General features: G+C 68.6%; 56 protein-coding genes and 1 tRNA gene (1 of these 57 cut by a window edge). 38 read left to right on the forward strand and 19 right to left on the reverse strand.

The annotated features are described in order from the left end of the window. Positions 1-134: 134 nt before the first annotated feature. Positions 135-953 (reverse strand): serine hydrolase domain-containing protein, encoded by an 819-nt coding sequence (locus tag ACZ499_RS19870; RefSeq protein WP_468676832.1) that lies wholly within the window; start codon positions 951-953, stop codon positions 135-137. 76 nt (positions 954-1,029) lie between these two features. On the opposite strand from ACZ499_RS19870, the gene ACZ499_RS19875 reads away from it, so the two are divergent. Continuing rightward, on the forward strand, positions 1,030-1,491 hold the full coding sequence (locus ACZ499_RS19875; RefSeq protein WP_371652558.1) for a MerR family transcriptional regulator: 462 nt from the start codon (positions 1,030-1,032) through the stop codon (positions 1,489-1,491). Between the two features lie 6 nt (positions 1,492-1,497). Then, a complete protein-coding gene (locus tag ACZ499_RS19880; protein ID WP_468676573.1) occupies positions 1,498-2,523 on the forward strand; it encodes an aldo/keto reductase in 1,026 nt (341 codons plus the stop codon). Positions 2,524-2,568: 45 nt separating this feature from the next. Here ACZ499_RS19880 and ACZ499_RS19885 read toward each other — a convergent pair whose 3' ends face one another. From ACZ499_RS19885 to ACZ499_RS19905, 5 genes are all read right to left on the reverse strand, one after another. Next, a complete protein-coding gene (locus ACZ499_RS19885; protein ID WP_468676574.1) occupies positions 2,569-3,609 on the reverse strand; it encodes an alpha/beta hydrolase in 1,041 nt (346 codons plus the stop codon). 144 nt (positions 3,610-3,753) lie between these two features. After that, the gene (locus ACZ499_RS19890; protein WP_468676576.1) at positions 3,754-4,428 is read right to left on the reverse strand and encodes a response regulator; all 675 of its coding nucleotides are present in this window, start codon (positions 4,426-4,428) and stop codon (positions 3,754-3,756) included. Further along, the gene (locus tag ACZ499_RS19895) at positions 4,425-5,717 is read right to left on the reverse strand and encodes a sensor histidine kinase (RefSeq protein ID WP_468676578.1); all 1,293 of its coding nucleotides are present in this window, start codon (positions 5,715-5,717) and stop codon (positions 4,425-4,427) included. Before ACZ499_RS19895 ends, ACZ499_RS19890 begins: the two co-directional genes overlap by 4 nt. Before the next feature lie 81 nt (positions 5,718-5,798). Next, positions 5,799-6,659, reverse strand: a complete 861-nt coding sequence (locus tag ACZ499_RS19900) for a DUF4429 domain-containing protein (protein WP_468676579.1) — start codon at positions 6,657-6,659, stop codon at positions 5,799-5,801. A 96-nt stretch (positions 6,660-6,755) separates the two neighbouring features. Continuing rightward, entirely contained in the window at positions 6,756-7,967 is a 1,212-nt protein-coding gene (locus ACZ499_RS19905; RefSeq protein WP_468676581.1) for an alpha/beta hydrolase, read from the reverse strand. Between the two features lie 454 nt (positions 7,968-8,421). On the opposite strand from ACZ499_RS19905, the gene ACZ499_RS19910 reads away from it, so the two are divergent. Further along, entirely contained in the window at positions 8,422-8,790 is a 369-nt protein-coding gene (locus ACZ499_RS19910; protein WP_468676583.1) for a peptidase inhibitor family I36 protein, read from the forward strand. 18 nt (positions 8,791-8,808) lie between these two features. Here ACZ499_RS19910 and ACZ499_RS19915 read toward each other — a convergent pair whose 3' ends face one another. Beyond that, the gene (locus ACZ499_RS19915; protein WP_468676585.1) at positions 8,809-9,579 is read right to left on the reverse strand and encodes a potassium channel family protein; all 771 of its coding nucleotides are present in this window, start codon (positions 9,577-9,579) and stop codon (positions 8,809-8,811) included. A gap of 91 nt (positions 9,580-9,670) precedes the next feature. Further along, complete coding sequence (gene aceE, locus ACZ499_RS19920) at positions 9,671-12,418, reverse strand: pyruvate dehydrogenase (acetyl-transferring), homodimeric type (protein ID WP_468676586.1); 2,748 nt, start codon at positions 12,416-12,418, stop codon at positions 9,671-9,673. A gap of 391 nt (positions 12,419-12,809) precedes the next feature. On the opposite strand from aceE, the gene ACZ499_RS19925 reads away from it, so the two are divergent. The 6 genes from ACZ499_RS19925 to ACZ499_RS19950 all read left to right on the forward strand — a co-directional run bounded on the left by ACZ499_RS19925 (position 12,810) and on the right by ACZ499_RS19950 (position 17,278). Continuing rightward, positions 12,810-13,232, forward strand: a complete 423-nt coding sequence (locus ACZ499_RS19925; protein ID WP_371652548.1) for a DUF3052 domain-containing protein — start codon at positions 12,810-12,812, stop codon at positions 13,230-13,232. Between the two features lie 118 nt (positions 13,233-13,350). Further along, entirely contained in the window at positions 13,351-13,809 is a 459-nt protein-coding gene (locus tag ACZ499_RS19930) for a peroxiredoxin (protein ID WP_344074759.1), read from the forward strand. A 121-nt stretch (positions 13,810-13,930) separates the two neighbouring features. Beyond that, positions 13,931-14,506, forward strand: coding sequence for a TerD family protein (locus ACZ499_RS19935; RefSeq protein WP_101392355.1), 576 nt, complete (start codon positions 13,931-13,933; stop codon positions 14,504-14,506). 91 nt (positions 14,507-14,597) lie between these two features. Next, positions 14,598-15,173 carry a TerD family protein gene (locus ACZ499_RS19940; RefSeq protein WP_385542778.1) on the forward strand — a complete coding sequence of 192 codons (576 nt, stop codon included), beginning with the start codon at positions 14,598-14,600 and terminating at the stop codon, positions 15,171-15,173. An 88-nt stretch (positions 15,174-15,261) separates the two neighbouring features. Beyond that, positions 15,262-16,407, forward strand: coding sequence for a DUF475 domain-containing protein (locus tag ACZ499_RS19945; RefSeq protein WP_468676589.1), 1,146 nt, complete (start codon positions 15,262-15,264; stop codon positions 16,405-16,407). Between the two features lie 133 nt (positions 16,408-16,540). Continuing rightward, positions 16,541-17,278 carry a TerD family protein gene (locus tag ACZ499_RS19950; protein ID WP_468676590.1) on the forward strand — a complete coding sequence of 246 codons (738 nt, stop codon included), beginning with the start codon at positions 16,541-16,543 and terminating at the stop codon, positions 17,276-17,278. Between the two features lie 52 nt (positions 17,279-17,330). On the opposite strand, the gene ACZ499_RS19955 is transcribed toward ACZ499_RS19950, so the two are convergent. Next, the gene (locus ACZ499_RS19955) at positions 17,331-18,215 is read right to left on the reverse strand and encodes a TerD family protein (protein WP_468676592.1); all 885 of its coding nucleotides are present in this window, start codon (positions 18,213-18,215) and stop codon (positions 17,331-17,333) included. A 240-nt stretch (positions 18,216-18,455) separates the two neighbouring features. Between ACZ499_RS19955 and ACZ499_RS19960 the strand changes: the two genes are divergently transcribed. Genes ACZ499_RS19960 through ACZ499_RS19975 form a run of 4 tightly spaced genes read left to right on the forward strand, consistent with a single transcriptional unit; the run spans position 18,456 to position 23,762 of the window. Next, positions 18,456-19,619 (forward strand): HpcH/HpaI aldolase/citrate lyase family protein, encoded by a 1,164-nt coding sequence (locus ACZ499_RS19960; protein WP_468676595.1) that lies wholly within the window; start codon positions 18,456-18,458, stop codon positions 19,617-19,619. Then, a complete protein-coding gene (locus ACZ499_RS19965) occupies positions 19,616-22,249 on the forward strand; it encodes a phosphoribosyltransferase (RefSeq protein ID WP_468676596.1) in 2,634 nt (877 codons plus the stop codon). Before ACZ499_RS19960 ends, ACZ499_RS19965 begins: the two co-directional genes overlap by 4 nt. Next, positions 22,246-23,082, forward strand: a complete 837-nt coding sequence (locus ACZ499_RS19970; RefSeq protein ID WP_468676598.1) for an HAD family hydrolase — start codon at positions 22,246-22,248, stop codon at positions 23,080-23,082. Before ACZ499_RS19965 ends, ACZ499_RS19970 begins: the two co-directional genes overlap by 4 nt. A gap of 20 nt (positions 23,083-23,102) precedes the next feature. Further along, positions 23,103-23,762: an O-methyltransferase gene (locus tag ACZ499_RS19975; RefSeq protein ID WP_468412248.1), complete on the forward strand. Its 660-nt coding sequence runs from the start codon at positions 23,103-23,105 to the stop codon at positions 23,760-23,762. Positions 23,763-23,854: 92 nt separating this feature from the next. Here the strand turns inward: ACZ499_RS19975 and ACZ499_RS19980 are convergent, their stop codons facing one another. The 3 genes from ACZ499_RS19980 to ACZ499_RS19990 all read right to left on the reverse strand — a co-directional run bounded on the left by ACZ499_RS19980 (position 23,855) and on the right by ACZ499_RS19990 (position 26,145). After that, positions 23,855-24,067: an FmdB family zinc ribbon protein gene (locus ACZ499_RS19980; protein ID WP_468412250.1), complete on the reverse strand. Its 213-nt coding sequence runs from the start codon at positions 24,065-24,067 to the stop codon at positions 23,855-23,857. A gap of 37 nt (positions 24,068-24,104) precedes the next feature. Beyond that, entirely contained in the window at positions 24,105-24,662 is a 558-nt protein-coding gene (locus ACZ499_RS19985; RefSeq protein WP_468676601.1) for a DUF4383 domain-containing protein, read from the reverse strand. A 79-nt stretch (positions 24,663-24,741) separates the two neighbouring features. Beyond that, positions 24,742-26,145 (reverse strand): hypothetical protein, encoded by a 1,404-nt coding sequence (locus tag ACZ499_RS19990; RefSeq protein ID WP_468676603.1) that lies wholly within the window; start codon positions 26,143-26,145, stop codon positions 24,742-24,744. Positions 26,146-26,316: 171 nt separating this feature from the next. Between ACZ499_RS19990 and ACZ499_RS19995 the strand changes: the two genes are divergently transcribed. Next, positions 26,317-26,391 (forward strand) — tRNA-Val (locus ACZ499_RS19995). Positions 26,392-26,467: 76 nt separating this feature from the next. Here the strand turns inward: ACZ499_RS19995 and ACZ499_RS20000 are convergent. Further along, a complete protein-coding gene (locus tag ACZ499_RS20000; protein ID WP_468676605.1) occupies positions 26,468-28,081 on the reverse strand; it encodes a tyrosine-type recombinase/integrase in 1,614 nt (537 codons plus the stop codon). Positions 28,082-28,372: 291 nt separating this feature from the next. On the opposite strand from ACZ499_RS20000, the gene ACZ499_RS20005 reads away from it, so the two are divergent. The 3 genes from ACZ499_RS20005 to ACZ499_RS20015 all read left to right on the forward strand — a co-directional run bounded on the left by ACZ499_RS20005 (position 28,373) and on the right by ACZ499_RS20015 (position 31,216). Then, positions 28,373-28,573: a DNA-binding protein gene (locus ACZ499_RS20005; RefSeq protein ID WP_468676606.1), complete on the forward strand. Its 201-nt coding sequence runs from the start codon at positions 28,373-28,375 to the stop codon at positions 28,571-28,573. Positions 28,574-28,821: 248 nt separating this feature from the next. Beyond that, positions 28,822-29,766: a recombinase family protein gene (locus ACZ499_RS20010; RefSeq protein ID WP_468676607.1), complete on the forward strand. Its 945-nt coding sequence runs from the start codon at positions 28,822-28,824 to the stop codon at positions 29,764-29,766. A gap of 730 nt (positions 29,767-30,496) precedes the next feature. Next, the gene (locus ACZ499_RS20015; RefSeq protein WP_468676609.1) at positions 30,497-31,216 is read left to right on the forward strand and encodes a hypothetical protein; all 720 of its coding nucleotides are present in this window, start codon (positions 30,497-30,499) and stop codon (positions 31,214-31,216) included. A 563-nt stretch (positions 31,217-31,779) separates the two neighbouring features. Here the strand turns inward: ACZ499_RS20015 and ACZ499_RS20020 are convergent. After that, complete coding sequence (locus tag ACZ499_RS20020; protein WP_468676611.1) at positions 31,780-31,956, reverse strand: hypothetical protein; 177 nt, start codon at positions 31,954-31,956, stop codon at positions 31,780-31,782. 519 nt (positions 31,957-32,475) lie between these two features. Here ACZ499_RS20020 and ACZ499_RS20025 point away from each other — a divergent pair. The 12 genes from ACZ499_RS20025 to ACZ499_RS20080 all read left to right on the forward strand — a co-directional run bounded on the left by ACZ499_RS20025 (position 32,476) and on the right by ACZ499_RS20080 (position 40,860). Further along, positions 32,476-33,588, forward strand: coding sequence for a ParB/RepB/Spo0J family partition protein (locus ACZ499_RS20025; protein ID WP_468676613.1), 1,113 nt, complete (start codon positions 32,476-32,478; stop codon positions 33,586-33,588). A gap of 204 nt (positions 33,589-33,792) precedes the next feature. Next, entirely contained in the window at positions 33,793-34,113 is a 321-nt protein-coding gene (locus ACZ499_RS20030) for a hypothetical protein (protein ID WP_468676614.1), read from the forward strand. 108 nt (positions 34,114-34,221) lie between these two features. Beyond that, positions 34,222-34,587 (forward strand): hypothetical protein, encoded by a 366-nt coding sequence (locus ACZ499_RS20035; RefSeq protein WP_468676616.1) that lies wholly within the window; start codon positions 34,222-34,224, stop codon positions 34,585-34,587. Between the two features lie 8 nt (positions 34,588-34,595). Beyond that, a complete protein-coding gene (locus ACZ499_RS20040; RefSeq protein ID WP_468676618.1) occupies positions 34,596-35,006 on the forward strand; it encodes a DUF488 family protein in 411 nt (136 codons plus the stop codon). Further along, on the forward strand, positions 35,003-35,221 hold the full coding sequence (locus ACZ499_RS20045) for a hypothetical protein (RefSeq protein WP_468676620.1): 219 nt from the start codon (positions 35,003-35,005) through the stop codon (positions 35,219-35,221). The genes ACZ499_RS20040 and ACZ499_RS20045 overlap by 4 nt, the downstream gene beginning before the upstream one ends. Positions 35,222-35,607: 386 nt before the next feature. Next, complete coding sequence (locus ACZ499_RS20050; RefSeq protein ID WP_468676621.1) at positions 35,608-36,960, forward strand: putative antirestriction adenine methyltransferase; 1,353 nt, start codon at positions 35,608-35,610, stop codon at positions 36,958-36,960. Then, positions 36,957-37,862 (forward strand): ParB/Srx family N-terminal domain-containing protein, encoded by a 906-nt coding sequence (locus ACZ499_RS20055; protein WP_468676623.1) that lies wholly within the window; start codon positions 36,957-36,959, stop codon positions 37,860-37,862. Before ACZ499_RS20050 ends, ACZ499_RS20055 begins: the two co-directional genes overlap by 4 nt. Next, entirely contained in the window at positions 37,859-38,323 is a 465-nt protein-coding gene (locus ACZ499_RS20060) for a VRR-NUC domain-containing protein (protein WP_468676624.1), read from the forward strand. The genes ACZ499_RS20055 and ACZ499_RS20060 overlap by 4 nt, the downstream gene beginning before the upstream one ends. Continuing rightward, a complete protein-coding gene (locus ACZ499_RS20065; RefSeq protein ID WP_468676626.1) occupies positions 38,320-38,559 on the forward strand; it encodes a hypothetical protein in 240 nt (79 codons plus the stop codon). The genes ACZ499_RS20060 and ACZ499_RS20065 overlap by 4 nt, the downstream gene beginning before the upstream one ends. Beyond that, positions 38,556-38,771 (forward strand): hypothetical protein, encoded by a 216-nt coding sequence (locus tag ACZ499_RS20070; RefSeq protein ID WP_468676627.1) that lies wholly within the window; start codon positions 38,556-38,558, stop codon positions 38,769-38,771. The genes ACZ499_RS20065 and ACZ499_RS20070 overlap by 4 nt, the downstream gene beginning before the upstream one ends. Before the next feature lie 74 nt (positions 38,772-38,845). After that, complete coding sequence (locus ACZ499_RS20075) at positions 38,846-39,391, forward strand: hypothetical protein (RefSeq protein ID WP_468676629.1); 546 nt, start codon at positions 38,846-38,848, stop codon at positions 39,389-39,391. Beyond that, a complete protein-coding gene (locus ACZ499_RS20080) occupies positions 39,388-40,860 on the forward strand; it encodes a terminase large subunit domain-containing protein (RefSeq protein WP_468676631.1) in 1,473 nt (490 codons plus the stop codon). The genes ACZ499_RS20075 and ACZ499_RS20080 overlap by 4 nt, the downstream gene beginning before the upstream one ends. Positions 40,861-41,184: 324 nt before the next feature. On the opposite strand, the gene ACZ499_RS20085 is transcribed toward ACZ499_RS20080, so the two are convergent. Continuing rightward, a complete protein-coding gene (locus ACZ499_RS20085; protein ID WP_468676632.1) occupies positions 41,185-41,553 on the reverse strand; it encodes an endonuclease domain-containing protein in 369 nt (122 codons plus the stop codon). Positions 41,554-41,816: 263 nt separating this feature from the next. Here ACZ499_RS20085 and ACZ499_RS20090 point away from each other — a divergent pair, with 263 nt between their 5' ends. Continuing rightward, positions 41,817-42,527, forward strand: a complete 711-nt coding sequence (locus tag ACZ499_RS20090) for a hypothetical protein (RefSeq protein WP_468676633.1) — start codon at positions 41,817-41,819, stop codon at positions 42,525-42,527. A gap of 1,164 nt (positions 42,528-43,691) precedes the next feature. Continuing rightward, on the forward strand, positions 43,692-45,389 hold the full coding sequence (locus ACZ499_RS20095; protein ID WP_468676635.1) for a hypothetical protein: 1,698 nt from the start codon (positions 43,692-43,694) through the stop codon (positions 45,387-45,389). A gap of 54 nt (positions 45,390-45,443) precedes the next feature. Here the strand turns inward: ACZ499_RS20095 and ACZ499_RS20100 are convergent, their stop codons facing one another. Together ACZ499_RS20100 and ACZ499_RS20105 are read right to left on the reverse strand one after the other, a co-directional pair. Then, positions 45,444-45,803 carry a DUF6233 domain-containing protein gene (locus tag ACZ499_RS20100; RefSeq protein ID WP_468676637.1) on the reverse strand — a complete coding sequence of 120 codons (360 nt, stop codon included), beginning with the start codon at positions 45,801-45,803 and terminating at the stop codon, positions 45,444-45,446. After that, complete coding sequence (locus ACZ499_RS20105; protein WP_468676639.1) at positions 45,800-45,934, reverse strand: hypothetical protein; 135 nt, start codon at positions 45,932-45,934, stop codon at positions 45,800-45,802. Before ACZ499_RS20105 ends, ACZ499_RS20100 begins: the two co-directional genes overlap by 4 nt. A gap of 926 nt (positions 45,935-46,860) precedes the next feature. Here ACZ499_RS20105 and ACZ499_RS20110 point away from each other — a divergent pair. The 7 genes from ACZ499_RS20110 (at position 46,861) to ACZ499_RS20140 (ending at position 53,663) form a co-directional block, all read left to right on the forward strand. Further along, a complete protein-coding gene (locus ACZ499_RS20110) occupies positions 46,861-47,595 on the forward strand; it encodes a GAF domain-containing protein (RefSeq protein ID WP_468676641.1) in 735 nt (244 codons plus the stop codon). Between the two features lie 783 nt (positions 47,596-48,378). After that, a complete protein-coding gene (locus ACZ499_RS20115; protein ID WP_468676643.1) occupies positions 48,379-49,305 on the forward strand; it encodes a hypothetical protein in 927 nt (308 codons plus the stop codon). Positions 49,306-49,650: 345 nt separating this feature from the next. Beyond that, positions 49,651-50,511, forward strand: coding sequence for a DUF3800 domain-containing protein (locus ACZ499_RS20120; RefSeq protein ID WP_468676645.1), 861 nt, complete (start codon positions 49,651-49,653; stop codon positions 50,509-50,511). A 212-nt stretch (positions 50,512-50,723) separates the two neighbouring features. Then, on the forward strand, positions 50,724-51,434 hold the full coding sequence (locus tag ACZ499_RS20125) for a hypothetical protein (protein ID WP_468676647.1): 711 nt from the start codon (positions 50,724-50,726) through the stop codon (positions 51,432-51,434). Positions 51,435-51,535: 101 nt separating this feature from the next. Continuing rightward, the gene (locus ACZ499_RS20130) at positions 51,536-51,946 is read left to right on the forward strand and encodes a head decoration protein (RefSeq protein ID WP_468676649.1); all 411 of its coding nucleotides are present in this window, start codon (positions 51,536-51,538) and stop codon (positions 51,944-51,946) included. A 15-nt stretch (positions 51,947-51,961) separates the two neighbouring features. Beyond that, a complete protein-coding gene (locus tag ACZ499_RS20135) occupies positions 51,962-53,008 on the forward strand; it encodes a major capsid protein (RefSeq protein ID WP_468676651.1) in 1,047 nt (348 codons plus the stop codon). Positions 53,009-53,354: 346 nt separating this feature from the next. After that, positions 53,355-53,663, forward strand: coding sequence for a hypothetical protein (locus ACZ499_RS20140; RefSeq protein WP_468676652.1), 309 nt, complete (start codon positions 53,355-53,357; stop codon positions 53,661-53,663). A gap of 278 nt (positions 53,664-53,941) precedes the next feature. Here ACZ499_RS20140 and ACZ499_RS20145 read toward each other — a convergent pair whose 3' ends face one another. Further along, positions 53,942-55,126, reverse strand: coding sequence for a bifunctional class I SAM-dependent methyltransferase/NUDIX hydrolase (locus ACZ499_RS20145; RefSeq protein WP_468676653.1), 1,185 nt, complete (start codon positions 55,124-55,126; stop codon positions 53,942-53,944). After that, on the reverse strand, positions 55,123-56,462 hold the 3' portion of the coding sequence (locus ACZ499_RS20150) for an ABC transporter ATP-binding protein (RefSeq protein ID WP_468676655.1). The gene runs 652 nt beyond the window's last position; 1,340 of the gene's 1,992 nt are visible here — the last part of the coding sequence; the start codon falls outside the window, past its right edge; the stop codon is at positions 55,123-55,125. Before ACZ499_RS20150 ends, ACZ499_RS20145 begins: the two co-directional genes overlap by 4 nt.

A 56,462-nucleotide genomic window follows, 5' to 3' on the forward strand; every position in this document is an offset into this window, starting at 1 on the left:
CCCCCCCCCCCCCCCCCCCCCACCCCCACCCCCCCCCCCCCCCCCCCCCCCCCCCCCCCCCCCCACCGGCCCGCGGCCGACGAACCAGCCGCCCGGCTGAGGGCTTTCGGGAAGGGGCGGGGTGGGGTGGGGAACTATCCCAGCTCGGCCAGCACCGCGTCCGTGAACGCAGGCCACGCCTCCACCGCCCACGCCCCGAACGTCCGGTCCGTCAGGGCGACGCACGCCGCCGACGCCCGCGGGTCGACCCACAGGAACGTGCCGGACTGGCCGAAGTGGCCGAAGGTGCGGGGCGAGGACGAACTCCCCGTCCAGTGCGGGGACTTGGCGGACCGGATCTCGAACCCGAGGCCCCAGTCGTTGGGGTTCTGGTGCCCGTACCCCGGCAGGACGCCCTTCGTGCCCGGGTACTGCACCGTCATCGCCTCCGCGACCGTCATCGGGTGCAGCAGCTGCGGCGCCTGCACCTCCGCCGCGAACCGCACCAGGTCGTCGACGGTCGAGACGCCGTCCTTGGCGGGCGAGCCGTCGAGCGACGTCGACGTCATCCCGAGCGGTTCGAGGACGCCCTCGCGCAGATAGTCGGCGAACGGGATCCCGGTCCGCTTCGCGATGTGGTCGCCCAGGACCTCGAACCCGGCGTTGGAGTAGAGCCGCCGCTCCCCGGGCGCACCCATCACCCGGTGCTCGTCGAAGGCGAGCCCCGAGGTGTGCGCGAGCAGATGGCGCACGGTCGAGCCCCGAGGCCCCGCGGGCTCGTCCAGCTCGACGGCGCCCTCCTCGTACGCGACGAGCGCGGCGTACGCGGCGAGCGGCTTGGTGACGGAGGCGAGCGGGAAGCGCTGCCCGGTCGGGCCGTGCGCCCCGGCGACGGTGCCGTCCGCACGGACGACGGCGGCCGCCGCGTGCGGCACGGGCCAGTTCTCGATCAGCGCCAGGCTCTTCATGCGTATGAGCCTAAACGGTCGCGGAAACCGCCCTCCGATTCCACTTGCTTGGAGTGCGCTCCAACGTTCTAGCGTGGGGGTCATGACGGTGATCGAGAGCATCCCTGTGAAGTCGGCGGTCGTGGACCTGTGCAAGACCCGCCCGTCACACCCCCGACCCGAGGGCCAGGACCGCTACACGATCAGCGAGGTCTCCGCCCTCAGCGGACTCACCGCGCACACCCTGCGCTGGTACGAGCGGATCGGCCTGATGCCGCACGTGGACCGCTCGCACACCGGGCAGCGGCGCTTCACCAACAAGGACCTCGACTGGCTGGCCTTCGTCACCAAGCTGCGGCTGACCGGGATGCCGGTCGCGGACATGGTCCGGTACGCCGAGCTGGTCCGCGAGGGCGAGCACACCTTCGACGAACGGCAGGAGCTCCTGGAGCAGACCCGGCGCGATGTCATCACACGCATGGCGGAGCTCCAGGACACGCTCGCCGTCCTCGATCACAAGATCGACTTTTACGCGGACGCCCGGCGGGCGTCGGAGAGGGCCTGAACGGCTATGAGCACGAACACCGAGAAGATCGCCACCGTACGCCTCGGCGACGGCGGCCCCGAGATCGGCGTCCAGGGCTTCGGCGCCATGGGCATCAGCGAGTTCTACGGCGAGACCGACGAGGCCGCCGCACGCGACACCCTGGAGGCGACCGTCGAGGCGGGCGTCACGCTGATCGACACCGCCGACATCTACGGGTCCGGCGCCAACGAGGAGTTCCTGGCCCCGTTCCTCGCCGCCCACCGCGACGAGATCACCCTGGCCACCAAGTTCGCCATCGAGCGCCGCGCCGACGACCCGGGCTACCGGGCTGTCCGCAACGATCCGGCCTACATCAAGAAGGCCGTCGAGGCGAGCCTGCGCCGCCTGAACGTCGAGGTCATCGACCTCTACTACATGCACCGCCGCGACCCCGGCGTCCCGTTCGCCGAGTCGGTGGGCGCGATGGCCGACCTCGTACGGGAAGGCAAGGTCAAGCACCTGGGCCTGAGCGAGGTGACCGGCGCCGAGCTGCGCGAGGCGTACGCGGTGCACCCCATCGCCGCCCTCCAGTCGGAGTGGTCGGTCTTCAGCCGGGACGTCGAGCGCAGCGCGGTCGGCGCCGCGGCCGAGCTCGGCGTGACCTTCGTGCCGTACTCGCCGCTCGGGCGCGGCTTCCTGACGGGCGCGTTCGCCGACGCGGCGAAGGAGCTGTCGGGCAGCGACTTCCGCCGCCACCAGCCGCGCTTCACCGGTGACAACGCCCGCGCCAACACCGCGCTCCTGGAGCCGCTGCACAAGATCGCCGCCGAGCGCGGGGCGACCACCGCGCAGATCGCCCTCGCCTGGGTGCAGCAGCGCGCCCAGGTGCACGCTCTGACGGTGGTCCCGATCCCGGGCACCCGCAAGCGCACCCGCCTCCTGGAGAACGCGGCCGCGACCCGTATCACCCTGACCGCCCGGGAACTGGCCACGCTTGAGCCGATCGCGGACCGGGTGGCGGGCGACCGCTACCCGGACATGTCGTCCACGTCGGTGGGACGCGAGGGCTGACCCCCGCAGCCGGTGCCCGGCGCCGCGACGCGCGCGGCCCCGGCATCACGCGTCGCCCGTCGCGATGGCGGCGAACTGGCGCAGGGAAGCAGTGCCGGGCGCGAAGTAGCCGGTGTGCCCCTGGGCGTCGGAGGCGTCCACGCGCCGCGCCCCGAAGTCCGGATCAGTGGGATCTTCCCCGTGCCCCATCCCCAGGAACCGCACGTTCGGTACGTACGAGATCCAGTCCGAGGGGTCCTTGGCGGCCCACACCCGGGCGTCGGTGCCCAGGTCGGCGGCGGTGTCGGCGTGCATGCCGGGGGAGCCGAGCACCACGAGGTCGGAGGCGACGACGCGCGGGGCGGCGAGGCCGCACACCACCGAGCCGTAGCTGTGGCAGAACAGCGCCGGATCCGGGAGGCCCACGGCCGCCAGGCCCTCGGTGAACCGGGCGAGCCGGGTCGCGCCCGCCTTGGCCAGGTCCTCGGTGACCGCGTCGACGCCGAGGCCGACGGGGGTGGTGTAGCCGGTCCAGGCGACCACGGCGGTACGGCCCCCGGTCGCGGCCCGCAGCGAGGAGGCCATCCCGGCCGGGGTGCCGTAAGGGTCGCTGCTCCGGTCGAAGTTGCCCGCGTCGATGTCCGACCCCGGCACCACCACGGACACGTGCTCGGCCCGCTCCAGGTCCCCGTACACCTCGGCCACCTGCCCGCGCCCGCGCGGGTCGAAGGCCAGGACGCGGTGACCGGGCCCGGCGAGCCGGTCGTAGCGAGGGTCGTGCGCGGCGGCGAGGGCGAGCCGATTGGCCTCGTACCGCAGGGAGACGGGAGCGCCGTCGAGATTCCCCACGGTCAACGGGTGCCGCCGCACCAGGTCCTGGCACTGCCGGTGGCTCAACCCGGCGAAGAACAGCGCCACTTCGCGCGGTGAGGCGGTGGCCGGGTCGGGCAGCCGGCGCCCGAGCACGGTGTCGGCCACCCAGGCGGCGGCCCCCGGCGGCGGCCCCACCACCGCCTGCTGACTCCCGGCCGAGGCCCACCCGGCGGTCCCCGCGACGGCCGTCACGGTCAGCGCGGCGGCGACCAGGGTCCTCCCGAAGCGGCGCATTGCGTGGCCCTGCCTTTCCTCGCTGTGGTGTGGCGTTGCGAGGAGGAAGGTAGGAAGAGGGTGGGTGCGGGGGCGTCACACCGGGGTGCCAAGTGGGGGGTGCTACTGGGGTAGGGGGTGTACGGGGTCTGCGGCCCCACGGAACTACGCCCCCGGCGACACCAGCCCCGACTCGTACGCGAAGATCACCGCCTGCGCCCGGTCGCGCAGCTCCAGCTTGGCCAGGACGCGGCCGATGTGGGTCTTCACGGTCTGCTCCGCGAGGATCAGGCGCGCCGCGATCTCCTGGTTGGACAGGCCCCGGGCGATCAGTTCCAGGACCTCCGTCTCGCGCGGGGTGAGCCCGTTCAGCCGCAGGGACGGGGCCTTGCGGACCGCCGGGCGCTGCTTGGCGAAGTCCGCGATCAGACGGCGCGTCACCGAGGGCGCGAGCAGCGCCTCGCCCGCCGCGACCACCCGTACCGCCGCGATCAGATCCGCCGGCGGCGCGTCCTTCAGCAGGAACCCGGACGCCCCGGCCCGCAGCGCCTCGTACACGTAGTCGTCCACGTCGAAGGTCGTCAGCATCAGGACCTTCGGCCGGTGGACCACCCCGCGCGGCGGGTCGAGGAGCTCCCGCGCCGCCGCGAGCCCGTCCATCTCCGGCATCCGGACGTCCATCAGCACCACGTCGGGATGCGTGCGGCGGGAGACCTCGATGCCCTGCCTGCCGTCGGGCGCCTCGCCCACCACGTCGATGTCCGCCTGCGCGGAGAGCAGCGCGGCGAACCCCGCCCGCACCATGGCCTGGTCGTCGACGATGATCACGCGAATGGTCAACGGGTGTCCTCGGAGCTGTCGGAGAGAGGCGTGTGCAGCGGGAGCCGGGCCGCGACCCGGAAGCCGCCGTCCGGCAGCGGACCGGTGTCCAGCGTTCCGCCGGTCAACCGTACGCGCTCGCGCATCCCGACCAGCCCGTGCCCCGTCCCCGTCGTCTCCAGGGCCGAACGGGGCTCGGCGGCGGGCCCGTTGACGACCACCACCAGCAGGTCCGTGCCGTCCGAGCCGACCGAGACGCGCGTCGGCGCGCCCGGCGCGTGCCGGACCACGTTCGCCAGCGCCTCCTGCACGATCCGGTACGCCGAGAGGTCCACGGCGGGCGGCAGCCCCGGCAGGTCCGCCGACAGCGCCGACTCGGCGGGCACCCCCGCCCGTACCGTCGCCTCGACCAGCTGCTGCACCCGGTCGACGCCCGGCTGCGGGGCCCGCTCGCCCTCGCTGCCGTCACTGCGCAGCACCGCGAGCAGCCGCCGCATCTCGCTCAGCGACTCCCGCGCGCTCGCCGCGATCGTGGAGAACTCCTCCCGCGCCTCGGCGGGCAGACCCTGGATGCGGTACGGCGCGGAGTCGGCCTGCACGGTGATCACCGACATGTGGTGGGCGACCACGTCGTGCAGCTCGCGGGCGATCCGGGCGCGCTCCTCCAGGAGGGTCCGCTGGGCGTGCTCCGCCTCGCTGATCGCCGCCTGCTCGGCGAGCAGGCGCTCCGCCTCGCCCCGGCCGCGCAGCGCGCCGGTGAGCAGCAGGATCACCCCGCTGAGCACGAACATCAGGACGTGGATGTTGGTCGCGGAGGTCGCGTACGCCGGTTCCATCGCCGACAGCGCCACCCCGGCCGCGCCGGTCACCAGCCAGACCGCGACGAGCGTACGGGGCGCGGCGCGCAGCCCCAGGCACGCCATCAGCAGCAGATAGCCGACGATCACCATCGGCGTCCACGGCCAGGGCCGCCCCTCCATCCCCTGGGTGCCCGAGAGCACCACCGCGCCCACCACGTCGGCGGCGAACACGATCCACCACGCCTGGAGCGGCCGGGTCACGGCGAGCAGCAGCGGCGCGGTCTGCGCCACGGCGAGCGCCCCCGCCCAGCCGCCGGGCGCCTTGTAGTCGTGCATCAGCACGGTGATCGTGATCGGGAGCAGCACCACGACGAAGCAGAGGACGACGGCGTACGGGGTCATCCGCTGCCACCGCCGCGGCGCTCGCGCGAGGAGTGGCTCGACGGACTCGGCCGGGGTGCGAAGGGCCAGGACGAGGGAGCTGAGCATAGTGCGGGGCGCGTTGTTCATGGCGCGATCAGCCTAGGCGGCCGGGGAGCGGGCCTCGGGGCTCGGCCCCGGACCCCGCTCCTCAGCTGCCGGAGGGGCTGTCTACAGCTCCGCCAGCAACTCCGCCTTCTTCGCGCTGAATTCCGCGTCCGTCACCAGCCCGGCCTGATGGAGCTCACCCAGGTGCCGGATCCTTTCGGCGATGTCCGCCGGGTCGCGCCGCCCGGGGGACGCGTGGGCCACCGGGACCGGCGCGCCGGCCGCGCCCCGGATCGCCTGGAGGACCGCCGCAGCGAACGGCAGGGACTCGTGGACCGGCCCGTACCCGAGGCCGAAGACGACCGCCGCCGGGTCCTGGTCGGCCTGCGGCGCGGTGGCCTCGGCGTCGCGCCGCACCAGCCGCAGATGGCCGTCGAAGACCTCCGGCGAGCGCCACTCGACCCCGCACAGCGACGCCAGCGGGAACGTCTGGTCACCCGCCTTCCACTTCGCCGAGGAGGCGCCCGTCCAGAACCAGCGGAACGACACCTGGCGGCCGTCGAAGGAGGCCTTCCCGTCGTACGCCTTGAAGCTCTGCGGCAGCTCGGGCGCCGCCACCACGTACCGCTCCGAAGGCTCCGCCGCGTCCGGTGCGAGCAGCGCGCGCAGCTCGTCCGCGTAGTACTCGGCGAGCGTCTCGCGCTCCGCGGGCAGCACCAGGCGGTACGGGTCGCACCCGTCCTTGAGCTGTCCCGCCGCGGCCTCCATCAGCGGGTCGGCGCCCGGTCTCGGCACCGCGTGCAGCACCACCGTGCCGCGCTTGCCCTGGGTCAGCGTCACCGACTCCAACGCTTCGTGGGGGATGCGCCGTTCGCGCAGCGCCGTGAACAGCTTCGGCGTGCGGATCCCCCGTTCGAAGCGGATGAGTACGGAGTCGGGCTCGAACTCCCAGGTGGCATGAATTCCGGCCAGCACATCACCCATGCACCTCATCGTAGGCGGCGCGCGCCCGCGCGTCCCCCCTCGGCGCCGGCCGCAATGTCACACGTACGTCTGCGGCGGCGCCGACTTCTACGCGCGTCAGGCCGCGTCCGCGCCGAAAATACCGCGCTGGCAGGCCGAATTGGCTTTGAGACAGCTGACGGACTGGTACGAACCGACGCCTATCGCGGCGAAGTTGGCGAGACTCTGTGTGCCCGGCTCGAAATAGCCCCCGTGGCCGACGGCACCGGCCGCCGAGAGCACCCGCGCGCCGAACCCGGAGGAGACCGGGTCCGCGCCGTGGCCCAGGCCGGCGACGTCCAGGTGCGGCACGTCCTCGATCCAGTCGTCGCGGTCCCGCATCGCCCACACCCGGGCCGAGGTGCCCAGGTGGGAGGCGCTCTGGGTGCGCATTCCGGGGCTGCCCGCGACCGCTATGTCGACCACCCGGGGCGGCAGCCGGTGCGCGCCGACGCCGCACAGCACTGAGCCGTAGCTGTGGCAGAAGAGGGAGACCGGCGCGTTCCCCGGCAGGGAGCGGACCAGCTTGTCGAGCCGGACCGCGCCGTCCTCGGCCAGCCGGCCGATCGCGGAGTCGATGCCGAGCCCGGACGGGGTGGTGTAGTCGGCCCAGGCGATCACCGCGGTGCGGGTGCGCGGGCCGGCCGCGCGCTCCGCCGCGTACAGCGACTGCGCCATGCCCACCGGGGCGGAGTACTTGCGGGTGCTCTTCTCGAACGTCATGACGTTCGTGTCGACGCCCGGGACGACCATCGAGATGCGCTCGGCGTGTTCGAGGTCGCCGAAGACCTCGGCGACGCGGCCGCTGTCCGACGGGTCGAAGGCGAGGATCTGCCGGTCACCGGCGAGCAGCGACTCGTACCGGTGCATCCGGCGGCCCGCGCTCTGGCGGCCGTCGGTGGTGAGCCGGCTGTCGTGCATCCGGGCGCGTTCGGTGTCGCGCGCCTCGACGAGGGACAGCCGGTTCGCCGTGTAGCGCAGCGGGACCGGCGCGCCGTTGAGGTTGCCGACGACCAGCGGGTAGCGCCGGACCAGGTCGGTGCGCTCGACGGCCGTCAGGGAGGCGAAGAAGCGGGTGAGCCGGCGCGGTGAGGTGTCCGGGGCGGGGAGCTTCTCGCCGTCGAGGGTGCCCTTCGCCCAGGCGGCGAGGGCGACCGAGCGCGGCTCGGTCGACACCTGGTGGCCGCGGACCGCGGTCCAGCCCGAGGTCGCGAGCATCATGAACACGACGGCGAGCGCGAGCAGGGCGCGCCAGACGTTGAGTGTGGGGGAGGAGTCGAAGGAAGTCACTGCGGTACAGAGTAGGAGGCCCGGGAGGCCCACTGCGGTGACAGTGACTCAGATCACGTTTGAACAGGTCGTGGAGGGTGGGGAGGTCTCACCCACCGCGCGTGCGGGCGTACGCTCCGTGCGGTTCGCGCCCCTGGTGATCAGGCGCGCCGGCCGTCCCCGAGGGCCGGTCCCAGCTGGTCGGGACGGGCTTCGGTCGGCCGCCGCAAGGTGTCCATGCCGGTGCCCTCACCCCGCCCCCACGGGCCGCCCGCGATTCTCGTCACACCGGCGAAGGCGGCCACGGCGACGCGCGGCCGCTGATCGCTCTCCGTGTTCAGTCCTTCGCACTCGGTCGTCAGCGATCCGGCGGGGCTTCACCTGTCCGGGTGAAGTGGGGCCGGAAGGAAACTCGGGGTGATCGGGGTGCGTTCACTTGTCAACCGAAGCCGATGACACGGGGGTTGACCCAGCCATGCGTACACAGACAACAGCCGCGGCCGTCCTCGCCGCCACCGCGTTCCTGCTGCCCGCCCCGGCCCGGGCGGCCGCCCCGCCGCGCCTCGGTGCCTGCGCGCCCGGCGAGCTGTGCCTCTGGAAGCAGCCGGACTTCAAGGGGGCCCGGCAGGTGTACGACCTGAGGAACATCGAGATCGAGAGCTGTACGGCGTTACCGCCCGGCACGGACGCCGTGTCCCTCGCCAACCGGACGGGCCGCCCGGTGACGGCGTACCAGTCGGAGGAGTGCGCGGAGACGGCCGAGTTCGACACACATCCGGGCGGCGGGTCCTGGGTGCCCCGGAACCCTTACCGGGTGCGGGCGTTCAAGGTCTGGCAGAGCTGAGGGGCGGTGAGTGCCCCGTCAGGGCAGGGGCGCGCTGCGGGGGCCGCGCTCGCAGGCGCACTCCGTCCCGCCCGCCAGCTCCGCCACCTGCCCGCGCAGCGACCGCACCTCCTGGGTGAGCGTCTCCAGGAGCGCGGTCTGGCGCCGCTCCTCCTCGCCGTCGCGCTCGAAGCGGGAGATGAACCAGGCCGCGATGTTCGCCGTCACCACACCGAGCAGGGCGATGCCGGACAGCATCAGGCCCACCGCGATGAGCCGCCCGAGCCCGGTGGTCGGCGCGTGATCGCCGTAGCCGACGGTGGTCATCGTGGTGAACGACCACCACACGGCGTCGCCCAGTGTCTTGATGTTCCCGGCCGGCGCGCCCCGCTCCACCTCCAGGACGGCCAGCGAGCCGAACATCAGCAGCCCGACCACCGCCCCGCCGACATAGACGGTCAGCTGTATCTGCGGGGCCATCCGCGCCCGCCGCCCCACCAGGGCGAGCGTGGAGACGACCCGGAGCAGCCGCAGCGGCTGGATCAGCGGCAGCACCACCGCGAGCAGGTCCAGCCAGTGGGTGCGGACGAACAGCAGCCGCTGCCCGGACAGGGCGAGCCGCACCAGGTAGTCGCAGGCGAACGCGCCCCACACCACCCACTCCACGCCGACACACACGTCCTGCACCCCGGTCCCCGCCCCGGGGTGGACGACGGGCACGGTGTACGCCAGGGCGAAGGAGACGGCCAGCGCGAGCAGCGGCCACTGGGTCCGCCGCTCCCACCGCGTCTGTGCGGGTAGTTGCTTCATGTGCGCATCGTAAAAGCGGTGAAGCGGTCATACGAACGCCGAAGGGCGGTGGGACCGGAACCGGTCCCACCGCCCTGCGGAAACGTGACGGCTACGCGTCGCCCCCTGCGGCCCCCGGGTCCGCCGCGGTGACGTCGAGCAGCTGGTAGCGGTCGACGGCCTGCTTCAGAACCGAGCGGTCCACCTTGTTGTCCCGGGCGAGCTCGGTGAGCACTGCCAGGACGATCGACTGGGCGTCGATGTGGAAGAAGCGCCGCGCCGCGCCCCGGGTGTCGGCGAAGCCGAACCCGTCGGCGCCCAGCGAGGTGTACCGGCCGGGCACCCAGCGCGAGATCTGGTCCGGCACGGCCCGCATCCAGTCCGAGACGGCCACGAACGGCCCCTCGGCGCCGGTCAGCTTGCGCGTGACGTACGGGACGCGCTGCTCCTCCTCCGGATGGAGCAGGTTGTGCTCCTCCACCTCGACGGCGTCGCGCCGCAGCTCGTTCCAGGAGGTCGCGGACCAGACGTCGGCCCGTACGTTCCACTCCTCGGCGAGGATCCGCTGCGCCTCGATGGCCCACGGGACGGCCACGCCGGACGCCATGATCTGCGCCGGGATGGTGCCCGCGGTCCCGGGGGCGTAGCGGTGGATGCCCTTGAGGATGCCGTCCACGTCTACGTCCGCCGGCTCGGCCGGGTGCTGGATCGGCTCGTTGTAGACGGTCAGGTAGTAGAAGACGTCCTCGCCGGGCTTGCCGTCGGCGGTCTCCCCGTACATCCGGCGCAGACCGTCCTGGACGATGTGCGCGATCTCGTACCCGAACGCCGGGTCGTAGGCGACACAGCCCGGGTTGGTCGAGGCGAGCAGATGCGAGTGGCCGTCGGCGTGCTGGAGACCCTCGCCGGTCAGCGTGGTGCGGCCGGCGGTCGCGCCCAGGACGAAACCGCGCGAGAGCTGGTCGGCCATCTGCCAGAACTGGTCGCCGGTGCGCTGGAAACCGAACATCGAGTAGAAGACGTAGACCGGGATCAGCGGCTCGCCGTGCGTCGCGTACGCCGAGCCCGCGGCGATCAGCGAGGCCGTGCAGCCCGCCTCGGAGATGCCGTCGTGCAGCATCTGACCGGTCGGGGACTCCTTGTAGGCGAGCAGCAGATCACGGTCGACCGCCTCGTACTGCTGGCCGAGGGGGTTGTAGATCTTCGCACTCGGGAAGAACGCGTCCATGCCGAACGTGCGGTACTCGTCCGGCGCGATCAGCACGAACCGCCTGCCGATCTCCTTGTCCCGCATGAGGTCCTTCAGGATGCGGACGAACGCCATGGTGGTGGCGATCGACTGCGCTCCCGAGCCCTTCTTCGCGGCCGCGTACGTCTTGTCCTCCGGTAGCGGCAGCGGCTTGGCGCGCACCACACGGGTCGGCACATAGCCGCCGAGCCCCTTGCGGCGGTCGTGCATGTACTGGATCTCTTCGGAGTTGCGGCCCGGGTGGTAGTACGGCGGGGCGCCGGCCTCCAGCTGGGCGTCCGTGATCGGGATGTGCAGCCGGTCGCGGAAGCGCTTGAGGTCCTCGACCGTCAGCTTCTTCATCTGGTGGGTCGCGTTGCGGCCCTCGAAGTTCGGGCCGAGCGTCCAGCCCTTGACGGTCTGGGCGAGGATCACGGTCGGCTGGCCCTTGTGCGCCTTGGCCGCCGCGTACGCCGCGTACACCTTCTTGTGGTCGTGACCGCCGCGGCCCAGGTGCTGGATCTGCTGGTCGGTCATGTTCTCGACCATGGCGCGCAGCCGGTGGTCGCCGCCGAAGAAGTGGTCGCGGATGTAGCCGCCGGTCTCCGTCGCGTACGTCTGGAACTGGCCGTCCGGCGTGGTGTTCAGCTTGTTGACGAGGATGCCGTCGCGGTCCTGGGCGAGCAGCGGGTCCCAGGAGCGGTCCCAGACCAGCTTGATGACGTTCCATCCGGCGCCGCGGAACTGCGACTCCAGCTCCTGGATGACCTTGCCGTTGCCGCGCACCGGGCCGTCGAGGCGCTGGAGGTTGCAGTTGACGACGAAGGTCAGGTTGTCGAGGTTCTCGCGCGCGGCGATGGAGAGCTGGCCCAGAGACTCCGGCTCGTCCATCTCGCCGTCGCCCAGGTACGCCCACACGTGCGAGTCGGAGGTGTCGGCGATGCCGCGCGCCTTCATGTAGCGGTTCATCCGCGCCTGGTAGATCGCACCGAGCGGGCCCAGGCCCATCGAGACGGTCGGGAACTCCCAGAAGTCCGGCATCAGACGCGGGTGCGGGTACGAGGACAGTCCGTACGGCGCCTTGGACTTCTCCTGGCGGAACGCGTCGAGCTGCTGCTCGCTGAGGCGGTCCAGGAGGTAGGCGCGGGCGTAGATGCCGGGGGAGGCGTGCCCCTGGAAGAAGATCTGGTCGCCGCCCTTGCCGTCGTCCTTGCCCCGGAAGAAGTGGTTGAAGCCCACGTCGTAGAGGGAGGCGGAGGAGGCGAAGGTGGCGATGTGGCCGCCGACCCCGATGCCCGGGCGCTGTGCGCGCGAGACCATCACCGCGGCGTTCCAGCGGGTCGCGTTGAGGACCTTGCGCTCGATCTCCTCGTTGCCGGGGAAGAACGGTTCGTCCTTGGTGGCGATCGTGTTGACGTAGTCCGTGCTGCGCATCTCGGGCACGGCCACGCGCTTCTCGCGGGCCCGCTCGATGAGGCGGAGCATCAGATAGCGGGCGCGCTCACGCCCCCGCTCGTCCACCGCCGCGTCCAGGGAGGCGAGCCACTCCTCGGTCTCCTCCGGATCGAAGTCCGGGACCTGACTGGGAAGGCCGCCAATGATGATCGGATTGCGATCGGATCCGGAAGCCACGCTGTTCCTTCGCTGTCGGGGGCGTGCGGGGTTGGTGCGCCGCATCCCATCGTGGACCGCGAGGACGCAAACGTCATCTCTACCGAGGGGTAACGAGGTGTGCGGACGCCCAAATCGCAACCTTACGCCCAAGCCGTGCGGGTGTTCCCCAAAGGGCGCGTCACCCCGATTGGCGTACGCACGGAGCAGAAGCGTGCAAACTATCTGCAAGGGTGTGGGATGAATCACCACCAGGCCCGGGTTCGCCGCTTACCGGGGGCACACTGCACCCCAAAGAGCGGGTTCGGGGGCCTGGTACTTGCGCGATTCGTCCCGCCCGTGTGGACTACGCCCAAGCCTCGCGCGTGCGTGGGGCCGCATTACTTACCGAATCAAGATCAGGAGGCAAGCCGTGAGCGCGACCGCGGACCACGCGGAGGAGCGGACCAACCCGGCCATCAGGCTGGGGTTCGAGCCCGGACAGGTGGTCCAGGAGATCGGTTACGACGAAGACGTCGACCAGGATCTCCGCGAGGGCATCGAGTCCCTGATTGGCCAGGACATCGTTGACGAGGACTATGACGACGTCGCCGACGTCGTCGTGCTCTGGTTCCGCGACGAGGACGGCGACCTTACGGACGCCCTGGTCGATGCCATCGGCCTCCTGGAGGACGGCGGCACCATCTGGCTGCTGACTCCGAAGACCGGCCGGGACGGATACGTCGAGCCCAGTGACGTCAACGACGCCGCGCAGACTGCTGGCCTCTCCCCGGCCAAGAGCATCAGCGTGGGCAAGGACTGGTCGGGCACCCGCCTGAAGTCCGGCAAGCGCTGACCCTCCACGCCCCAGGGCCCCCACCGGCACCGCCGGTGGGGGCCCTGTGCGTAGGGTGGGGCGCACCGGACGGCCCACCGCGGCCGCCGGTCCAGGCCCACAGAAGGGATGCGTTTCCATGGCGATCGAGGTCGGCACCAAGGCCCCGGACTTCGAGCTGAAGGACAACCACGGCCGCACCGTGAAGCTCTCGGACTTCCGCGGCGAGAAGAACGTGGTGCTCCTCTTCTACCCGTTCGCCTTCACCGGCGTCTGCACGGGCGAGCTGTGCGCGCTGCGGGACAACCTGCCGCAGTTCACCGACCGCGACACCCAACTGCTCGCCGTCTCCAACGACTCGATCCACACCCTGCGCGTCTTCGCCGAGCAGGAGGGTCTGGAGTACCCGCTGCTTTCGGACTTCTGGCCGCACGGCGAGGTCTCGCGCGCGTACGGGGTCTTCGACGAGGACAAGGGCTGCGCGGTGCGCGGCACCTTCGTCATCGACAAGGACGGCGTGGTCCGCTGGACCGTCGAGAACGGCCTGCCGGACGCCCGGGACCTGAATGACTACGTCAAGGCGCTCGACACCCTGTGAACCTTCGGCCGAATCGCCTGTTTGAGGCGGGAACCGGTCACTAGGATCCAGACGTTGATCCGATGCCAACGCACGACGGGGACGCTGACCAAGCCGGCCCCTCACACCATTGGGAGGACTCGTGGGAGTCAGCCTCAGCAAGGGCGGCAACGTCTCGCTGACCAAGGCCGCCCCCAACCTGACCGCGGTCATCGTCGGTCTGGGCTGGGACGCTCGTACCACCACCGGGGGTGACTTCGACCTGGACGCCAGCGCACTGCTGACCAACGACCAGGGCAAGGTCGCCAACGACTCGAACTTCGTCTTCTTCAACAACCTCAAGAGCCCCGACGGCTCCGTCGAGCACACCGGTGACAACCTCACCGGTGAGGGCGAGGGCGACGACGAGGTCATCAAGGTGAACCTGGCCGGGGTCCCGGCCGACGTTCACAAGATCGTGTTCCCGGTCTCGATCTACGAGGCCGAGAGCCGCCAGCAGTCGTTCGGCCAGGTCCGCAACGCGTACATCCGCGTGGTGAACCAGGCGGACAACACCGAGCTCGCCCGGTACGACCTGAGCGAGGACGCCTCGACGGAGACCGCCATGGTCTTCGGCGAGCTGTACCGCAACGGGGCGGAGTGGAAGTTCCGCGCCATCGGCCAGGGGTACGCGTCGGGCCTGCGCGGCATCGCGCAGGACTTCGGCGTCAACGTCTGAGCCGTCGCTCTCCCTCGTCCGGCGCCGCACCCCAGTGCGGCGCCGGACGCGCTCAACCCTTCGTTCGCCACTCAGGGGAGGACACACGATCATGGGCGTCACGCTCGCCAAAGGGGGCAATGTCTCCCTGTCCAAGGCCGCACCGAACCTCACCCAGGTGCTGGTCGGCCTCGGCTGGGACGCGCGTTCCACCACCGGAGCCGACTTCGACCTCGACGCCAGCGCGCTGCTGTGCGCGACCGGGCGCGTGCTCGGCGACGAGTACTTCGTCTTTTACAACAACTTGACGAGCCCGGAGGGCTCGGTCGAGCACACCGGGGACAACCTCACGGGTGAGGGCGAGGGTGACGACGAGTCCCTCATCGTCGACCTGACGAAGGTGCCGGCCGGCTGCGACAAGATCGTCTTCCCTGTCTCGATCCATGAGGCGGACAACCGCGGCCAGACGTTCGGCCAGGTCAGCAATGCCTTCATCCGGGTGGTCAACCAGGCCGACGGCCAGGAGCTCGCGCGCTACGACCTGAGCGAGGACGCCTCCACGGAGACCGCGATGATCTTCGGCGAGCTCTACCGCTACGGCGGCGAGTGGAAGTTCCGTGCAGTGGGTCAGGGGTACGCGTCCGGACTCCGGGGGATCGCTCTAGACTTCGGGGTCAACGTTTCGTAAAGCCACGCCCAAGTCGGGTGCGGCGCGGGGGGAGACCCTCCCCCAGACTCCGTCTGGGGGGACCCCCACTAGCTAGATGGGGAAGTCAGTGATTCTGAAAACCTTCGGCTGGTCATTCGTGATCACTGCGGTCGGTCTTGTCCTGGCAGTGCTCTACGGCGGCTGGACGGCCTTCGGGATCGTGGCGATCCTGTCCATCCTGGAGATCTCGCTGTCGTTCGACAACGCGGTGGTCAACGCCGGAATTCTGAAGAAGATGAATGCCTTCTGGCAGAAGATCTTCCTCACGGTCGGTGTGCTCATCGCCGTCTTCGGTATGCGGCTGGTCTTCCCCGTCGTCATCGTCGCCATCAGCGCCAAGATCGGCCCCATCGAGGCCGTCAACCTGGCGCTGAACGAGAAGGAGCACTACAAGGAACTGGTGACCGACGCGCACGCGTCGATCGCCGCCTTCGGTGGCATGTTCCTGCTCATGATCTTCCTGGACTTCGTCTTCGAGGACCGGGACATCCAGTGGCTGCGCTGGCTCGAGCGGCCGCTGGCCAAGCTCGGCAAGGTCGACATGCTCTCGGTCGCCATCGCTCTCGGTGTCCTGCTCGTCTCCTCGATGACCTTCGCGACCCATGCCCATCTGCACGGCGGGGCGCACGCGGACAAGGGCGAGACGGTCCTCATCTCCGGCATCGCCGGTCTGATCACGTACATGATCGTGGGCGGCCTCTCCGGCTACTTCGAGGACAAGCTGGAGGAAGAGGAGGAAGCCGAGCTGGAGGCCGAGGAAGAGGCCAAGAAGAGCGGCAGGGGCGGCGCATCGGCGGTGCTGCTCGCCGGCAAGGCCGCGTTCTTCATGTTCCTCTACCTTGAGGTCCTGGACGCCTCGTTCTCCTTCGACGGCGTCATCGGCGCCTTCGCCGTCACCAACGACATCGTCCTGATGGCGCTCGGCCTCGGCATCGGGGCCATGTACGTGCGGTCCCTCACGGTCTACCTGGTCCGCCAGGGCACCCTCGACGACTACGTCTACCTGGAGCACGGCGCGCACTACGCGATCGGCGCCCTCGCCGTGATCCTGCTCGTCACCATCCAGTACGAGATCCACGAGGTCATCACCGGCAGCGTCGGCGTCCTCCTGATCGCCTGGTCCTTCTGGTCCTCGGTCCGCCGCAACAAGCGGATCGCCGCGGAGGGCGGCGGGGATTTCAGTGAGAAGGCGGAAGTCTCCACGGGGGTCTGAATCCGTGGTGTGACCCGTCGACGATTGCGGAACGCTCTGAGCGGGGCGGCCGGAAGGTTCGCGCCTTCCGGCCGCCCCGCCGTTCTTTCCGGTGCGGGGCCGTTCACTTGGTTCGTATAGGGGTGGGGAACAGATGGCCTTCTGGGACAACCTGCTGCGCGGCGGCAGGCCCTCGGCGCAGTTCGACACGGGCAGCGCCGCGAGCAATGCCATCGAGCTGACCAAACGGCATCCGGTGGTCTCGCTCGGCAAACAGGGCGCCAACTCCGGGTCGCTGCGCGTCAACCTGTCGTGGCGGATGCGCACCTCCGACTTCGGCGGCCGGTCGGGGCCCAGCGTGCTGCGGCACCCGTTCAAGCTGTTCAAGCCCGATGTGGTCCAGGCGCACACCCAGGGCGTGGTCAACGTCGACCTCGACCTCGGCTGCCTCTACGAGCTCGACGACGGCTCCAAGGGCGTGGTGCAGCCGCTCGGCGGCTTCTTCGGCGCCACCAACGCGGCGCCGTACGTCCAGCTCAGCGGCGACGACCGGTTCGGCTCGCCGTCCGGCGAGACGATCTACGTCAACCTCGACCACCGCGAGTCCATCAAGCGGCTGCTGGTCTTCGTCTACATCTACGACCAGACGCCCGCCTTCGACCGTACGCACGCCAAGGTCACGCTCTACCCGAGCAACGGCCCGCGCATAGAGATCGACCTGGACGAGCACGCCCCGCAGGCCCGCTCCTGCGCGGTCGTCTCCATCGAGAACATCAAGGGGGACATGGTCGTGCGCCGCGAGGTGAAGTTCGTGTACGGATTCCAGGCCGAACTGGACCGGCTCTACGGATGGGGGCTCCAGTGGGGGCGCGGCTACAAGACGAAGGCCTGAGAGTGCGCGCGTGAGCGGGCCCGGCGGGCCCCTGCCCGCCCGGCCCCGCCCGTCACTGCCGGATGAACTGCGGCCCCATCGGCGGCAGCGCGAAGTCCGGGTCCCCGGTGTGCGCTGCCGCGGCCGCCGGCTGCGGATAGCCGTAGCCGGGCTGCGCCGACGCGGGCTGCGGATAACCGTACGAGGGCTGGTGCACGGGAGGGTGCTGCGGCGGCGCGGGGTGCGGATAGCCGTAGGAGGGCGGCGAGGCGGACGGCGGCGGCGGCACATAGGGCTGGGTCTGCGGCTGCGGCTGCGACACGGACGCGGAATGGGCCCCGGGCGCGGCCTCGCCGTGTGTCCGGGCCCGGTCGGCGCCGGAGGAGCCCGTGTCGGCCTCCTCTCCCGCCTCGCCGTCCTCGTCCACGGAGATCCCGTACTCCGTCGCCAGACCCACCAGACCGGTCGGATAGCCCTGCCCCACCGCGCGGAACTTCCACGTCTCGCCGCGCCGGTAGAGCTCGCCGCAGATGATCGCGGTCTCCTCGCCGGTCTCCGCCTTCACATCGAAGACGGCCAGCGGCTCGGTGCCGCCCGGCCCCGCGTCGTACAGCAGGATCCGCAGGTCACGTACGGACCCGAAGGTCGCGCCGTCCGAGGAGGCGGTGACCAGGACGCGGTCGACGGACGGGTCGAGCGCGGCCAGATCCGCCTCGATGGTGTCGGTCAGTCCGTCCCCGACCCGCTTCTTCGGCAGCCGCCGCACCAGGCCCGAGGGGTGGCGCGGCTGGTTGTAGAAGACGAAGTCCTCGTCGGAGCGCACCCGGCCGTCGGCGGCGAGCAGCAGCGCCGAGGCGTCCACGTCCGGGACGTCGGTGCCCGGCGTCCAGCGGAGCACGGCCCTCACGGCCATGGCGTCCAGCGGGACGTTGGATCCCTTCAGCATCGCGTGCGTCATGGTCGCAATCCTGCCTTCCCGTCGCCCGCCCGGACAACGCGGGGGCCCGGGGGCGGCCTTGTCCCGCAGATGAGCGGTACGTACCTTACGTACCGCGTCCGCGCGCGCCACGGGAAGGGCGCGGGCCGGTTACCTGGATTTCATGAACGCGGGGAACTCGTGACATGTGTTCTTACGTACTATTACCGGCCACCCACCCTCACTCAGTCCGGGCCATCGTTGCAGTACAGGGGAATCCATATGCGTCACTTCGGGCACGTTCCGCCTGCTGCTCGTAAGGACCTGTTCCACCGGGAGCCCGTCGAGTTCAGCTCGGACTCTCCCGCGCGCGTGCTGTCCGCCGCCCTGGGGGCCACGCTCTACAGCCCCGCCACCCGCCCCGCGCTCGCCGACGACGTGCTCAAGCAGGCCCGCGGGGGTGTCGTGTCCATGGTGCTCTGCCTGGAGGACTCGATCGACGACGCCGAGGTGGCGGGGGCGGAGGCCAATCTGGTCCGCCAGTTCGCCGAGCTCGACGCGCGCGGCGGACAGACCCCGCTGCTGTTCATCCGGGTCCGCGAGCCCGCCCAGATCCCCGATCTGGTGCAGCGGCTCGGTTCCTCGGTGCGGATGCTGTCCGGATTCGTACTGCCGAAGTTCACCGAGGAGCGCGGGGTGCCGTTCCTGGAGGCGCTCGGCGCGGCCGAGGCGGCCAGTGGACGGCGGCTCTTCGCCATGCCGGTGCTCGAATCGCCCGAGCTGCTGCATCTGGAGACCCGCTGCGAGACGCTGACCGGCATCGCCCGGACCGTCGACAAGTACCGCGAGCGGGTGCTGGCGCTGCGGCTCGGCGTGACCGACTTCTGCTCGGCGTACGGGCTGCGGCGCTCGCCGGACATGACGGCGTACGACGTGCAGATCGTGGCCGGGGTGATCGCGGACGTGGTCAACGTGCTCGGCCGCGCCGACGGCACGGGCTTCACGATCACCGGCCCGGTGTGGGAGTACTTCAGGCTCCAGGAGCGCATGTTCAAGCCCCAGCTGCGCCGCAGCCCCTTCCTTGAGGGGCGTGCGGAGGAACTGCGCGACACGCTGATCGAGCACGACATCGACGGCCTGCTGCGCGAGATCGAGCTCGACCGCGCCAACGGGCTGCTCGGCAAGACCTGCATCCACCCCTCGCACGTGGTGCCGGTGCACGCGCTGTCCGTGGTCAGCCACGAGGAGTACAGCGACGCCCGGGACATCCTGCGGCCGGAGCGGGGCGGCGGCGGAGTGCTGCGCTCCGCGTATACGAACAAAATGAACGAAGTGAAGCCGCACCGCGCGTGGGCCGAGCGGACTCTGCTGCGCGCCGAGGTCTTCGGCGTCGCGCACGAGGACACCGGCTTCGTGGAGCTGCTGACCGCCGGCCTGGCCGGATGACTGAGACGGAGAGCGTCGACAACGTGGTGGTCTGGTCGGGAACGTGGGTCGCGGAGCGGCTCGGAGTCGAACTCCAGGGTGACGAGCGGTTGCCCGAGCTGCTGGGCCTCGCCCTGCGCCGCAACCCCAAGCGGGCGCATCTGCTGGTCTCCAACGTGCTGGGCAAGCACGTCCCCCAGCGGCCCTCACGGGTGTACGGGGCGGGGTACGCGCTGGGCGAGGAGGTACGGGAGCTGCTCGGCCCGGAGGCGGCCGGAGCGGTCGTCCTGGGCTACGCGGAGACCGCGACGGGCCTCGGCCACGCGGTGGCGGACGGCCTGGGCGCGGCGCCCTACCTCCACTCCACGCGCCGCCCCGTCGAGGGGGTCGCGCGGGCGGGGGGCTTCGAGGAGTCCCACTCCCACGCGACCTCCCACCTGCTGCTGCCGGAGGATCCGGCGCTGCTGGCGGGGGACGGGGTGCTGGTCCTGGTCGACGACGAGTTCTCGACGGGCAACACGGTCCTGAACACGATCAGGGCGCTGCACGCGCGGTACCCGCGTACCCGGTACGTGATAGTCGCCCTGGTCGACATGCGCTCCCCGGCGGACCGCACCCGCCTGACCGCGTTCGCGGCGGAGATCGGCGCGGAGGTGGACCTGGTGACCCTGGCGGCAGGAACGGTTCTGCTGCCGGAGGGGGTGCTGGAACGGGGGATGGCGCTGGTGGCCGAGCATGAGAGCTCCCCCACCCCGCCCCTTCCCGACAGCCCCGACCGGGCGGCCACGGCACCTGCCGCCGCCGCTGCGGGCAGTCGTGCCGCCAAGGGCGATGGGGGTCCCCCCTGCTTGAGCGGAGCCGAGAGCTTGGGGGAGGGTGGGCACAGCGGCACCCGGGCGCCCGGCGCCCGTTCTCCGTCCTCGGCCCCGGTCCCGCCTGCCCACAGCGGGGCGGGGATGCCCGCTGTGACCCGCGTCGACCTCCCCTGGCCGGTCGGCGTCCCCGACGGCGGGCGCCACGGCTTCACCCCGGCGCACCGCACGCACCTGGAGGCCGCGCTCCCGCAGATGGCCGCCGCCATCAAGGGTGCCCTGGGGAACACCCCTGGCCGCACCCTCCTCCTCGGGTTCGAGGAGCTGATGTACACGCCCCTCCGCCTCGCCCTCGCCCTGGAACAGTCCGGCACGGACGTCCGCTACTCCACGACCACCAGGTCGCCCGTGCTCGCGGTGGACGACCCCGGGTACGCCATCCGCACCCGCCTGGTCTTCCCCGCCCACGACGACCCCGCCGACGGCCCCGGCGAGCGCTACGCGTACAACGTGGCCGGTGCCGGGTACGACACCGTCGTGGCCGTCGTCGACTCCGCCGCCGACACCCCCGAGCTGCACGCCCCCGACGGCCTGCTCGCCAGGCTCGCCGCGCACATCCCGCACGTCGTGCTGGCCGTCGTCCCCTCGTACGTACCCAAAGGTGCCCCCATGCCCGAGCCCCTGCCCGAGCCCCTCCGGGGGCCTGCCTTCTCCTCGTACGCGCCCGACGAGGTCGGCTGGCTACTCAAGGACCTGTCCGGGGTCGAGCTGGAGGCGCCGACCGAGGAGCGCGAGGAGGCGATCCAGAGCGGCGGCGCCCACTACGCGGAGTCGCTGCCGGTCGAGTACCAGCCGTCCCCCCAGTACCAGGGACTCTTCCGCACCGCGCTCGACGCCTCGGCCGAGCGCATCGCCCGTGCCGTGGGCGTGGTGACCGAGACGGTCCTGGCCGAGCGGGCGCCCCGCCCGGTCCTGGTCTCGCTGGCCCGCGCGGGCACCCCCGTGGGCGTCCTGATGCGCCGCTGGGCCCAGCAGCGGCACGGGCTCGACCTGCCGCACTACGCCGTCTCCATCGTGCGTGGCCGCGGCATCGACCCCAACGCGCTGCGCTGGCTCGCCGCCCACCACGACCCCGCCGACGTCGTCTTCGTCGACGGCTGGACCGGCAAGGGCGCCATCACGCGCGAACTGGCCGCCGCGATCCGGGAGTTCGCTGAATCCTCGGGGGTTGACCGCTTCGACCCGGAGATCGCCGTCCTCGCCGACCCCGGCTCCTGCGTCCGTACGTACGGCACCCGCGAGGACTTCCTGATCCCGTCCGCGTGCCTCAACTCGACCGTGTCGGGGCTGATATCGCGGACCGTGCTGCGCCCGGATCTGATCGGGCCCGGGGACTTCCACGGCGCCAAGTTCTACCGCGAACTGGCGGACTCCGACGTCTCGGTGGACTTCCTGGACGCCGTCGCCGCCCGCTTCGACGAGGTCGCCGCCGACGTCGACCGCGAGGCCAAGGCGCTCCAGGCCGCCGACCGCAGCCCCACCTGGGAGGGCTGGGCCGCCGTCGAGCGGATCAGCGAGGAATACGGCATCCACGACGTCAACCTCGTCAAGCCCGGCGTCGGCGAGACCACCCGCGTCCTGCTGCGCCGCGTCCCCTGGAAGATCCTGGCCCACCGCGACGCCGGGGCGGACCTCGACCACGTACGCCTCCTTGCGCAGCAGCGCGGGGTGCCGGTGGAATGGGTCGACGACCTGCCGTACAGCTGCGTAGGACTGATCCACCCCCAGTACACGCGCGGGGCGACCGGCGCCGACGGCAAGGCGGTGGCCTCCCGATGAGCACCCTGATAGCCAGCGATCTGGACCGTACGCTGATCTACTCGGCGGCGGCCCTCGACCTGACCATGCCCGACCCCCGGGCCCCGCGGCTGCTCTGTGTGGAGATCCACGAGCACAAGCCGCTCTCGTACATGACCGAGAACGCGGCCACCCTGCTCGCCGCGCTCAAGGCGGACCCGGACACGGTCTTCGTGCCCACCACGACCCGGACCCGCAAGCAGTACCAGCGCATCCAACTTCCCGGCCTGCCCGCCAAGTTCGCGATCTGCGCCAACGGCGGGCAGCTGCTCGTCGACGGGGTGGCCGACCGCGACTGGCGGCGCCTTGTGGACGCCAGGATCGCCGCCGAGTGCGCCACCCTCGACGAGGTGCGCGCCCATATCTCGGCCACCGCCGACCCGCTCTGGCTGCGCAAGGAGCGGGTCGCCGAGGACCTGTTCGCCTACCTCGTGGTCGAGCGCGCGCTGCTGCCCGAGGACTGGGTCAAGGAGCTGGGGGCCTGGGCCGAGGGGCGCGGCTGGACGGTCTCGCTCCAGGGCCGCAAGATCTACGCGGTGCCGAAGCCGCTGACCAAGAGCGCGGCCGTCCGCGAGGTGGCCCGCCGCACCGGCGCCGAACTCACCCTGGCCGCCGGGGACTCCCTCCTCGACGCGGACCTGCTGCTCGCCGCCGACGAGGGCTGGCGCCCGGGCCACGGCGAACTCGCGGACTCCGGCTGGACCGCGCCGCACGTCGACGTCCTCGACGAGCGGGGCGTGCTGGCGGGCGAGGAGATCGTGCGCCGGTTCGCCACCCGCGCCACGGCCTCCCGCAATGCGCTCGCCACGCCCTGACCGGTCGCATACTCGCCCGTATGACCAAGGGAAACAGCACAAAGATCACCGACGGGCTGTACGCGTACATGCTGGCGCACAACCCGCCCCTGGACGCGGTGCAGCGCGAGCTCGTGGAGACGACGTACGCCCGGCTGCCCGACTACGCGGGCATGCAGTCGGCCGAGGAGCAGGCGCCGCTCCTCGCGTTCCTCGTCCGGCTGGCGGGCGCCCGGCACGTGGTGGAGGTCGGCACCTTCACCGGGTTCTCGGCCCTCGCCATGGCACAGGCGCTGCCCGACGACGGACGGCTGATCGCGTGCGACATCTCGCAGGAGTGGACGGCGTACGGACGCGAGGCCTGGACTAAGGCGGGCGTGGCGCACAAAGTGGACCTGCGGATCGCTCCGGCGCTGGACACCCTGCGGGCGATGCCCGCGGAGCCGCACATCGACTTCGCCTACCTCGACGCGGACAAGGACAACTACATCGCGTACTGGGAGGAGTTGGTGCCCAGGATGCGGCAGAACGGCCTCATCGCCGTGGACAACACGCTCTTCCACGGTGAGGTCCTGGACCCGGCGGCGACCGGTCCCGCCGCCGGGATCCAGCGGTTCAACGAGCACGTGACGCGGGACGAGCGGATGGACAGCGTGATGCTGATCGTGGCGGACGGCTTGACGTTGTCCAGGAAGCGCTAGCGGCCCTGGGGATCAGGGGCGCGGGTCTGTGACACCGTGCGGCTCCGCCGCGTGGGCGGGGCCCAGCCACCTACGGTCCGCAGCCGGGGCACCTAGCCGCAGCAGCCGCCACCGCAGCACCCGCCGCCACCGCCGGACGGCGCAGGCGCAGCCTTGGACAGGCCGCCCACGGCCACGGTGGACAGCAACTTCACCGTGTCCTCGTGCCCGCCAGGGCACATCGCGGGCGCGGCGGACTCGGCCATCGGGCGGCTGAGCTCGAACGTGTCGCCGCACGAGCGGCAGCGGTAGTCATAGCGAGGCATGGCCCCAGGCTAACGGGCGTACCGCTGCCGCGTGCGCTTACCGCAGGGGCCGTTCCCGTACGCCCGGCTCCGCCTGCGCCTCCGCCTCGCGCCGCGCCCGCCAGTACGGGTTGTCGTGTGGGAGAGCGCTGCCGACCCGCCCGTACATCCCGAAGACCATCAGCGCCAGACCCACCAGGAAGCTGAAGATCACGTTCTGCATCTTGAAGGCGAGGAAGTTCGCCGAGCCGCGGTCCAGCAGGGCCAGATTCACGAACCCGCTGATCAGGAACAGGACCCCGAGGGACATGTTCATCCAGGAGGCGAAGTTGCCGCCCTTGACCATGCCGTAGAGGAGCAGCGCCCCGACGACGATCGAGATCACGCTGAGCGTGCCGTTGGTGCTCAGCCCGGCGACCTCTTTGCCGCCGGTGTCGAAGAACCCGATGTTGTGGGTGAGCCCCAGGATGCCGAAGACGAGCAGGAACAGCCCCATGATCCCGGCGCCGAAGCGGTACACCTGGCTCAGCCGGTGGTCGACGGGCAGATGCTCGTCGAGGGACACATGGGGGGTACGCATGGGGTGACGCAGGGGATGAAGCGGCTGGGTGGCCATGGGCGGCCTCCTCGTGTCGTCCGTACCTCCCAGGATCCGCCCGTCGCGCAGCGGAGACAACTCGTCCCGGTGACGGGCGTCAGGCCCCGTGCCCCCGCTCCTCGCGGATCTGGGCCACCACGCGCGCGGTGGTCTGCCGGACCGCCTCGGTCTCGGTGAGGAAGTGCCAGTAGTCGGGGTGGCGGCCCTCCAGCGTGGCGATCGCGCGCTCCAGGCGCGCCACGGCGTCGTCCAGCGGGCGGGCGTCGCGCGGGTCCGGGGTGTTGCGGCCGGACATCGCGAGGCGCTGCGCGTCCCGGATCGCGAACCGGGTCCGCTGGATCTCCTGCTGCGGGTCCTTCGCGACGGCGTTGAGCCGTTGGAGCCGGTCCCCGGCGGCCGAGACCGCCTCGTCGGTGGAGTTGAGGAGCGCCCTGACCGTGCTCAGCCGGGAGGTCGCGTCGGCCCAGCGCTGCTCGTCGCGCGCGGTGGCCGCCTCCTTCAGCTTCTCCTCGGCCTGCCGTACGTTCGCGAGCGCCTCGTCGGGCACCTGCTGGAGGTCCTGCCAGCAGGCGGCCGCGAACCGGCGCCGCAGCTCGCTCAGGACCGGGTCGACGGTGCCGGCCCGGGTGGTCAGCGCCTGCGCGCGCGTGCGCAGCGAGACCAGGCGGCGGTCGATCTCGGCGGCCCGCTCGGGCAGCCGCTCGGCCTCGGCGCGCACGCCCTCCGCGTCCCGCAGCACCCGGTCGGCCCGCTCCAGGGTCTCGGGCACGCCGTGCTGCCCGGCGCCCTGGTTGAGCCGGGTCAGCTCGGGCCCCAGTGCGGCGAGCCGGGCGGCGAGATCGTCCGCTCTCAGTCCGGACGCCCGCACCGAATCGAGAGCGGTGCTCGCGCCCAGGAGCGCCTGTCGCGCCCGCTCCACGGCCGGCGCGAGCCGGGCCAGCTGCGTCTCGGCGGTGGAGAGCAGCGGCCCCAGGCTCTGCTCGAAACGGTCGAGCTCGCCCTTGACCCGTACGAGGTCGTCCTTGGCCTTCGTCAGCTCGCCCCGGGCCCTGGCGGCCACCGAGGCGTCCAGGCCGTCGCGGTCCAGGTCGTGCGCGTCGACCGCGGTGATGTAGTCGTTGCTGACCTCGTCGATCCGCCGACCGAGCGCCGCGAAGTCGTCCACGGCCCTGCGGGCGCGCGGCGAGCTGTCCACGGCGGTGATCGTCTCGATGGAGATCCGCAGGTCCCGCTGGGCGGTGTCCAGCTCGTAGAAGGCGGCGGCCGCCGCGTCCTTGGCCGCCTGCGCGTCGGCCCGGACGCTCTCCCCGCGCCCGCCGAACCACCGCCGCGTCCCGCCTCCGGCGAACGCCCCGGGCAGCAGCGCGGCCCCGAGCACCAGCGGCAGCGCGACGAGCGCGAGCGCGTCCCCGAGGGCCCGCCGACCCCCGGCGGCCCGCACTCCGACACCGGGGACGATGGCACCCGCTCTGCTGTACGGCCGCGCGTGTGTCGCCGTCACATCCCTCTCCCGTGCCGTGTCCGCCTGCCGGTTCATTCTCCCACCAGGTAAGGACGAACACACCGGCCGATTAGTTCGCACCTCCCCGTCGACCCGCCTGCCCCGGCGAACGGGTTTGCAGCCCTGCCCCGGAGGCCATGTACGCTGTTCCCTCATCCACGGATGTGCCACGGGCGTGTAGCTCAGGGGTAGAGCGCTGCTCTTACAAAGCAGATGTCGGCGGTTCGAAACCGTCCATGCCCACCAGGGCAAAGGCCCTCCGGAAGATCCTTCCGGAGGGCCTTTGCCATGTCGTTGGGGACAGGATGGGGACGCGCGGTTGCTAGGCAGCGCTGTGGAGTGGCCGTCGAGGGGCCTCCCCGTCGCTTATGTGCCCCTTCTCAGTGACGGGCACGGATGAGACCTCTACAGCCGCAAGCGTGGTCTTCCGGGGAACGAGCGCCACGGGGGCGTCGGCCGCTGCTTGCTCGAATTGCGGCAGCACGCTCGTGTAGGTGTCGGCGGTGAGTTGGTAGCTGGAGTGGCCGAGCAGGGCTTGGATTGCCTTCATGTGCACGCCGGCGGCGAGAGAGAGCGTCGCTGCACAGTGCCGCAGATCGTGAAGGCGGACGGGCGGAAGGCCGATCTTCTCGATCAGGCGGCCGAAGACCTGGGACAGGTACTCCGGATGGTAGGGACGCCCGTCTTCCCAAGTGAAGACCCGACCGGAGTCGACGTAAGGGCCGTACTTCCTGGGGTGCGCCTTGTGGCGTTTCTCCCACTCGATGCGTTCGGTCTGCTGCCGCTCACGCCATAGGAGAAGCAGCTGTCGCGTTTGGGCATCTAGCTGAATCGTTCGTGATCCGCTCTCACTTTTGGGTGTGTCCTCCCACAAGTCGTACGAGTATGAGATGAGTTGCTCGCCGATGTGCACGATGCCGGTTTTTAGATCGGTCTCGGCCCAGGGCAGGCCGGCGGACTCGCCGCGTCGGGTTGCGCGGAAGACCATCAGGTGGAACATGGGGTACAGCCTGTGGTCAGCCACAGCATCGAGGAACGCGCCGGTTTGCTCCGGGGTCCACACCATGACCGGACCGGGTCGTTCGCCGGTCTCAAGCCATCGGGCAACACGCTCGTCAGTCCACACAAGCGGCTTCGGTGGTGTGTATTTGGGCAGGACTAGGTGCTTGGTCCAGTTCTCAGCGATGAGCTTGTCAGTGAGCATTGCGTAGTCCAGGGCGGCGCTCAGCTCGTTCTTCATCTTCAACTGGGCCCCGGGGCCGGTGATGTGGCGAGGCTTACGGAGAGCCTCCCGTACAGCCTGCTTGGCGTCGTTCAACCGCTGGCGAAGGTGGGGCGGGCGGGGCTTGGGCGCGCTCTTCCAGGCGGTGTACGCGGCGTCGCGTTCAGCCTGCGCGATCAGGGCCGCGGCCTGGTTGTTGGCGTGCTCTTCGTTCAGGCGCCAGATCTCCTTGAACATGTCCTGGAGGTGGGAGGTGCGCAGGTCTCGCAGCTTGAGGTGCCCCAGCTGGGGGATGAACACTCGATCAACGTGGCCTTTGTAGCCCAGCCAGGTTGATCGCTTCAGATCCGTTCTCTTGAGCTCGATCCAGCGAAGCAGAAAGGCTTTCATCGTCTCGTCGGAGAGGACGTCAATGCCGTCCAGAGCCTGGTTCCATACCTTCTGGGCAGCGGCTTCTGCGCCCTTCTTGGTGGTGAAGCCTCCCTTCCGGTCGCGACGACGCTTTCCCCCGGGGCCTTCCGGGAGCTCTACGTAGTAGTACCAACTGCCGTGGTCACGCGCCTTGAGATCGGGGCATGAGGACCCGGCTTCCCGCAGAGCGGGCTGCCCTGCTCTGTCCAGCACAGCCTTGCCTTCGGGATCCAGAGCAGGCTGCTTGCAGCCGCAGCGCTTGTATACCGATCCCTTGAACACGGTTCCTCCAGTGATTTTCATGTGTCGAGGCGATCCCGAGCTTCCTCGGTAGCAAGGACTCCCAGAGGGCCTATGGGGCCAATGTGACGCGAGGTGATCTGGCGCGGGCGCGGACTCCGTTCTACCGCGCAGGACTAACATGTGTCAGGGCAATGCAATGATACGAGTCCCGTGACTGGCCAGTGGATCTTGCCTTGCTTCCAGGGAGACTTTAGGCTCGCGAGGGGCTATCCGGGAGGCGCGGGGGCGGAACGGGAGACCCGAGACATGCATGATCGACAGGATCCGGCCACGAGGGTCAGTCGGCGAGGGATGACCCGCGAGGAGCTGGGAGAGCTCGATGTGACCGTAGATGTCCTCACTGCTGGCCGGGCCTTCGGGTTTGGGCGGAACACCACCTACGACTTGGTCAGGGCCGGCACCTTTCCCGTCGAAGTGCACGAGCCAGCAGTGGGTAAGCGCTATGTCCTCACGTCCGACCTTCGGGCGGCGCTGGGCTTCGAGAGGGCATGAATAGGGGCCGATGGCGGGGCCCCTGGGCGGTGCTGTCGGACCGGATGCGCACCGTCTAGGGCCATGTGGTCGCCGGGATGCCGTGTCAGCAGCAGTCTTTTCGCCGCGTGAATGGACTTGTCCGAGGGAGATTGGGTAGCGTCTCGCCGTGCAATGGGGGCGGGCCACTTCTCTCTGAGATGTCGGACGGACAATCGTCCGTCGGTGTACCGTCGGAGCAAGTCACGGGGACTCGGGCTGGAGTATCCATGAGGGCCTACGGCCACGACACAGATGGCGTCACGGCGATCCCAGAGGAAGCGCGCTGGCTCGACGGGGCGGCGAAGCGACTGCTGACGGGGGAGCACACTCTGGCGAGTGTCGCCGACTGGATGACCGAAAACGCAGGTCTGACCGTCTTTGGGGTGAAGTGGAGCCCCACCACCCTCAGGCGACGCTTGCTCAACCCCGCGATTGCCGGTCTGCGGCGTGACGGCGATGGCAATCTTGTTCCCGGACCGGCCGAGAGGCTGATCGAGCCAGAGACCTTCGCGGAGCTGGAAGCGTACTTCGCCCCGAAAAAGCGGAAGCTGGGCGGGGGAGAAGGGGGGAGCCAAAGCGACCAGCACACGCACCTTCTGTCCGGCGGTACCGTGACTTGCGCTCTGTCGGAGACTCCCATGGTGTCTCGTGCAACAGGTAACGCGCGCCGCTCCCGTGGATACGTGTGCGAGGCCGAAGGCTGCGGCAAGATCCGCATCAGCGCAGACCCGCTCGACAAGTATGTGGCTGAGCGTGCCTTGGCGCGGCTGAGTCGTCCGAGCAGTCTCAAGCGACTTGCAGAGAAGAAGGAGCAGGTTGCCAAGGAAGCAGTAGAGGGGCGCGAGCTCCTTGAGGAACTCACTCAGCACCGTCAGGAACTAGCCCGGGCGTACGGTGCCCGAGAGATGAACTTGTCGGAGTTCCGCACTGCGAAGGCGGCCCTGGAGGACCAGCGCCGGGTTGCACTCGCCGCCGTTCGTCGAGGCCGCCTCCTGGATGAGCTTCCACCACTCACACTTGAAGGGATCGTGGAGTGGTGGAATGAGACAGCCGGCCCCGAACAACAGAAGACCTTGCTTCAACTCATCGTCAAGGAAGTGGCGGTCGGACCGGCGACCGTTCGCGGTTCTCGCACCCTCGACGAAGACCGCTTCTCCATCCGCTACTGGTAGTTGTTGCCTCGCAGAGAGCAGCCGCTCAGTCCTCTCGCTATCCCCAGTTGGGATCCAGCTTGGCCGCGAGATCCCAAGTGGGCTCGCTGCTTGCGATGTTGGTGGCGGATGCCGGAGCAACATCCCATGTGGGGTCTTGGGGCTGCGCCGTGACGGGAGGGTGAGAGTCCCACGTGGGATCTGCCTGAAAGGCGGTGGCGCCGCCCACGCCAAGTATGGCCGCGGTGAAGGCTGCTACGGCAGCGAGCACCAACAGCTTCGCTTTCAAGATCATTTCATCTCCCCTGGATTCCCCCCCGCCGTCACCTGCGGTCAAACCGTGGCGGCCATTTGCGCATGACATATGCCCCACAAGGCCCTACCCTGCGCTAATGCTGTGCGTGGGTACACGCCCGAACCCCCCGGTCACAATGAGTAGTGTTCACCGTTCTCTCCTCGTGATCAATGTTTCGCGGAGTGCGGGGGTGTGCAATGCACAAACATGCAGGGGGGCGAAATGGGCAAGGAAGGTAAAAGGGGACTTTCAGAGCAGGCGCGGGCGCTTGCTCTTTGTCTACGCGGGGGCGGACATGCTGAAGTAGGGGACCCGGGGTTGGCCGAGCTCCACGACTGGGGGCTAGCGCAGCCTGACCTGGTCCGCCCCGAGAGGCAGGTGGCTGCGAAGCCCCGCCATGCCGAGGCTGAGCTCCTCGCAGCTATGCGGGGGGAGATTCGCGCCGCCCTGGACCGCATGGAAGAGATGTCGGCTATCGTCACCGATATTGAGAGCGTTCCTCAATCCCCGTCGAGTGGTGGCGTTGAGTGGATTGCGCGCAAGGAGCAGGCCACGCAACGTCTGACGCAGGCGACGCATGCTGCGGAGTCTTATGTCTGGACCGCCCATCCTCTGGAACGCCCTCCGCACTCTCTCGAAGCGTCGCTGCCCCGGGATGTCGAGCTCCTCGAGCGCGGCGTGCAACTTCGGACGATCTACCTGGATTCAGCGCGCAGTCGATCCGGCGAGCAGGAATGGGCACGTGCGGTAGCAGCCTCTGGTGCTGAGATTCGCACCGCCGTACCTCCCTTCGAGCGCATGGTCATCGTCGATGGCAGCATGGCGGTGCTGACGGACCATGTCGGGGGCGGTTCGGCGTACGTCGTGACGCACTCTGGCCTCGTTGCCCTGATCGCCCGTCTCTACGAGCAGCAGTGGGACCGGGCGGAGCCGTGGATGGGCGGCATCTACCGGCCCCAACCGGTAACGATCACTACCAAACGACAGCGCCGGATGTTGGTACGGCTCGGAGAAGGGGCCGCAGTGAAGTCTGTTGCTACCGAACTGGGCGTGAGTCTCCGCACGCTTCAGTCAGATTTGGCGACGCTCTATGAGGCGACAGGCACTACGAGCTTGTTTGCCCTCGGAATGTGGTGGGCTTCGGATGCGGCTGCTGCGGAACGCCGGCTCGACTAACGGCGGGGGACCTGTCGGTTCCTAGATGCAGGGATAGGGATGCGTGCCGGGGACATCGGCAGGATGCCGCGCTACGGCTATGCCCCGGCCGCAGGCAAGCGGCCGGCACGAGTCACGTTCACCGGGAAGAGCGCGGTTGTGTCCGGGGCGCACTCTCCTGTGAGACGGCGAAGTTGATCGATGCGTACCTGGATGCGGTGGCTGCCGCAGCCCGTAGTGACGAGCTGCTGCCGCACGTGTCAAAGCAGGAGGTCATGGGGATCGGGTTAGACGGCCCGCCCGGGCGGGGCGGGGGCGGATGTCCGCACACACGGTCCGCCACGCCGCCCGCCGGGCCCGGGGTACCGGCTTCGGGACGGGCGAGGATGCGCCAGGCGTGGGCGCATAGGTCGGAAGCGTCTCCGGTGCCCGCCGTGGAACCGCCGGGCATCGGGCAGCGTCATGCGAACAGACTGTCGAATCAGTAAGGTGTGGTGGCGACTCGTACGCTCCCCCTGTCGTCTGGTCGCCGATGCCCCCTAGCCTCCCAAGCGGCAAGTGCTCAGTGTGGCGGGCGGCCAAGCCTAGCCTTTGTCTCCACACATGTTGGATTCATGAAAGAACCCTTCAGTGCTGACGTCCGCCCCGGCGAGAGTCAGGAACTGGGCGGCAGTCAAATCCTCGGTCGGTGCGTCGCCGTGGTCGCCGTCGTGCTCCATCTCTGCGGCAAGCCGTCTGACGGTTTCTGCCGAGATGTGCATCGCTTCGTCTCCCCCGCTCGCGCCCCCGTGTCCAAGCCGCACAGCTGCAACCACCCTGTGCGCGGCAAGGGATCGAGGTTGTCAGATTACCCCGCCCGACTGCAAGGGAGCTGAGGGGTGTTATGTGGGCGCGTCGTACGCGAGCCCGGTGCTCAGGTGCTGAGACGGGGTCAACTTTTCTGTGTAAGAGGGCAAAGCCCCTGCGGGCCAGTGGCATGCGCGGCGTGGGCGCCGCAGGTGAGGGTCTGGCGGGTTGGCGGCCCATGTGTGCGCCGCACGTTGATTCGGTGCGCACTGGGGGCTGTACCTCGCGCGGCCCCATCTCCTGACGTAAGCAGTTTGCGGTCACGGAGCACTGCGGATACGGCTCGGAAAGAGCTGGTGGCAAGGAACTGATGGGCAGTGCGGAGTCTCCCATTACGATAAAAAACACTTGACGGCCATAAATTCTGAAACATAGAATGTAGTCACAACCTCACAGGAACTCATCCTGCGAGAAGAGTGCGAGGAGTCAGTGAAATGACCGTCACCACCGAGCTCGCCACCGAGCCCACCAACGACTTCCAGATCGAGTCCACACTGGACTTCGTGCGCCTCCCGCTGGCCGACGTCGAGCCCAACCCGGACCAGCCGCGCAAGTTCTTCGACGAGGTGAAGCTGGAGGAGCTCGCGGCCCAGTTCCGCTCGGTCGGTCAGCTCCAGGCGATCGTCGTGCGCCCCGCGGGCGACAAGTTCCAGATCGTCATGGGGGAGCGCCGCTGGCGCGCCATGCATCTGGTCGAGGGTGCGACCACGATCAAGGCGGAGATCGTCCAGAGCGTGGACGACGAGAAGTCCTACATCCTCGGCATCTCCGAGAACATCGGCCGCGCGGACATGACGCTCATGGAAGAGGCGCAGGCGTACGCGGATCTGGTCGGGTTCGGCTACCAGAGCGAGCGCATCGCGGAGATGTTCGGCAAGACCACCGACTACATCAAGTGGCGGATGGACCTCCTGGAGCTCACCACCGAGGTGGCGAAGCTCGTGGAGAACGGCACCATCAAGGCGGACTTCGCCTGGTACGTCTCGCGGCTGACGCCGGCGAACCAGAAGGTGGCGGTCACCCAGTACATGAAGGGCAACTTCCGGACGGAGACGGAGGCTTCCAACTTCGCTCAGGCCCTGAAGCTCGGCGAGGACCAGGAGGGCTTCTTTACGGAGAAGGAGCTCACGGCGGCCGAGAAGGAGGAGAAGACCAAGGCGCGGGTTAAGGCGCGCAGCCTGGTAGAGCAGCTGGAGGCGCTCGCGGCGAACTTGGAGGAGCTGGGGGAGCACACGCCGACCGAGCTGGCCGACCTGTTCGAGGGGGAGGTGGCCCGGCACGTGGATGCGCTGGACCGGGCCCACAAGTCGCTGAGCGGGGTGCGGACGAAGATGCGGAAGGCGAAGTCCATCTCGGCGGCGCGGTCCCTGGCGGTGCGCCCGGACTTGGAGGTGGAGCCGGAAGAAGGCGCGGGCGAGGAGCAGGTGGCGGGCGCTGCGGCGGAGGGCCCCATGGATGCGGAGATTGCGGAGATGGTGGCTGAGGCCGGTGCGGCGGAGGTCGAGGTCGAGGGTGAAGTCGAGGCGGAGGCTGCTCCGGCGGCCTAAGTCGGAGGGTGATTGGGGAGGGGCTCGCGCGAGGCGCGGGCCCCTCAGTCTTCCCGGGTTGCGGTGGGGCGGAAGTGGGGCGGAAGTGGGGCGGTTTCCCGAACCGAGCAATGATAAATAACACTTGACGGCGACGCTGATTGAGCATAGTATTTAACTATCAAGAACAACAAGTTCCTGAACTTCACACGGAAAGAAGCCGACGTGATAGAGGTCAGCATCTTCGGCAAGAGCTACTGGATCCCTGAAGGCAGCGAGCTTCACACCAAGTTGTGCGACTACGACGCGATCCTCATTGACATGCGCCCCGTCAAGCAGAGCCTCCGGCAGTGCCTCTCCGAGGAATGCGACGCCATCGACAACGGTGACTGGGAGTGGCGCCGCACAGAGATGGACCGCGAGCGCCGCAAGTGGGACGCGCGCCAGGACAGTCTCACCACTGAACTGATGGCCGAGGGGCGGAACTTGAAGGTCTCTCTCCATCGCCACCTCGCGGCGGGCGCAGCCAGAGAGGTCAAGGGATAGCCGCGGGAGCCGGGTGGGGGGTGCGAGCCCCCACCCGGCTCTCTCGCATCACGACGCCCGCCCCGCCCCGGGTCGGGCGTACTCCCATGGAAAGGACAAGGCACACCAGTGGAGTTCACCATCAAGCCCGACGGGACCATGGAGCCCCGCCAGGCGATAGCCCTGCTGAGCCTCGGCGTCGTCACCCCGGACGCGGACTGGCCGGCGGCAGCGCTCGCCACGCCCATTCCGTGTCGCGCATGCGGCAAGCACCTAGACGTCGTCCCAGCTCAGGCGCTCCCTGGAGCGTTCGGCGTGGACGGGCAGGGGCGCATCCTGCTCGGACCGGCCAGCGTCTCCCGCGAAGCACTCGGGCTCCAGCTGTGCGACCCGTGCCACGATCTCGCAGGGTGGGAGAACACCCACGAGGACGACGGCCACGACGAGAAACCGGAACCGGAGTGCCCCCTGTGCACCCACGGCGCGGCTCGGTAAGGAGAGAGATGTTCAACCTGTTCACGCATCGCTACAGCGACTTCAACCAGGACACGGGCGTACCCGTCCGGATCACCCTGGGCGCGCCACGCTGGACCCTGCCGTACCGGATCGAGCACCAGATCCGCGAGGCGGCCCCGAGTCGGGACTACTTCGGGTCGGAGCGGACGGAGTTCACTGCGGCTTACCGGGCGCAGCTCGATGGCCACGGCCCGGCGTTCTTCGCGCGCAGGTTCGAGGAGATTACCCAGGCGGCGGGGGACGGGCGCCTCGTGCTGCTCTGCTTCGAGGACCTAGCCAAATCGGGTCAGTGGTGCCACCGACGGATGTTCGCGCAGTGGTGGCAGGAACGGGTCGGTGCGAATGTCCGCGAACTCGGGGCCACGGGTCCGGCCTACGAGCAGGGGCGGCTCCTGTGACCGCTCGGAGTGAGACCGGGGGGCGGCGTAGGTGGGTCGACCTGACCCCTGCGGACTTCGACGCGCGGCTCGCGCCCAAGCCGGCACCGCCCGGACAGGACGAGCTGTTCGAGGTGGCGACGGTGCAGCGCCTGGCTCCAGTCGACTCGGCCCCTGACCCCTGCGGGTACGGCACGATCGATCTGATGGAGCTGCTCGGCAACGAAGAGCAGTAGCCCCCGGGGCGGGGTGGGCATGTGTCGGGCGTGGCATCACGCCCGACACATGTGTCCAGACAGACATGTGTCTGTTAGTGTTCCTGGGGTCGACGGGAGATCATCTCGATCCCCCGGCGCGCGCCGGTAGTGCAACAGGCAGCACGCCCCACCCCCGGTGGGGAAGAGCTCGTTCGAGTCGGGCCCGGCGCTCGGGATACGTCCACACGGGCTTGTGGTGTGGAGCCAACCAGCCCCGGAGCCAACCATCCAGGCGTCCCCCGCGCCTCCTGGTTCCACGGCGGTCCGGCACGCGCAGGCAGCCCCCTGCCGTCCCCGGACCCGTATCCCACCCCTGCGCACCCGCGCAGGATCAACGACCGACTACCGATGGCGGGGAGATCGCGGTGTTCCACGGCTCGATACCCGCGGACCTCCGCGCGATCATCCACGAGCACGCCACCCAGTGGACCGGCCAGGCCGACGACATCTACATCGGCTGCTCCGGGAACTTCACCATCGAACGCGTTCTGCACGACACCGGGTTCACCCTCCACGGCTGCGACGTCCAGCTCTACTCGTCCGCGATCGGCTGGTACCTCGCCGGGCGCGAACTGCCGATCTCACTGCGGCCCGAGTCCGCCGAACACCTCAACTGGATCGACCCCTACATGGACGGCCGCGCCGGGTCCCTCGCTGTGGTCATGCTCGGCACCCGCTTCTTCCAGTGGGTCGGCAAGGAACGCCACCCCTACTACGGGCGGATGCTGCGCGCCTACCGCGACCAGTTCGAGCAGCTCCACGCCAAGACTGTCGCCAAGATCGAAGCGTTGCCGCTCAGGCTGGGCAGCTACGCGGCGATGGACGTCAACCAGTGGCTGGCCGAGCAAGTCCCGGCGGACGCCCCGGTCGTGGCGTTCCCGCCGTTCTTCGCCGGTGACTATGAGAGCCAGTTCGCGGCCCTCGACAAGCACCTGGAGTGGCCGGTGCCCGAGTACCCGACGCTCGACGACGCGGCGAAGGCGACGCTGATCGAGCGGATCACGGACCGGCCCCACTGGGTGCTCGGTCTGCACTTCGACGTGGAGGAACTGGCCGATCACCTGCGCGGGCAGGTGCAGACCGCGAACCGGGGCGTGCCGATCAACGTGTACTCGTCGGTGCCCCGCTCCCGGATCGTACGTCCCTCCCAGCGCCTGGAGCCCGTGAAGTCGCCGCGCCTGCGGCCCGGCCAGACGCTCGGGGAGATGTTGTCACTGGCGCCGCTGACCATGGGCCAGTTCTCCACGCTGCGCTCTCAGTACATGAACCACAACATCCGGCCCGGCACCCCGACGATGGCGCTCGCCGTCCTCGTCGACGGTGTCGTGGTCGGCTCGTTCGCGTTCTCCAGCCCGAAGTTTGACCCGCACAACGTGTACCTGCTGTCGGACTTCCCGGTCTCGCCGACCTCCTACCCGCGCCTGGCCAAGCTCGTCCTGTACGCGGCGCTGTCCACGGAGGCGCAGTTCCTGGCGCAGCGGACCATGAACACCCGGCTGACCCGGCTGAACACCACCGCCTTCACCCAGCGGCCCGCGTCGATGAAGTACCGCGGGTTGCTGAAGCTCCACTCCCGCAAGGACTCAACCGACCCCGCCTACCGCTACCAGCTCGACTACGGCAGCGACTTGGGCCGCTGGTCGCTGGCCGAGGGCTTCGCCGAGTGGACACGCAAGCACGGACGTACCGATCAAGTTGAGGAGGGCACAGCCAAGTGAGCCAGCTCAGCAAGCCCCGCATCGTGGAGGGCGACCCGCGAGAGCTGACGCTGCTCGACGTGAACGCCCGGTTCATGCGCCACGAGCAGTTCCAGCGTCTGGCGGCGAACATCCGCGAGGACGGCCACCTGACGTCGACGCCACTGGTGTGGAACGACGCCGCCTCCGGGCGGCGCATCGTGCTGTCCGGCAACCACCGCACCAAGGCCGCGATCGAGGCGGGCCTTGCCACGATCTTCTGGCTGGAGATCGATGACCCGCTGCCCCGGCAGAAGCAGATCGCTCTCCAGCTGTCGCACAACGCGATCACGGGCGAGGACGACCCGGCCACCCTCAAGGCTCTGTACGAGGAGCTGGAGGACGTGTCGATGCGCCTGTACTCGGGACTCGACGACAAGACTCTGGAGCTCCTCGAAGAGGTCTCGGTGCCCTCGCTCGCCGAGGCCAACCTGGACTTCGCGACCGTGTCGATCACGTTCCTGCCCGACGAGAAGGACGCTGCCGAGCAGGCCCTGGAGACGGCTCGCAAAGTGACCTCAGCCGACAGTAGGTGGCTGGCCCGCATGGAGCAGTACGAGGCGGTCCTGGACGCCTTAGACACGACGAAAGCCGCGCACAACATCGGAAACGTTGCGGCGGCCTTCGCGATCATCCTGGCGACGTTCGAGCGGCACCTCGGCGAGCTCACTGAGGGCTGGTACGACCCCGAGAGTGAGCTGGCCACCCGCAAGGGAGCGGCCCCCATCGAGACGGTGCTGGCCACTCGCACCATGCCGGCCGACGCAGCCGCCCTCGTGCAGCAGGCCATCGACCGGATGGTCCGGACCGAGGACATCCCGGCGGACCAGCGGTGGCGGGCCCTGGAGCTGTGGGCGGCCGACTACCTGGCAGGTGCCGCATGAGCGGGGTGCGCACGGCGGCGGAGGAGCAGCTGTACCGCAAGCTCCTGGGCGAACGCTATGCGCCCCTGGCGAGACTGGAGGCTGAGTGGATGCCGCATGTCACGGAGTCCGCCGAGCGGGCCCACGGGGCGAGTGAGGAACAGTGGCGCCGCCAGGTGCGCGAGGTCGCCACCCGGTACGGCTGGACCTTGCAGTACCACACGGCTGACTCCCGACGCTCGGACGCTGGTTGGCCTGACGAAGTGTTCGGTCACACGGCGCTGCGCCGCACGCTCTTCGTCGAGTTCAAGAGCGAGATCGGCCGCATCAGGCCCGCTCAGCGGATCTGGCTTGCGCACTTGGCGGACTCCGGATTCGAAGTCGCCGTGTGGCGGCCCAGCGATCTCCCCACGGTCTTGCGCGTGTTGGGCCCCGCCCAACAACGTGCTGCACTTCCCGCCCAGTTCAGGAGACCGCGATGACACCACACTCCCGTATCCGAGTCCCCGACCTGGCCGGCGAAGAGGCGGACACCACCGCCAGGCTGCACGCGGAGATCGATCACCTCACCACCGTGCACCGCAGCGCTGCCCGACTGGCCAGAGACCTCGCCGAGGACTTGGCCGACGAGCCTTTCCGCAAAGCCCTCGCCCTGGCCGAGCTCCTGGACGGCGCACTGGAACCGCAGCACCTCCCGCAGGAAGGCACCGCCGCGTGAACCTGGCGAAGGACAACACGGACTGGCAGCGGACGCTGTCGGTCACTCCGCTCCCCATCGACGTCCGGCGCCGTGCCGCGCTGCAGATCGCCGCGCGGGCCGTCGGCGACGACAAGGCGCGGATGGCCGCTGACTGCCTCGACCTGCTGGAGCACCTGGGGCTGCGGGACCCGGACTTGAGCACGGCCGGGCCGATGGCGGCCAGCGCCTGACGGACAGCACGGTTCGGACCACGGCGAAGGAACGAGGGGCAAGAAGCGGCGGGCGTAAGCGAAGGGAGGCAGCGGTGGGCGGCAGCGCCGACGCGTGGGAGCGGCAAGCTGGCGAGTCCACGGCAGCGTGGGAAGCCTTCGTCTGCTACCGCGACTTCGGCCTGTCCCGCAGCGTCCGCAAGGTCGCCTCCACCCTGAAGAAGGGCCGCAGCCTTGTCGAGCGCTGGTCCGATGCCCACCAGTGGGTGCTGCGGGCCGAAGCGTGGGATCGCGAGCAGGACCGCATCTGGCGGGCCGAGCGGCAGCAGGCGACCCGCGACGTCGTACGGCGGCATGCGCGCCTCGCCTCCGCCGCACAGGCCAAGATCGTCCAGCAGCTTCAGCAGCTCGACCCGGCACGCCTCACCCCGGCCGACCTGGTCCGCTGGCTGGAGGTCACCATCCGTATCGAGCGGCAGGCGTACGGGATCGACCAGGCCGAGGCCGCTGCCGCCGTGAAGACCTCCGTGGATATGCCCGACGTCACGGAGCTGACGGATGAGGAACGCCGGGCCCGCATGGGGCAGCTGCGCCGCGAACTCGAATCGCGGATCGCAGCCGGGGGCGGGGACGAGTCGTGACCGGACGACCGGACGGCCTGCCCGACCCCTCCCAGATCTCCGATGCCCAGCTCCACGCCGAGATCAGCGCGCTCCTGGAGGCCGATGAGAAGGCCGCTCGACGGTGGGCGTGCGACGTCTCCGACTGCGACGGCCTTCCCCATGAAGGCTGGCTGCACAGGCATGCGCGCGCCGCCCAGCGCATCCCGCTCGGCGCCTGGACCGCGTGGATGCTGCTGACCGGCCGTGGCTGGGGCAAGACGCGCACCGCGGCCCAGACCGTCGCGGAGTGGACCAGCCAACCCGGCACGGTGATCGCGGTCGTCGCGAAGAACGCCACCCTCGTCAAGGAGATCTGCTTCGAGTCCCCCAAGAGCGGTCTCCTGTCGGTCATCCCGCCCGAGGACGTACGCCGCTACAGCCCCGGCAACGGGCTGACGATCCTGCGGTTGAAGAACGGCTCCGCGATCTACGGGTTCGGCGCCGAGACCCCTGACAACCTGCGTGGCTTCGCCTTCGACAAAGGCTGGTTGGACGAGTACGCGGCTTGGAACCGGCACACCGCCCAGTCGGTGTACGACATGCTGTGGTTCTGCCTGCGCGAGGCCCCCTCCCCGCAGGTCGTCATCTCCACCACCCCGAAGCCACTGCCCCACGTGAAGAAGCTCGTCCGGCGCGGCCAGAACGAGCAGCGGGGCGACCAGTCCGGGCCGCGCGTCGTGCTGACGACCGGCCGCACCGAGGACAACCGGGCCAACCTGTCCGGCGCGGCACTCGCCGAGCTTGACTCGGAGTACGGCGGAACCCGGCTGGGCCAGCAAGAACTCGACGGCGTCCTGCTGGAGGACGTCGAAGGCGCCCTGTGGAAGCAGTGGATGTTCGAGGTCGAGGACTTCAGGATCGGCCGCCACCACCTACCGCCGCTGGAACGCCTCGTGGTGTCGGTCGACCCGGCCGTCACCACCACGGAGAACGCCGACCTGACCGCGTTCACCGTGGCGGGCCGCTCGTACCCACTCGACACGCAGTACGGCGACCGGCGGCCCCGCGGCTTCCTCCTGCACGCCGAGCAAGATCGCTACACCCCGACGGCCGCGATGCGCCGGGCCGCCGCGCTCTACCACGAGCACCAGGCCGACTGCGTCGTCATCGAAGCGAACAACGGCGGCGACTACCTGCCCGCCTTGCTCCAGGCGGTAGACCCGACAGTCCCCTGGAGAATCGTTCACGCGACCCGCAGCAAGCGGGCTCGGGCGGCGCCGGTGGCGATGCTGTACGAGCAGTCCCGCATCACCCACGCCGGCCCGGCTCGCACATACGCCCAGCTCGAAGAGCAGATGACCAGCTATGTGGGCTCGTCAGGGGAGGAGGAGAAGTCACCTGACCTCCTGGACGCCTGTGTTTGGGCTCTGACGGACCTGTTCCTCGATCTCAACGCTGCTGCGAGCCCCGGGACGGCTGTCGATGGTCGCTTGTCCGGCAGACGATGAGAAGGGTAAAGCGCTGCCGTGGCTGGCAGGGCGCGCGAGCCATATCTGCGTTAGTTTGGCAGTATGGCAAACATAGCTCTGCTCACCACGGACACTTTTCCAATCTGGTCAACGCCGATAGCGGCGACCCTCATAGTGCACAGCGGGGAACATCCTTTGTTGCAGGCTGCACTTGACGATCTCTCGGTGCGAGCTCAGGCGAGCGGCGCAACTAGCGTGGTGGGAATACGAGTGGTAGCCGCCTCAGATGAACGTAACTACCACACTCTATTCACGGCCTACGGCACAGGGTTGATTACGAGCTAAGTTCGTAGTGCGTTTTGGTCACGTGCCCTTACCTTGATAAAAGCGCCGGCCTATAAGGCGTGGGGCGGGCGGGTCGTCGAGGTACCGGGCCGCCGCGCGGAGCACGCCGGGCTGGTCTCTGGCTGCGGTGAGGAGTCGGCCGTTGCACATGCGGCGTAGCAGTCGGACGAGTTGCGCGGTGTGGCAGTGATCGACCGAGCGTCGCTGCCGCCTGGTTCCGCCACAGATGGCGCAGCGGCCTCCCTGGAGCTGGAACAGGAGGTCGTATTCTCCGGGCCCCAGGCCGTAAGAAGGATGATTGTCGGTATGGGGCTGTACGTTGCCCATGTGCCTTGCTGTGAAGTGACGTTGTCGAGTCGGGGGCAGATGTGAGGCGTACCAATCCATTGACCCGGTCCGGGTATCTAAGGATGCGACCCGGGGAGTTTCAAGATCTCGATTTCCTCAAGGAACATGGTGTCCTCGATCAGATACGTGGGATTCGAGCGGGGAGTTCGTCTCCCCACGTCGGCCTTGCGTTCAGGAGTGCTCCGGGACTGCCCCAGGCAGGCTGGAAAAGCGATGGGTGCTTCTACTACGCCGGATCCTCACCCTACCTTACTGATCGTCGAGAGGTTAAAGACACACTGGATCGGCCGGACAATGCCGGGGTGCGGCGGTCTATCGAAGAGGGAAAACCCATCCATCTCTTTGAAGCAGGCGGCTCAACGGCACGCTACGTGGACGAGTTCACCCTGGAAGAGGTCGTACCCCCGGCGATCGTTGCGGTCAACAACGGGTTCTACTGTCCGCCCGTATTTAAGCTGCGACCTGTCACCACAGTCGCGCATATCCCAGGGCAGCTAGCCGCCGTGTGTGACTCGCGAGTGGTGGTCATGAAGGACGTGGAGCGAGGTGACCTGCTGCGTAATGGGTTGTCGGCCGACTACACGGAACTCCGCCCAGAGAACCAGCTAGTCATCAGGTTCTGTAAATACCTTCACCGTAACGGTCATCAGACGAGCCGGTTGCAGATCCGCCATACGCTCGATTGTTCGCCGATGTTCACTGATATTTGGGTGGACTGCGCCTATCTTCTTATCGAGGCGAAGGTTAAAGCGGATCGCGAAAGTGTACGGATGGCGCTTGGTCAGTTGGCTGATTACACGCAATTTTTGGAGAACCCGAAAAGGGCGGTTCTGCTGTCGGAGCCCCCGGACGAGGGCGTGATCAGACTCGCGCACTCGGAGAGGGCTGCTGTCATTTGGCCTACGGGGGACGATCGCTGGCTCTCTAGTGTCGGTTGGCTTGAGACCCTCGGCATCTCTCAGGGGCGGCGGGGGCGAGCGCTGCAAAGGCGCCGTGGCTCGTCGCGCCCATGAGGCTAGGTCTTGCGGGTTTGCGGCGACAGTGAGAGAGGTGACGCAAGGCAGACGCCCGTCTCGCCGAATCTGAGCGATGCGCTGTCGTTCACCGCCTGTGGCTCGGTGTGCGGTGGAACGGCGCGCTGGTGCTTCTGGCCGTAGCCGCCACGCCGCCCGCATGCGCTCGCTTGACCGGCTTGTCATATCCGTCGGCCCAACGGGCACCGCCACCGTGAGCGTCGACCTGACCCCCTTCACGGTGGTAGGCCGCTCCCATCCCCTTGACGACCAGTACGGCGACCACAGGCCCCGGCGGCTTCCTCCTCAATGCGCACCCAGATCCAGACGGGTAACGGAGACGACACCATCACGATCAACGACACCCTGACTAGAAGCATCCAGGCAGGCGCCGGACGCGACTGCATCCACGTCCACAACAACCAGGGCCAGATCGACCCACGCGGGCGAGCACGACACGTGCAGCGTCTACACAGGCGAACCCTCCATCAACGGCTCCTGACACCGGTCGAGCAGTGGGACTCGAAGAGACGGGCCAGTGCGCCACGTGGTGCGCTGGCGATGCGTCTACCGACATGCGAGCAATGTGCCGGAGCTGTCACTTATAACTTGCCGCAGGGTTGAGCGAGTGCGTCAAGTTATATGGGTCATCGCGCTACCCTCACCGTGGATGTGTTGAGATGTTTCTCAGAACCGTCTCAACTGTTGGTGAGCACCGGCCGCCGTAGCTGGCCGGCCAGACGACCGATGCCCACCGTGTTCGGCTACTGGTCGCCGAGGTGGCTGCACGTCCAGATCAACACCTGGATGAGTAACCAGACTTGGCGACCAGTAGGCCGCCAGCCTCTCGGCTTCTCGTGCTTGCCCATCTCACTCTCCCTCCATCGTTCGCATGCGATGCTCGAACACATGAACGAGCGAGCGAGATGGGAGCGAGAGCCGTAACCACGCTGACCCTAGCTATCAAGGTCGAGACGTGCCGGGCTTTCCTCAACTCTGTGCAGGCACAGCCAACTTCTGTGGATAGCCGTCCTTCGTCGCGACGTTCAGGGAGCGGAGTCCTGTGCGGCAAGGCCGGCGCCCTTGCCGAGCAGCTGCCGTGTCGGCTCTGGCTGCCCCGAGGATTAGGCTCCGCCGACTTTGCCTGATCAACAGGGAGCGGCGATGCGACGGTTACGAGAGCTGGTTATCGATGCTTGGGGGGCGTTGTCCTTCAAACCCGCCTTCCAGCAGGCGGCTCATGGGAGGGCGAACCGATTCCCCGGTGCGGTGGCCGCCACATGGGTGCCGGATACGGAACGTCGCCGGCTCGCGGCCTACACGGTGCTGAGCGCCTACGACACGAATCAGGCGGCTGTTCTGCTCGACGAGGGCGGTGAGGACCGGCGCGAGTACGGCGATGCTGCCGTGATCGTCGACCAGACGCTTGCACACCTCCTCGGCGAGACCCAGAAGATCACGGTTCCGGAGGCGGAGAAGGACGCAAGTGCAGGCGTGGCCGAGAAGCTCCTCAAGAGCTGGGCGGAGGATGAACACCTATGGATGCGCGTGCAGCATGCCGAGAGGAATGCAGTCTGCCTCGGTGACACGGTGTACCTTCTGGCCTGGTCGAAGACGAAGGGGCGCCCGGTCCTGAGCACTCTGGACCCCGGCTTCTACTTCCCTGTCCTCCCGGACAGCGCAATCGGAGGCGATACCTACCCGACACGGGTCCACTTCGTGTGGGAGCGCCACGATGGCCCGGCAGCCAACGGGAAGGGAGTCCTGCGGCGCGTCACGTACGAGCTCGGGCCGATCAGCAACGCCGGTGAGATCACGCGGATCTACCCGTGGTCCGAACGCCCCAGCACTGAGACTTGCTACCTGACCGACGCCGAGTGGGACCTCGCCGATGTCGGCGACGACCTCGACGCCCTGTCGCTGGCCCGAGCGCGGATCCGCAGCAACGAGGACGGCGAGCTCCTGAACCGCCTCGACCTCGGCTTCGACTTCCTCCCGATAGTGCACGTCCCGAACACCATTGTCGGCGCCGAGCACTTCGGAACTTCGAGCCTGATGGCAATCGCTCAGCTCCTTGACGACCTTGGTGCCGCTGACACCGACAGCCAGCGCGCCAGCGCCACAACGGGCTCGCCGGTCATCGGACTGTCTGGAGCACGACTGCCTGTCGACCGCGCGACGGGACAGCCGCTGCCCGTCCGGCTCGAACCCGGCATGGTGTGGCCGCTGGGTGAGAACGGGCGGCTGAGCACGGTGGACACTTCGGCCCAACTCGCCGAGCTGCGGTCGTATGTCGACTCCCTGCGGGACAGGCTGTCGGTGGTCAGCCGCCTTCCCGGAAGTGTCCTGGGGACGATCAATCCCGCCGAGGTCCCCTCCGGATACGCGATGCAGTTGTCCTTCGGCCCCCTGGACGCGATGGTCCGGTCCATGCGGCTAGCCCGGGCCTCGAAGTACCCCCTGCTGTTGAAGATGGTGCTGCGCCTCTACCAGCTCGGCGGCAGCATCCCCATCGGCCAGCTGCCCCGCGCCCAGGTGGTGTTCGGCGCGTACCTGCCGACCGATCAGGCGGGTGTTCTGGAGCTCGTTGTCACTGGCGTGAGGGAGGGTGTCCTGTCGCTGGAGACTGGGATCAGGATGCTGATCGGCGCCGGTTTCCCGATTGAGGATGCGACCGAGGAGATCGCACGCATTCAGTCGAGGTCATTCTCTGCGGCTGGCCGACTTGCTGATGCCACGGGTGATGCAGCTGCTGTTCGTGAGTATCTGGGTCTGCCGGAAGTGGAGTCTGCCGGGAACGGGGACCCTTCGCCGTCGTTGGAGCCGCCCCGTTCGAATGACGTCCTCAGCGGCGCAGCATGAGGGGTGCCTGTCCGTTTCCTCGGGTGACTCTCATCTCAAGGTGAATCGCGTTCTCTAGTCGATCATGCCGAGGGCGGTGTCCGGACGGCAGAAACCGCATGGTTCGACGCCATCGGCCAGGGCCTGGAGGGCGGCGGCGCGGTCGACGGCGCGCATGCGGCCGGCTTTGTGGAGCAGCCAGCAGTCGCCGGTGTGGACGGCGGTGAGCAGGTGCGGTCCCCCGAGGGCGTGTTCGATGGTCCACTCCGGCGGTGGTGGCCGGCGCCGCTGGCCCTCTGCGCGTTCGGCTTCTTGCTGTTTGAGATCGGTGATGGCCTGGTCGATGAGGCCGACCCACATCGCGTGCCATGCCCTGAGTGCTTCCAGACGGGGCAGGTCGGGTGGCAGCAGCCCCGGGGGCAGGGGCCGGTTCATCGGGTGAAGTCCCGTCGGTTCATGGTGGCGGGGTTCCACCAGTACCAGCCGGTGCGGGCGCCGTCGGGCAGGGCGGGCCACAGGCACAGGTGGTAGGCGCGGCGCCAGTCGGGAGTGTCGTAGTGAGCCATGGCCACCGCCCGGTACCGATGGTCGGTGGGTAGACAAGCACACGAACGCTCCTGGCGGACAGGGTGATCTTGGTCGAGAACCCGTCCACCAGGAGCTTCATCGTTGCGCAGGAGTGTCCAACTCGCGGTCAACCCCGTGAGGTTGGAAAACACTCGGTAAGCACGATCCCTTAGGTGCTTTGCCCCCGCGATCCGCCGCTGTCACAAAGCACATCAGTCCATAGGACGCACGACTCCGGAGAGCTTGTGTATCTCACAGGTTTCAGCAGTTCAGCTCGCTGGAACGACCTGATGGTACTCTCGCGTCCGCGAATTGGCGACGGACTCGAGAGGCATCAGCAAGCCTTCCACTTCACGCGTGGGTTCACTTGCTACGGAAGATGTGCCACAGACTGGACAGCGCCGCGCGCAAGCGCTGATTCTTCTGCTTGAGGAGACGTGCCTCCTCTGTGTCAAGATCGCCTGACCGCAATAGGCTGGCGCGCTGTTCCATGTATGCAGCAGGGTCAGCTTGAAACTCCCTCACTCGAGGGTCAGCTTCTAACGCGATGCCGCTCCAAACGCCCGCGGTTGTTACCATACTCGAATCCCCCCAGGACTCAGTGTCGCGCGCTCCTCCACCGTCGTGGCTGGCCATAGGCTCCATCCCTGAACCCGAGGTGAGCGCTCGTCATCATCGGGCAACGAAGCCTGCGTTGCGCGGATCGGCGCCCCGGTCTCTGCGCAGTCCTGCGACCGCGGACGGTACGAGGCAACGGTGCGCGCACGTTGAGACTGGCTGCGCCAACGTGTGTCGATCTAACACACTAGCCGAGAAATACCCGAGCGGACCGGGACTGAACCGGATTTCGCCCACTTGGGCTACTCTCTGTGTGGTGTCCGTTACAGTGGCCGCCCGGGGGGAGTGCTGGGGGAGGGGGTTGCAGGTGGGCAAGGGCATGATCGCTACTGGCGGGTTGGCCGGCTTGGCATATGTCGCTCAGATGGTCATCGGCCTAGGCATGTCGAGTTGGGTGTTCTGGACGATCACCAGTGTCGGTGCGGCAGCTACGCTGATAACTATCTGGCTGTCTAACCAGCGCGTAGTCACGGCACATCAGGCCGCCGAGGCCGCCACCAAGAATCAACGTAGAGCCTTCGAGGACGTCTTGGTTCCGCTCGCGCTCAACCTGGATCACATCGTCTCCAGCGCGGACGTGACTGAAAGGCGAGCGCTCAAGCAGCAGACGAAGTTGGCCATCGTCTCCCTGACTGCCAACCTGATCGGTCCGCCGGATGCTCGAGCGTGCTTTTTAGAAGAAACGCCCAACATGGCCCCGGGATCGCGTGAAATAAGGTGTCAGAACGCCCTATGGTCTGGCCGAAATGTCGCTCCAGTCACAGTATTTAGGGAAACTGATAGGCGCGGAAGGGAGCTGCTGAAGCTGCTCGATGAGGGCGCAAGTCGGTTTGTCCCCGACGTTGATCAGCTACCTGCGGATCTTAAGCCCGATAGTGACAGCTATAAGACTTATATCACCAGCGCAGTCACTGCGGGAGGTCGGTCTTTTGGCCTCCTGACGGTCGATTGCCTCAGGCCAAGTGAATTGCACCAGGATGACGTCACGATGGTTGAGGTTTTCGCCCGGATGCTGGGAGTGGCCCTCGCCGCTAGGCGCTAACTCAGTTCGCGCCCCCAGGCTGTGATACTCCCTCAGTCCCCGCTCCGAACGTACGACCCGGCCCTCGATGGAGCCGAGCTGGGGCCTGGCCCGGGAAGATGTCCACGGCCAGAGCTCTGCCACGTACTCGCCACAGGTCGGCTTCGACGGGGCTGTGAGTTTGACCGTGGTGGCGGCAGTCCCAGCATGACCGGCTAGATCCCGGGCGGAACCGCTCGTTTCAAGCATGGCCGGGAAGCTAGCAGAAGGTGCCTCTGAGCTGCGAATATGTGGTCTCTAGTTGAGTCAACGGGACCATCCAGGTGGCGCAACTGCCTTCGAAACAAAGACACCGCCTCACGGCGCGAGCCACTCGGGGCCGCGCGTGGCGGGCGTGACTGTCCCTGCCCCAGGGGGTGACGCGCATGCGTGGGCGGGTCTCCTCGCCACCACGAACGTTGGCAGGTGCGACCTTGGCCATCGGGGAGATTCGTCCTGGCCAGGGCGCTGTGCGAGCCAGCTCGGGCGCTAGGTCGCGCGCCCCAGCCGCGTGACGGCGCCGGGGCAATCTCTGTGAATTTCCGCTTTCCCGCCCGATTCTCTGTCTGAGGTCTCACGATTGACGGCGTGACAACGGCCGGTGATTCCCAGGCGGCCCCGCGGCCACACGGCACAGTGCCCCGAGGCCGAGAGCGGGTTAGTGAGGTACGAGCACGATTGCTGGCTCGCTGGAAGCGTCCCGCGTCTGAGCGAGCAAGGAGTGCTGCGCTGCACGTTCGCGAGTGCACAGTCGGGATCACAGCAGTGCATCAGGCACTGGGGGTCCAGCGGCCGATAACCGCTGGGCTACGGGCGGCAGTGCGGGTGTACTTCCGGGAGCGAGAGGTCCCGAGTCCGTATAGGCGGCTGGGAGCCCTCTATGTGCTCATGGTGTGCTTCGTGGCTTTGATCAACACTGCCCCGACCGTGATGCCCGGAGTGCTGGCAGAACAAAAGGGTCTTGCGGAACGCTACACCACCGGAATATCGGAGGCTCCGACCCTCTTGGTGCCTATCCTGATCGGCATCGTGGCCGGCACGGCGATGGGGGTTCTGGTGGCGATGCTACTGGGCTGGATCTTCGTGGCCCGTATGTTCGTCATCATCTTTCGGGTGGAGTTACGGACTTTCAGACTAGCCGCACACGCTCTAGACGCGGTCGGTTGGTGTGGGGCCGTGTTCAAGACCATCGGACCAGAGCGGACAGAGGGCCTGCGAAAACTCGCCCATTCTATGAGCGACGTCAGAAGGGCGTTGCGGCGTGCCCACCGGGACCGGGGGACTCTTCCTCGTCGTAGCGACCGACGGAAGGAAGCACGTGCGCATGTACGGCGAGTCGTGCAGTGTCTGAATGACGCGGAGAAGCAGATCGACGTGAAGGGGGATCAAGCCCTTCCTCTATTGGTCGACCATCTGAGCCGGATCGCCGATCAATACGCCGACGGACGTCTTGGTGCGCTCTTGGACGAAGATTCGCTGCAGGGCTATGAGGCAGGACGGGACTGGGAAGCGCTGCGCCTCGCGAGCCTTGCCGTCGTCATCGCGGTCGGAGCCGCCGCCACGGGCTTCCTCGCACTGTCCGATCCAGTGACGGTCGTCCTAATCTTCAGCGTGGGCGTCCTGGGGGTCGCGTTGTTGTACAGAAAGAACCTGACGCGGGGGCTCGGCTTCCTCGGGCTCTGGCGGCCGTGACCGAATGGCCGTCGTAGGAGGAACGCATGGGATCGAAGACAAAGGACGGAGCTGGCCGTCGGCTGGAGTGTAGGATCTCGCGATCCGTGCTTGCCGTGTCTGCGGACCTGTAGCTCTTTCCCTGTCGCAGTCCGGTGGCACAGCTCGCCAGCCCCACGAGCGGGGCATTTCCTCACGGGGCCGGCCGACCGGTGTGGCTGAGGACCGTAGCACCGCCGCCTGGCGCGCACCTGTGGCGAACTTCCCGGCACAGCGCTCTGGTTCCGGCATACGCTCTTGCACCTGGAGCCGCGAGGGGAGAACTCCCACAGCCAGATGCCGCGGCTCAGGGATGGGAGAGGACGGATGCAGCTGGTCTTCATTGACGACAGCGGACAGCAGCGCCCGCGCCGCCAGCCCCTCGGTGAGCTCGTCTCGGTAGGTGCCGTGATGTTCCGGGAGGATCAGGTGGCGGTGTATAGCCGCGCGATCGACCAACTCCGCATCGATATCAACATGCCCGCCGGCGAGGAGTTCAAGTGGAAGTCATCTAAGGGGAGCTGGCTGGCGAATGCTGGCGGGGACGTGGTGAAGAGTGCACGCCGTCGGATGTTGGAAATCGCCGCGCAGTGTGGCGTCCGAACGGCCGTGGTGATCTGGGACCGCGGCTGCGCGGAGGGGGAGAAGAAGGACGTCGCCACAAAGATCCTCAGCTACCTCTATGAGCGCATCGAGAGGGAGCTGCAGACCACTGACCAGCGCGGCGTTGTCATCGCCGACGAACCAGGCGGCGGCAGTAAGGATCACTCGAAGTGGTTGGCCGAGGCGTTGGACCTCACTACGTTCGGCACGACCTATGTGAAACCCGACCGTGTGGTGATGCCCATCGTGACCGCCCCCTCCGATCACGTCCCGCACCTCCAGCTGGCCGATCTTGTTACCGCGGCGACCACAGCCGCCGTTGCTGGGCTGGGCAACGGGTTGGAGCTTATTGAGCTGCTCAAGCCGCTTGCTCGGCGTAACGCCTACGGGCACATTGGAGGGAGTGGTCTCAAGCTCGTTCCCCGAGACCGACTGGTCGACCTCTACTTTTGGGTACTCGGAGAGACCAACTACATCAAGGACGGCTTCGCCTACCCCATTGGTCCGAGTGATTCGCCTTTCTCCCATCCGGGCCGCCTCTTCCAGAACAGCGATGGCCTGCCGGTAGCCGGTCCGAAGCACTGATCGGAGGCCATTAGGCCCCCACGAGAGGCACCTGAAAGCACACCTCGTCGCTACCCCCACTACCGCCTGGGCGAGCGTGGTGGCCGCCGGTCTCGCCGTGAACAAGCTCGGTGCAGGGCATGCGTCCCCTTGTGCTACCGGGGTTTCCGATTCATTGCGGTCCCGGGGTTAGACTCCGCCTGCGCGGGGGCGCTTGGGCCAGGAGACTGCCTGTGACCAGGGCCCGCGCCATGCGCCCACTCCCCCTCGCGCCAATCGGCTACCGCCGGGACGGTCGGCCCATCCTGCCCGTGCTCGGCGCATCGTCGGACGACCCGAGCAATCAGCCGCGGGACGACAGCCCTGACCCCGGCACAATCGCTGTTCCCCAGTACGAACTCTCCAAATTGTTCGCCCGGGAAAAGGACCAAGGCCGTCGCGCCGGTGTGCGGGATCTCCTGGGCCAGCTCGGCTTCGACTCGACCAAGGCACTGACCGACTTCGTCCAGGGACAGCGCGATGCGGAGCAGTCCCGCAAGGAAGCCGAGCGTGCGCTGCTCAGCGAAGCGGAGCGGCGAGAGCAGACCGTCACCGAACGCGAGCAGGAAATCGTCCAACGGGAAGCTGCCGCTCTTGCCCGCGAGCGTGACGCCGCACGGCGCGCTGTGCTGGTCGGGCTCGGAGCGACCAGTGCTGACCTGGACGACGCCGCCGTCCTCCTGGAGCGTCTCGTGGACACAGATGCCGACGAAGCGGCAGTGGCGGCGGCGGCCGACGACCTCAAGCGTCGACGTCCCGAGTTGTTCGGGCACCAGGCACTGACACCGCCGCCGTCCGGCGCCCCGGCAGACGGCCCGCCCCCGAACTCTGGAGGCACCCCTGCCAGACCGGGGGCTCGGGGCCTGGACATCGCCCGGCGCCGCGGGCACCTCAAGGCGTCCTGAGCGCGACCCCGACCATCCGTGGGACCGCGCCCCTGCCCGCGGACGACGGCACCACCCGGTGACTGTGCTGACTCGCTAAGGCTTGCCCGGAGGAATCAGGCGTGGATCTCCAGCCGATCACCTACTCCGAGTCCGCTACTGCCGATCGGCCCTGGTTGGCCTCCCGGCACGGACTCGACTCTCCCCTCAGTGTCACCCTCGACGTCTCGCTGTTCACCCAGGGCACCCACTGGGTTGCCGGCGGGCCTATGCAGCCGCGCAGCCAGTTCCTGTCCGGTATCCCGCTGGGCCGCGTCAAGGCCAGCGGGCTGGTCGGCCCGTGGAGTGCGGTCGCCACAGATGGCAGGGAGACGCTCATCGGCGTGCTCTGCACGGAGGTCGCGTTCGCCCCCGGCTCCAAGCACGTCGGGGGAGCGCTGCTGTGGCACGGCGTCGTCGCCGCAGCCCAGATGCCAGGCGGGCTCGACCCCGCCACCGTCACCAAGTCGACCGCCCAGATCTACTTCATCTAAAGGAAGCAGCAGACCATGCTCGACGTACTGCTGCGTGACATCGACGCGGCCGACATCAACGCCTTTGCCCGAACCATCACCACACCCAACGACTACGAGCTCACTCGCTCGGTGGTCCCCGAGCGCCGCATCAACGGCGTGAAGTTCCGCATCCGATCCAGCAAGCGGCGCGTGAACAGCGCCAAGTTCCGGGCGTACGATGCGTCCACTGCTGTCGCCCGTCGACAGGCTGAGCGCGTTATCTCTGAGGGGCTTCTGCCGCCTGTCGGCCAGAAGCTCCTCATCGGCGAACTGGAACAGATCCTCCTCGACACCACCCGAGGTGCCGACTCCAGCGACTTCGTCGAAGCGCTCTACGACGACGCCGAGCGCCATGTCGAATCCATCTACAACCGCATGGAGTTGGCCGCTGGCGGGCTCCTGGCCACTGGCCGCTTTACCCTGAACGGCGAGAATGGACTGACTTTGGAGGCCGACTTCGGGGTCCCGGCCGCCAACATGCCAACCGCTCCCAAGCCGTGGTCGGACCCGACGAGTGATCCGATCGCGGACGAGCGTCGGTGGATCCAGTACCTGCGGTCGATCGGCGCCCCCACCCCGGCACGCGTGATCACCTCGACCAAGGCCCAGGCGACCCTGGCTGGGAACGCGGCGTACCGCGCGGCGTACTACGGCAGTACCAACGGCTCCAACATTCCGACGGCGGTCCTGTCGCCCAACGAGGTCGAGATCGTCCGCGCCCGGTACAACCTGCCGCCGATCACTGTGTACGACGTGCAGATCCCGGTCGATGACGTCTATCAGCGGGCGTTGCCCGAGAACCTGTGGGTGCTGGTTCCGCCGGACCCGCAGTCGTGGGCGGAGACCCAGTACGGCATCACGGCCGAGTCGCTGGTCCTCTCGCGCGGCACGAACCCGGCGATCAGTCGCGAGGAGGCCCCCGGGATTGTGGTGACGACCGGCTACGAGGACGATCCCGTCTCGGTCTGGTCGAAGGGCTCGGCGGTCGCTATGCCGGTCCTCTACGTTCCGGACATTCACATCGCAGCGAAGGTCCTGTGATGGCAGCGCCCGAGACACCCCGCCGACTGGCCGTCTGCGTCTTCGTTGTTGACCCGGACTCCCGCGACGTGGTGATTCTCCAGCCGGGGACAGTGGTGGACGATCCGCGGATCACCGATCAGATCACGCATCCCGCGGCCTGGGAAGCGGACTCCAGTACGGACGCCCCCGCATCGCCGCCGCCGGGTTCGGAGACTGGCGGCCCCGGCGGTGAAGGCGAGGACCCGGGCGAGCCAGGAGCGAGCCGAAGGAGTACCCGCAAGACGAAGTAGCCGCGCGCGGGCAGGTCACCCGACCTGCCCGCGCATCCTGCTGGATCGTCGTCACCTACCCGAGAAGGTTTTCCATGGCGCTGTCAGATGCTGATCGCGCCTACCTGCGCGCCCAGTTGGGCACAGTTGACGAGACTGATGCGGAGCTGCGGCTCGGTCGGCTCGGCACCATCACGAGCGTTGCGGTGGAGATCCTCAGAGAACGCCGCGCCGCTCTCGTGTCCGATCCGCTCACGGTCACAGTCCAGGGGGTCGCGACGGTGAACAATGCGGAAAACGTCCGCGCCCTTGAACGGCAGATCGACGGCCTGACCACGCTGTCGGATCCCCACGGCCACGAGGCGGCCCTGCCCATCCTGGTTGAACGCCGTCGGACCCGCTGACCGGCGAGTCGTCGCGGTCGCGAGAACAGCCACGTAACCAGGCGCAGCCGCCCGCCCCACAGGGCGAGGGCGAGCAGAAGGATCAGGGGGCAGGCTGCTTTCACGTGGACGGGTATCGGCGGTTCTGGCTCGGGCTCCTCCCCTGGCTGGTGGCCGGTCGCGTGGTCCCCGGCGATGCACAGTGGGCAGTTCGGGTCGTACGTCATGGCTCCCTTTCATCCAGGGCGGCAGCGGCGGGAGTCAGGTGGCTCCCGCCCCTGCGGCGCTTCGACTGGCGGTCAGGGACGGTCGTGCGGCAAGGCTGTGGGCAGGAAATGGGCCCTGGGGTGATTGATGCGAAGGTCGGGCCGCCAGGCGGTGAGGCACTGGGCGGTGCAGTCGAAGAGCCTGTTGGGCAGCGCCGTCAGTGGCCACGAGCGCCAGGAGCCGATGGCCGGTTCGCGGTCGTGGGGTTTACCGCGCCAGCGGGTGACCAGGACCGGGACGGTGACCCGGAGCACTCCGTCCACGTGATCCAGGAGGGTGCCCAGTACACGGGCGTCGTCGGTCTCGGCAAGGAGCCCGGTTTCCTCGGCCAGCTCGCGCACTGCGGCCTGTGCGAAGTCCTCGCCGGGTTCAACGGAGCCGCCAGGTGCCTCCCAGGTTCCCCGGGCATGGCGTCCCAGCAGAATGCCGTGCGGGCCGTGGACGAGGATGCCGACGCCGACGGCTGCGTGCGGGACGGGCGCTCGTGTGGTGCGGGCCCGCGAGGTGGTGGTGAGAGGCCGATGCGCCTGGAAGAGGCGGTAGGAGACGGGACTGTCCGGCTGCTCGGAGTCCAGCACGGTGATCGAGTCGACGATCAGCCCGCTCTGAACCAGCAGGTCCTCCCAGAGCGAGGGTTCGAGCACCCACATGTGGACCGTGCGTTCTTCCCCGCTGTCGGGCAGGCGCAGGGTTTCGGGGCGGGAGGTGAGGCGGGAGGAGGGCCCTACCCCGGCTGAGGTGGTGTGCAGGGCGGTGAAGACGAGCTGGCCGCCGGGGGCGACGGCGTCGGCGAGGACGGGCACAAGCCGGTCGGGATCGAGGTAGGGCAGCCCGTTGACGGAGTAGATCACCTCGTACGGATCGGCAGCGGCCAGGTGCCGGACTGCGTCGGCCAGTACGAACTGGACGCCGGGCAGCGTGCTGTACCGATGGGTGGCGCGTTGGTGCTGGCTGGGGGAGGCGTCCACGGCGTCGACCAGCGCCCCCCGCCTTGCGAGGTAGGCGGCGTGCAGGCCGAGCCCGGAGCCCAGGTCCAGGAACCGCCGGCCACGGAGATCGCCGAGGATCTCGACACCGGGGCCGGTGCCGGCGTTGCCCCAGTGCCACTCGACGAGGTCAGGGATGTCGGGACAACGCTGGAGCTGGTGGTGGCCGTAGGCATGCCAGGTAGCGGCGTTGACCTGCTCGGCTCCAAGAGCGGTGGGACGGGCGCTCATAGGGAATCTCCGGCGGGCTCGTCGGCGGGCAGAGAGGTGGCTTGGGCGGGGACGGTGTGCTGGTAGGCGCTGGACTGCAACAGGTAGGCGTCGCGGAAAGCTCCGGTGCCGGTGACGGGGTCCATGAGTTCGTCGAAGGTGCCGTGCTCGACGATGCGCCCGTGGTCCAGGACCACGATGATGTCGGCGTGCCGGACGCTGTGGAGGCGGTGGGTGACCAGCACCACGGTCTGTCCTTGGTCGGCCAGGGCGCGGATCTGGTCGAAAGTCCGCTGCTCAGCCTTGGGGTCGAGAGCGCTGGTGGGCTCGTCCGCCACCAGGACCTGGCCCTGGCGGAAGTGCGTGCGAGCGAACCCGATCCGCTGCCACTGTCCGCCGGAGATCTGCTGGCCGCCCTTGTAGCCGCGCGAGAGGAGCGTGCCGAGCCCGTTGGGCAGCTCGGTGATCACGTCGTCGGCGCCCGCGAAGCGGGCCGCCTCCATCAATTCGTCATCGTGGAAGGGATCGACAGGGCGGCCGATGCCGATGTTGACCCGGGCGGTGAACGGCCAGCGGTAGAAATCTTGCGCCAGGGTGGCGACCCGGTCATAGATCTGTGCCCGGCTGGCGGTGACGGAGTCCACCTCGTCCCACCAGATCCGGCCCGCGTCCGGCGCGTACAGGCCGCAGAGCAGTTTTACGAGAGTGGTTTTGCCCGAGCCGTTGCTGCCCACCAGCGCGATCGTCTTCCCCGCGGGCAGCACCAGGTCGATGTCGGTGAGGGCGGGAGTGTCCTTGCCGGGATAGGTGAATGACACCTTCTCGAAGCGGATCTCCGCGTGATCAGGCAGGTCGATGCCGTCTGTGGGGATGGCGCGCCGCTCGGCCTCGGTGCATAGCTGCTCGTAGTCGCCGACGAACAAGCTCTCTTGGTGCATGTCGGAGATTTCCAGGACGCACCGGCGCAGGGATGCGGAACCGGAGCGGATGGCGAGGACGGCGGTGCCTCCCACGGACAGGGCCATCGCCCCAGTCCACAGAAGCAGCCCGAGCACCCCGAAGGTCGCCGCCGTCGCGGCGCCGGTTGCCGTGGCGGCGAGCAGTCCGGTGAGCGCGTCCTGGCGGGCGAGCCGGTCCTGCTCGCGCTCAGTGGTGTCAGCCATGCCCCGGAAGTGCCGCAGCAGCCACGGGCCGACGCCGTGCAGGCGCAGCTCGGCGGCGGCGTTCTGCTCGATCATCAGCCGCGTCAGCAGCTGGGCGGCCCGCGCGTGCTGCACGAACTTGTGGAAGGAGATGTAGCGGCGGCGGGCCTTGGCCATCGCTCCCCAGGCGCTGGGCACGGTCATCAAGAGCAGCA

This window comes from Streptomyces sp. NPDC031265, from assembly GCF_055570295.1.

Bases quoted from the DNA above. Each gene is read 5' to 3' on its own strand.
- ACZ499_RS19930 (WP_344074759.1), top strand. From the start codon at position 13,351: ATGGCGATCGAGGTCGGCACCAAGGCCCCGGACTTCGAGCTGAAGGAC.
- ACZ499_RS20000 (WP_468676605.1), bottom strand. From the start codon at position 28,081: ATGAAAATCACTGGAGGAACCGTGTTCAAGGGATCGGTATACAAGCGC.
- ACZ499_RS19980 (WP_468412250.1), bottom strand. From the start codon at position 24,067: ATGCCTCGCTATGACTACCGCTGCCGCTCGTGCGGCGACACGTTCGAG.
- ACZ499_RS19955 (WP_468676592.1), bottom strand. From the start codon at position 18,215: ATGACGCACGCGATGCTGAAGGGATCCAACGTCCCGCTGGACGCCATG.
- ACZ499_RS20145 (WP_468676653.1), bottom strand. From the start codon at position 55,126: ATGAGCGCCCGTCCCACCGCTCTTGGAGCCGAGCAGGTCAACGCCGCT.
- ACZ499_RS20120 (WP_468676645.1), top strand. From the start codon at position 49,651: ATGCAGCTGGTCTTCATTGACGACAGCGGACAGCAGCGCCCGCGCCGC.
- ACZ499_RS19915 (WP_468676585.1), bottom strand. From the start codon at position 9,579: ATGAAGCAACTACCCGCACAGACGCGGTGGGAGCGGCGGACCCAGTGG.
- ACZ499_RS19975 (WP_468412248.1), top strand. From the start codon at position 23,103: ATGACCAAGGGAAACAGCACAAAGATCACCGACGGGCTGTACGCGTAC.
- ACZ499_RS20060 (WP_468676624.1), top strand. From the start codon at position 37,859: ATGAGCGGGGTGCGCACGGCGGCGGAGGAGCAGCTGTACCGCAAGCTC.
- ACZ499_RS19985 (WP_468676601.1), bottom strand. From the start codon at position 24,662: ATGGCCACCCAGCCGCTTCATCCCCTGCGTCACCCCATGCGTACCCCC.
- ACZ499_RS19950 (WP_468676590.1), top strand. From the start codon at position 16,541: ATGGCCTTCTGGGACAACCTGCTGCGCGGCGGCAGGCCCTCGGCGCAG.
- ACZ499_RS19960 (WP_468676595.1), top strand. From the start codon at position 18,456: ATGCGTCACTTCGGGCACGTTCCGCCTGCTGCTCGTAAGGACCTGTTC.
- ACZ499_RS20015 (WP_468676609.1), top strand. From the start codon at position 30,497: ATGGAAGAGATGTCGGCTATCGTCACCGATATTGAGAGCGTTCCTCAA.
- ACZ499_RS19940 (WP_385542778.1), top strand. From the start codon at position 14,598: ATGGGCGTCACGCTCGCCAAAGGGGGCAATGTCTCCCTGTCCAAGGCC.
- ACZ499_RS19910 (WP_468676583.1), top strand. From the start codon at position 8,422: ATGCGTACACAGACAACAGCCGCGGCCGTCCTCGCCGCCACCGCGTTC.
- ACZ499_RS19875 (WP_371652558.1), top strand. From the start codon at position 1,030: ATGACGGTGATCGAGAGCATCCCTGTGAAGTCGGCGGTCGTGGACCTG.
- ACZ499_RS20085 (WP_468676632.1), bottom strand. From the start codon at position 41,553: ATGGATTGGTACGCCTCACATCTGCCCCCGACTCGACAACGTCACTTC.
- ACZ499_RS19880 (WP_468676573.1), top strand. From the start codon at position 1,498: ATGAGCACGAACACCGAGAAGATCGCCACCGTACGCCTCGGCGACGGC.
- ACZ499_RS20140 (WP_468676652.1), top strand. From the start codon at position 53,355: ATGGCGCTGTCAGATGCTGATCGCGCCTACCTGCGCGCCCAGTTGGGC.
- ACZ499_RS19965 (WP_468676596.1), top strand. From the start codon at position 19,616: ATGACTGAGACGGAGAGCGTCGACAACGTGGTGGTCTGGTCGGGAACG.
- ACZ499_RS19895 (WP_468676578.1), bottom strand. From the start codon at position 5,717: ATGAACAACGCGCCCCGCACTATGCTCAGCTCCCTCGTCCTGGCCCTT.
- ACZ499_RS20005 (WP_468676606.1), top strand. From the start codon at position 28,373: ATGACCCGCGAGGAGCTGGGAGAGCTCGATGTGACCGTAGATGTCCTC.
- ACZ499_RS20100 (WP_468676637.1), bottom strand. From the start codon at position 45,803: ATGAACCGGCCCCTGCCCCCGGGGCTGCTGCCACCCGACCTGCCCCGT.
- ACZ499_RS20135 (WP_468676651.1), top strand. From the start codon at position 51,962: ATGCTCGACGTACTGCTGCGTGACATCGACGCGGCCGACATCAACGCC.
- ACZ499_RS19885 (WP_468676574.1), bottom strand. From the start codon at position 3,609: ATGCGCCGCTTCGGGAGGACCCTGGTCGCCGCCGCGCTGACCGTGACG.
- ACZ499_RS20025 (WP_468676613.1), top strand. From the start codon at position 32,476: ATGACCGTCACCACCGAGCTCGCCACCGAGCCCACCAACGACTTCCAG.
- ACZ499_RS20105 (WP_468676639.1), bottom strand. From the start codon at position 45,934: ATGGCTCACTACGACACTCCCGACTGGCGCCGCGCCTACCACCTGTGC.
- ACZ499_RS20040 (WP_468676618.1), top strand. From the start codon at position 34,596: ATGTTCAACCTGTTCACGCATCGCTACAGCGACTTCAACCAGGACACG.
- ACZ499_RS19900 (WP_468676579.1), bottom strand. From the start codon at position 6,659: ATGGGTGATGTGCTGGCCGGAATTCATGCCACCTGGGAGTTCGAGCCC.
- ACZ499_RS20010 (WP_468676607.1), top strand. From the start codon at position 28,822: ATGAGGGCCTACGGCCACGACACAGATGGCGTCACGGCGATCCCAGAG.
- ACZ499_RS20020 (WP_468676611.1), bottom strand. From the start codon at position 31,956: ATGCACATCTCGGCAGAAACCGTCAGACGGCTTGCCGCAGAGATGGAG.
- ACZ499_RS20065 (WP_468676626.1), top strand. From the start codon at position 38,320: ATGACACCACACTCCCGTATCCGAGTCCCCGACCTGGCCGGCGAAGAG.
- ACZ499_RS19970 (WP_468676598.1), top strand. From the start codon at position 22,246: ATGAGCACCCTGATAGCCAGCGATCTGGACCGTACGCTGATCTACTCG.
- ACZ499_RS20095 (WP_468676635.1), top strand. From the start codon at position 43,692: ATGCGACGGTTACGAGAGCTGGTTATCGATGCTTGGGGGGCGTTGTCC.